The 57,671-nt window shown below is 54.9% G+C and carries 54 protein-coding genes; 32 read left to right on the forward strand and 22 right to left on the reverse strand.

Translation table 11 applies throughout. The annotated features are described in order from the left end of the window. Window positions 1-74: 74 nt before the first annotated feature. The 6 genes from PGR10_RS24545 to PGR10_RS24570 all read right to left on the reverse strand — a co-directional run bounded on the left by PGR10_RS24545 (window position 75) and on the right by PGR10_RS24570 (window position 6,209). Complete coding sequence (locus PGR10_RS24545) at window positions 75-596, reverse strand: DUF3304 domain-containing protein (RefSeq protein WP_430924254.1); 522 nt, start codon at window positions 594-596, stop codon at window positions 75-77. A 67-nt stretch (window positions 597-663) separates the two neighbouring features. After that, on the reverse strand, window positions 664-1,170 hold the full coding sequence (locus tag PGR10_RS24550; RefSeq protein WP_430924255.1) for a DUF3304 domain-containing protein: 507 nt from the start codon (window positions 1,168-1,170) through the stop codon (window positions 664-666). A 160-nt stretch (window positions 1,171-1,330) separates the two neighbouring features. Then, window positions 1,331-2,107 (reverse strand): DUF4123 domain-containing protein, encoded by a 777-nt coding sequence (locus PGR10_RS24555; protein WP_316425244.1) that lies wholly within the window; start codon window positions 2,105-2,107, stop codon window positions 1,331-1,333. A gap of 9 nt (window positions 2,108-2,116) precedes the next feature. Next, window positions 2,117-4,501, reverse strand: a complete 2,385-nt coding sequence (locus tag PGR10_RS24560) for a type VI secretion system Vgr family protein (RefSeq protein WP_430924256.1) — start codon at window positions 4,499-4,501, stop codon at window positions 2,117-2,119. 27 nt (window positions 4,502-4,528) lie between these two features. Further along, a complete protein-coding gene (tssL, locus tag PGR10_RS24565; protein ID WP_430924257.1) occupies window positions 4,529-5,230 on the reverse strand; it encodes a type VI secretion system protein TssL, short form in 702 nt (233 codons plus the stop codon). Window positions 5,231-5,582: 352 nt separating this feature from the next. After that, window positions 5,583-6,209: a helix-turn-helix domain-containing protein gene (locus PGR10_RS24570; protein WP_430924258.1), complete on the reverse strand. Its 627-nt coding sequence runs from the start codon at window positions 6,207-6,209 to the stop codon at window positions 5,583-5,585. A 279-nt stretch (window positions 6,210-6,488) separates the two neighbouring features. Here PGR10_RS24570 and PGR10_RS24575 point away from each other — a divergent pair, with 279 nt between their 5' ends. Together PGR10_RS24575 and PGR10_RS24580 are read left to right on the forward strand one after the other, a co-directional pair. Then, window positions 6,489-6,935, forward strand: coding sequence for an STM2901 family protein (locus PGR10_RS24575; RefSeq protein ID WP_200111070.1), 447 nt, complete (start codon window positions 6,489-6,491; stop codon window positions 6,933-6,935). Further along, window positions 6,929-7,279 (forward strand): DUF1493 family protein, encoded by a 351-nt coding sequence (locus PGR10_RS24580; RefSeq protein WP_430924259.1) that lies wholly within the window; start codon window positions 6,929-6,931, stop codon window positions 7,277-7,279. Before PGR10_RS24575 ends, PGR10_RS24580 begins: the two co-directional genes overlap by 7 nt. 375 nt (window positions 7,280-7,654) lie before the next feature. On the opposite strand, the gene ampC is transcribed toward PGR10_RS24580, so the two are convergent. Next, window positions 7,655-8,800 (reverse strand): CMY2-MIR-ACT-EC family cephalosporin-hydrolyzing class C beta-lactamase, encoded by a 1,146-nt coding sequence (gene ampC / locus PGR10_RS24585; protein WP_348854100.1) that lies wholly within the window; start codon window positions 8,798-8,800, stop codon window positions 7,655-7,657. 142 nt (window positions 8,801-8,942) lie between these two features. Here ampC and ampR point away from each other — a divergent pair, with 142 nt between their 5' ends. The 12 genes from ampR (at window position 8,943) to csiR (ending at window position 23,503) form a co-directional block, all read left to right on the forward strand. After that, window positions 8,943-9,833, forward strand: coding sequence for a LysR family transcriptional regulator AmpR (gene ampR / locus PGR10_RS24590; RefSeq protein WP_395226758.1), 891 nt, complete (start codon window positions 8,943-8,945; stop codon window positions 9,831-9,833). Window positions 9,834-10,276: 443 nt separating this feature from the next. Continuing rightward, a complete protein-coding gene (locus PGR10_RS24595; RefSeq protein ID WP_087859131.1) occupies window positions 10,277-10,804 on the forward strand; it encodes a fimbrial protein in 528 nt (175 codons plus the stop codon). 69 nt (window positions 10,805-10,873) lie between these two features. Then, window positions 10,874-11,557 carry a fimbrial biogenesis chaperone gene (locus PGR10_RS24600; RefSeq protein WP_430924260.1) on the forward strand — a complete coding sequence of 228 codons (684 nt, stop codon included), beginning with the start codon at window positions 10,874-10,876 and terminating at the stop codon, window positions 11,555-11,557. A gap of 90 nt (window positions 11,558-11,647) precedes the next feature. Next, a complete protein-coding gene (locus PGR10_RS24605; protein WP_087859130.1) occupies window positions 11,648-14,173 on the forward strand; it encodes a fimbria/pilus outer membrane usher protein in 2,526 nt (841 codons plus the stop codon). Between the two features lie 19 nt (window positions 14,174-14,192). Continuing rightward, a complete protein-coding gene (locus PGR10_RS24610) occupies window positions 14,193-15,233 on the forward strand; it encodes a fimbrial protein (RefSeq protein WP_113374947.1) in 1,041 nt (346 codons plus the stop codon). 9 nt (window positions 15,234-15,242) lie between these two features. Continuing rightward, entirely contained in the window at window positions 15,243-15,947 is a 705-nt protein-coding gene (locus PGR10_RS24615) for an EAL domain-containing protein (protein WP_047046057.1), read from the forward strand. 261 nt (window positions 15,948-16,208) lie between these two features. Further along, complete coding sequence (gene glaH, locus PGR10_RS24620) at window positions 16,209-17,186, forward strand: glutarate dioxygenase GlaH (RefSeq protein WP_430924261.1); 978 nt, start codon at window positions 16,209-16,211, stop codon at window positions 17,184-17,186. 27 nt (window positions 17,187-17,213) lie between these two features. Further along, complete coding sequence (gene lhgO / locus PGR10_RS24625) at window positions 17,214-18,482, forward strand: L-2-hydroxyglutarate oxidase (protein ID WP_015704497.1); 1,269 nt, start codon at window positions 17,214-17,216, stop codon at window positions 18,480-18,482. Window positions 18,483-18,504: 22 nt separating this feature from the next. Continuing rightward, entirely contained in the window at window positions 18,505-19,953 is a 1,449-nt protein-coding gene (gene gabD, locus PGR10_RS24630; RefSeq protein WP_113374944.1) for an NADP-dependent succinate-semialdehyde dehydrogenase, read from the forward strand. Between the two features lie 14 nt (window positions 19,954-19,967). After that, complete coding sequence (gene gabT / locus PGR10_RS24635) at window positions 19,968-21,251, forward strand: 4-aminobutyrate--2-oxoglutarate transaminase (RefSeq protein WP_430924262.1); 1,284 nt, start codon at window positions 19,968-19,970, stop codon at window positions 21,249-21,251. A 113-nt stretch (window positions 21,252-21,364) separates the two neighbouring features. Beyond that, complete coding sequence (gene gabP / locus PGR10_RS24640; RefSeq protein ID WP_015704496.1) at window positions 21,365-22,765, forward strand: GABA permease; 1,401 nt, start codon at window positions 21,365-21,367, stop codon at window positions 22,763-22,765. Between the two features lie 45 nt (window positions 22,766-22,810). Further along, on the forward strand, window positions 22,811-23,503 hold the full coding sequence (gene csiR, locus PGR10_RS24645) for a DNA-binding transcriptional regulator CsiR (protein WP_087859126.1): 693 nt from the start codon (window positions 22,811-22,813) through the stop codon (window positions 23,501-23,503). A gap of 1 nt (window position 23,504) precedes the next feature. Here the strand turns inward: csiR and PGR10_RS24650 are convergent, their stop codons facing one another. Next, window positions 23,505-23,873 carry a hypothetical protein gene (locus tag PGR10_RS24650; RefSeq protein WP_395226752.1) on the reverse strand — a complete coding sequence of 123 codons (369 nt, stop codon included), beginning with the start codon at window positions 23,871-23,873 and terminating at the stop codon, window positions 23,505-23,507. Between the two features lie 108 nt (window positions 23,874-23,981). Next, window positions 23,982-24,875 carry a LysR substrate-binding domain-containing protein gene (locus tag PGR10_RS24655; protein ID WP_015368059.1) on the reverse strand — a complete coding sequence of 298 codons (894 nt, stop codon included), beginning with the start codon at window positions 24,873-24,875 and terminating at the stop codon, window positions 23,982-23,984. A gap of 150 nt (window positions 24,876-25,025) precedes the next feature. Between PGR10_RS24655 and PGR10_RS24660 the strand changes: the two genes are divergently transcribed. The 16 genes from PGR10_RS24660 to PGR10_RS24735 all read left to right on the forward strand — a co-directional run bounded on the left by PGR10_RS24660 (window position 25,026) and on the right by PGR10_RS24735 (window position 41,657). Then, a complete protein-coding gene (locus PGR10_RS24660) occupies window positions 25,026-26,036 on the forward strand; it encodes an aldo/keto reductase (protein WP_348854097.1) in 1,011 nt (336 codons plus the stop codon). 44 nt (window positions 26,037-26,080) lie between these two features. Continuing rightward, window positions 26,081-26,878 (forward strand): SDR family NAD(P)-dependent oxidoreductase, encoded by a 798-nt coding sequence (locus PGR10_RS24665; protein WP_430924264.1) that lies wholly within the window; start codon window positions 26,081-26,083, stop codon window positions 26,876-26,878. Between the two features lie 32 nt (window positions 26,879-26,910). Then, window positions 26,911-27,327 carry an SRPBCC family protein gene (locus PGR10_RS24670; protein WP_045391102.1) on the forward strand — a complete coding sequence of 139 codons (417 nt, stop codon included), beginning with the start codon at window positions 26,911-26,913 and terminating at the stop codon, window positions 27,325-27,327. Between the two features lie 157 nt (window positions 27,328-27,484). Further along, a complete protein-coding gene (locus PGR10_RS24675) occupies window positions 27,485-27,697 on the forward strand; it encodes a DUF1471 domain-containing protein (protein WP_087859121.1) in 213 nt (70 codons plus the stop codon). Between the two features lie 371 nt (window positions 27,698-28,068). After that, the gene (locus PGR10_RS24680) at window positions 28,069-29,472 is read left to right on the forward strand and encodes an undecaprenyl-phosphate glucose phosphotransferase (protein WP_087859120.1); all 1,404 of its coding nucleotides are present in this window, start codon (window positions 28,069-28,071) and stop codon (window positions 29,470-29,472) included. Next, window positions 29,462-30,748 (forward strand): outer membrane beta-barrel protein, encoded by a 1,287-nt coding sequence (locus tag PGR10_RS24685; protein ID WP_430924265.1) that lies wholly within the window; start codon window positions 29,462-29,464, stop codon window positions 30,746-30,748. The genes PGR10_RS24680 and PGR10_RS24685 overlap by 11 nt, the downstream gene beginning before the upstream one ends. Next, window positions 30,745-31,299, forward strand: a complete 555-nt coding sequence (locus PGR10_RS24690; protein ID WP_032707499.1) for a polysaccharide biosynthesis/export family protein — start codon at window positions 30,745-30,747, stop codon at window positions 31,297-31,299. Before PGR10_RS24685 ends, PGR10_RS24690 begins: the two co-directional genes overlap by 4 nt. 1 nt (window position 31,300) lies before the next feature. Beyond that, window positions 31,301-33,388: a GumC family protein gene (locus tag PGR10_RS24695; RefSeq protein ID WP_087859118.1), complete on the forward strand. Its 2,088-nt coding sequence runs from the start codon at window positions 31,301-31,303 to the stop codon at window positions 33,386-33,388. A 5-nt stretch (window positions 33,389-33,393) separates the two neighbouring features. Beyond that, the gene (locus PGR10_RS24700; RefSeq protein WP_430924266.1) at window positions 33,394-34,611 is read left to right on the forward strand and encodes a lipopolysaccharide biosynthesis protein; all 1,218 of its coding nucleotides are present in this window, start codon (window positions 33,394-33,396) and stop codon (window positions 34,609-34,611) included. Next, a complete protein-coding gene (locus PGR10_RS24705; RefSeq protein ID WP_113374936.1) occupies window positions 34,602-35,984 on the forward strand; it encodes a capsular biosynthesis protein in 1,383 nt (460 codons plus the stop codon). The genes PGR10_RS24700 and PGR10_RS24705 overlap by 10 nt, the downstream gene beginning before the upstream one ends. Further along, window positions 35,977-37,002, forward strand: a complete 1,026-nt coding sequence (locus PGR10_RS24710; protein ID WP_045391122.1) for a glycosyltransferase family 2 protein — start codon at window positions 35,977-35,979, stop codon at window positions 37,000-37,002. Before PGR10_RS24705 ends, PGR10_RS24710 begins: the two co-directional genes overlap by 8 nt. Beyond that, window positions 36,983-38,197, forward strand: a complete 1,215-nt coding sequence (locus PGR10_RS24715) for a glycosyltransferase family 4 protein (RefSeq protein WP_430924267.1) — start codon at window positions 36,983-36,985, stop codon at window positions 38,195-38,197. The genes PGR10_RS24710 and PGR10_RS24715 overlap by 20 nt, the downstream gene beginning before the upstream one ends. Next, on the forward strand, window positions 38,194-39,294 hold the full coding sequence (locus PGR10_RS24720; protein ID WP_045361643.1) for a glycosyltransferase family 4 protein: 1,101 nt from the start codon (window positions 38,194-38,196) through the stop codon (window positions 39,292-39,294). The genes PGR10_RS24715 and PGR10_RS24720 overlap by 4 nt, the downstream gene beginning before the upstream one ends. Before the next feature lie 11 nt (window positions 39,295-39,305). Next, window positions 39,306-39,719, forward strand: coding sequence for a hypothetical protein (locus PGR10_RS24725; protein ID WP_015704480.1), 414 nt, complete (start codon window positions 39,306-39,308; stop codon window positions 39,717-39,719). A 7-nt stretch (window positions 39,720-39,726) separates the two neighbouring features. Beyond that, window positions 39,727-41,142 carry a DUF4832 domain-containing protein gene (locus PGR10_RS24730; RefSeq protein WP_430924268.1) on the forward strand — a complete coding sequence of 472 codons (1,416 nt, stop codon included), beginning with the start codon at window positions 39,727-39,729 and terminating at the stop codon, window positions 41,140-41,142. A gap of 11 nt (window positions 41,143-41,153) precedes the next feature. Beyond that, window positions 41,154-41,657 carry a serine acetyltransferase gene (locus tag PGR10_RS24735; protein WP_087859111.1) on the forward strand — a complete coding sequence of 168 codons (504 nt, stop codon included), beginning with the start codon at window positions 41,154-41,156 and terminating at the stop codon, window positions 41,655-41,657. Window positions 41,658-41,702: 45 nt separating this feature from the next. Here the strand turns inward: PGR10_RS24735 and PGR10_RS24740 are convergent, their stop codons facing one another. From PGR10_RS24740 to gpt, 4 genes are all read right to left on the reverse strand, one after another. Further along, window positions 41,703-43,967, reverse strand: coding sequence for an FdhF/YdeP family oxidoreductase (locus PGR10_RS24740; protein ID WP_430924269.1), 2,265 nt, complete (start codon window positions 43,965-43,967; stop codon window positions 41,703-41,705). Window positions 43,968-44,376: 409 nt separating this feature from the next. After that, a complete protein-coding gene (gene crl / locus PGR10_RS24745) occupies window positions 44,377-44,775 on the reverse strand; it encodes a sigma factor-binding protein Crl (protein ID WP_015368042.1) in 399 nt (132 codons plus the stop codon). A gap of 57 nt (window positions 44,776-44,832) precedes the next feature. Beyond that, window positions 44,833-46,077 carry an esterase FrsA gene (frsA, locus tag PGR10_RS24750; RefSeq protein WP_015368041.1) on the reverse strand — a complete coding sequence of 415 codons (1,245 nt, stop codon included), beginning with the start codon at window positions 46,075-46,077 and terminating at the stop codon, window positions 44,833-44,835. Window positions 46,078-46,184: 107 nt separating this feature from the next. Next, complete coding sequence (gpt, locus tag PGR10_RS24755) at window positions 46,185-46,643, reverse strand: xanthine phosphoribosyltransferase (RefSeq protein WP_002889733.1); 459 nt, start codon at window positions 46,641-46,643, stop codon at window positions 46,185-46,187. A gap of 257 nt (window positions 46,644-46,900) precedes the next feature. On the opposite strand from gpt, the gene pepD reads away from it, so the two are divergent. Further along, window positions 46,901-48,358: a cytosol nonspecific dipeptidase gene (pepD, locus tag PGR10_RS24760; RefSeq protein ID WP_213317727.1), complete on the forward strand. Its 1,458-nt coding sequence runs from the start codon at window positions 46,901-46,903 to the stop codon at window positions 48,356-48,358. A 568-nt stretch (window positions 48,359-48,926) separates the two neighbouring features. On the opposite strand, the gene PGR10_RS24765 is transcribed toward pepD, so the two are convergent. Both PGR10_RS24765 and dinB read right to left on the reverse strand, forming a co-directional pair. Further along, window positions 48,927-49,388: a GNAT family N-acetyltransferase gene (locus tag PGR10_RS24765; RefSeq protein ID WP_430924270.1), complete on the reverse strand. Its 462-nt coding sequence runs from the start codon at window positions 49,386-49,388 to the stop codon at window positions 48,927-48,929. A gap of 2 nt (window positions 49,389-49,390) precedes the next feature. After that, window positions 49,391-50,446, reverse strand: coding sequence for a DNA polymerase IV (gene dinB, locus PGR10_RS24770; protein WP_430924271.1), 1,056 nt, complete (start codon window positions 50,444-50,446; stop codon window positions 49,391-49,393). Between the two features lie 159 nt (window positions 50,447-50,605). On the opposite strand from dinB, the gene PGR10_RS24775 reads away from it, so the two are divergent. After that, window positions 50,606-51,466, forward strand: a complete 861-nt coding sequence (locus PGR10_RS24775; RefSeq protein WP_430924272.1) for a glycerophosphodiester phosphodiesterase family protein — start codon at window positions 50,606-50,608, stop codon at window positions 51,464-51,466. A 55-nt stretch (window positions 51,467-51,521) separates the two neighbouring features. On the opposite strand, the gene nqrM is transcribed toward PGR10_RS24775, so the two are convergent. The 7 genes from nqrM to PGR10_RS24810 are packed head-to-tail and all read right to left on the reverse strand — an operon-like array spanning window position 51,522 to window position 57,585. Continuing rightward, window positions 51,522-51,737: a (Na+)-NQR maturation NqrM gene (gene nqrM / locus PGR10_RS24780; RefSeq protein ID WP_015368113.1), complete on the reverse strand. Its 216-nt coding sequence runs from the start codon at window positions 51,735-51,737 to the stop codon at window positions 51,522-51,524. A 2-nt stretch (window positions 51,738-51,739) separates the two neighbouring features. After that, a complete protein-coding gene (gene nqrF, locus PGR10_RS24785; protein WP_087859105.1) occupies window positions 51,740-52,963 on the reverse strand; it encodes an NADH:ubiquinone reductase (Na(+)-transporting) subunit F in 1,224 nt (407 codons plus the stop codon). 12 nt (window positions 52,964-52,975) lie between these two features. Beyond that, window positions 52,976-53,572, reverse strand: a complete 597-nt coding sequence (gene nqrE / locus PGR10_RS24790; RefSeq protein WP_015368115.1) for an NADH:ubiquinone reductase (Na(+)-transporting) subunit E — start codon at window positions 53,570-53,572, stop codon at window positions 52,976-52,978. Window positions 53,573-53,578: 6 nt separating this feature from the next. Next, a complete protein-coding gene (locus PGR10_RS24795) occupies window positions 53,579-54,217 on the reverse strand; it encodes an NADH:ubiquinone reductase (Na(+)-transporting) subunit D (protein ID WP_002889716.1) in 639 nt (212 codons plus the stop codon). After that, window positions 54,210-55,004 (reverse strand): Na(+)-translocating NADH-quinone reductase subunit C, encoded by a 795-nt coding sequence (locus tag PGR10_RS24800; RefSeq protein WP_015704472.1) that lies wholly within the window; start codon window positions 55,002-55,004, stop codon window positions 54,210-54,212. Before PGR10_RS24800 ends, PGR10_RS24795 begins: the two co-directional genes overlap by 8 nt. Beyond that, on the reverse strand, window positions 54,997-56,235 hold the full coding sequence (locus PGR10_RS24805) for an NADH:ubiquinone reductase (Na(+)-transporting) subunit B (protein ID WP_015704471.1): 1,239 nt from the start codon (window positions 56,233-56,235) through the stop codon (window positions 54,997-54,999). Before PGR10_RS24805 ends, PGR10_RS24800 begins: the two co-directional genes overlap by 8 nt. A gap of 3 nt (window positions 56,236-56,238) precedes the next feature. After that, window positions 56,239-57,585 (reverse strand): Na(+)-translocating NADH-quinone reductase subunit A, encoded by a 1,347-nt coding sequence (locus tag PGR10_RS24810; protein ID WP_213794308.1) that lies wholly within the window; start codon window positions 57,583-57,585, stop codon window positions 56,239-56,241. Window positions 57,586-57,671 lie beyond the last annotated feature (86 nt).

Below are 57,671 nucleotides of genomic sequence, written 5' to 3' on the forward strand. Positions count from 1 at the left end.
TGGTATAACTTGTGCCCTGCGGCTATCTGGCACACATAATTTCACTCGTTGGCTAATAGCCCTGCCAGACGCTTTTATTTCTGACATGTTGCGGGCTCCTGCATATTCATCGGCTCTTTAATGGGATATGAAGGAGAATTTAGCCCCTCAACACCTGTATAAACCTCAACCTTCTGGCAAGGAAGAATATGAACAGAAAACTCACCTAAATGATTATATTGTGGAATAGGTATTTCAGCACTGTATAGCTGATATTTGGCCTTATGCATAGCATATGCCGAAGAATCATAGCCAAATCCTTTATCTTTTTTCTTTATATTTTCATTGGGGAATAGGTCCACCTCCCATTCAATACGCGCAACCATTCCTGGCCGCCATTGATCAGGAAGGGTCACGCAGCAATACCCACCACCTAATCCGGGAACCCGGTATCCATTGACTGCAAACCAATTTATTCTCTGACCCGCCACATGATTATAAGCGCCTACTGTAATAGCGATGGTATCACTTTCACCAGCCTGTAAAGGCGAACATCCCGATAACAACACTGACACAAATAAAGCAATGCCCCGGATAATCCATTGAATTCTGCTCATATTCCCTCCCTGCGGTTATCTGGTACACATAATTTCATTCGTTGGCTAATAACCCTGTCAGACGTTTTTATTTCTGACATGTTGCAGGCTCCTGCATATTCATCGGCTCTTTAATTGGGTAGGAATAGGCACCGTAGCCGGCTACACCCGCATAAATTTTTACCTGATGGCAAGGAAGAAAATGGACGTTAATGCCCGCACTCTCCTTATATTGCGGAATGGGAACATCAGCACTATAGCGAAGGTATTTGGCCTTATGCTGTAGGTACGCCTTGTTATAAGCATCTGTTCCCAAAGGCGGTAAATGAGCTTTTGGGTTAGGATCAACTTCCCACTCAATATGTGCAGTCATCCCAGGTCGCCACCGGTCCGGGATCATAACGCAGCACACATTTCCATTTAGCGTCGCATGGTAGCCGTTTACTGAAAACCAGTTAACGTTCTGCCCGGCAACATGGTTGTATCCTCTAATATTCCCTGCGCTCGACTCGCCAGCCTGGGGGTGCGAACATCCCGATAACAACACTGACACAAATAAAGCAATGCCCCGGATAATCCATTTTATTCTGTTCACCCTTTCTCCCTGGCTTGAGCGTTTGTTGTTTTCCTACATTGCAAATCGAATCAATCGATAACAACACGACATCTATCACTGCAAAAAATAGTGTCCAACAGGGAAAAAGAATTCATAAGCCAGTTTCTATCGATTTTTTGGTACCTGCGTAATAAACGCTTCATATATTTATCACCTCTAATTCTGCATCGGATGCCAAATCACCTAAGTATCCTTGCTGGCTTGCCTTTAAAGCTACGGAAAGGCAGTACGAAAAATGCTCCTCTTTCCCGCCTTGCGAAGATAACCGCCTCGCCAATAAAGCTTCTGCATCACTAATACAGCCCATCAGATCTATCTGATCATCGCCAACTCGCCCCAATTGAGGGTTATTTGCCAGTTCGCGTGCAGGAGAAAATGTTCCCGTTTTCCAGACGATCTCGCCGTCTCGGTCTCTCCAGCCCCAGAACAGCGCGATATCCGTAAATGCAGCCTGTTGTTCTGCGTTAAGAACGTGAGTAAGTAAGGATGGGAACACGCGGTTATCGTAATAACGCAGTAAGCCGGTCTGCTCTTCCCACTGTACCTGCGACAATGCCTGCAAATGGCGGCAGAGCAAATCAAAGGCCAGAGGAGATATCAGCAACGTCAGGCGCGGAGTACCAGAGAAGTATTCCAGTAACTGCTCCAGCCACATCCGGTGGCTCGTTAGCGCAAAACACAGCCGCATAACGACCGGCGAATATTCCAGCATTCCCCCCTCCGGGGTTCCTTCGAACAACTCAAACCAGCGCAGATCGGGAGATAACTGGCGTAGCGCATTTTGCAGCGGCTGGTTGGTTCCAGCCTGATCGATCAGAATATCAATATAGTCCTGCCCGGTAGCAGAACAGAGAGACTCACCCTGCTGCATCCAAAGCATATGCTTTTTGGGTGTTATCAGTGGTGTTGTTGTCATCAGATGTCCTTATCCTCGCGGCGCAAATGCGACGGCTTCTTCCTGCGCTTTCTTCAGGCAGTCCTTACACACCGACTTAGGGAGTTCCGGCAGTTGGGTACCGACACTCACCGGCGCATCCCAGATGTGCTGACCTTTAAGGCTCAGTGTCCCCGGCGTATGGATCTCGATACTGCCCTGCGGGGAGATGCGAATCGACCCACCGCCGCAGCCCAGCACAATGCCGTTCTTCGCCGCGAAATGAAGCTCGCCCTGCGTGGACTGCACGGTGACATCCTTCATGGCCGTTAGCGCCATTAAATCGCCATGAGATTCGATGGTCAGCGGCCCCTTGCCAGACACCATGCGCAGCCCTTCCTGCTGCGCGAGCAGTGAAATGGTCTGGCTGGCGTTCAGGGAAAGACGCTCTCCGCTGGCAATATTGACTTCCCCCTGGCTTTGCAGGTGCAGCGTCTGAGCGCTATTTATCAGAACGGATTCCTGGCTAACTACCCCAATCCCTTGCGGGGCGCTCAGCAGCATGGCCGGAGATTTCAGTTGATCGGCGGCGGCAAGATAGCTTTTCAGATGCGTGGTATCAGGCTGAAGGTTGTGATGCGACTGGGTGATGGTACGCCACTCGGCCATCTGGTTGACCGCACCTTTGACCAGGCAGATTGCCGCAGACATTTCCAGCACCTGTCCGCTTGCCGTGGCCTGCGCATCTGCGGTCAGGAAAAGCCCTTTACCCGCCCGGAGAGTTCCTGTGCTGTCGGTTCGCAGTTCAAAACCCTCACCGCGTTTGTTACGCGAACTGTCAACAATATGACCGAGCGTCAATTGGCTCTTGCCGCCATATTCTGTCGAAATTTTAACGTGCTCAGCCCCGCGCCGATCCTCAAATCTCAGTTTGTTGTTCGCAGGAGTCCTTAACACGTTACGCTGATAGTTATAGAGGTTGACGTGATCTTCATGTCGGGAATCATGCATAGCGCAGAGGATGTACGGCCTGTCAGGATCGCCGTTAGTGAAGGCAATCATCACCTCCGTGCCGGCAATCAGCGGGAAATGCCAGCCGTAAACGTTCCCCGCATACGGCCTGGCAAGGCGTACCGGAAGGCTTTCAAAACCAGACCGCCAGGTAGTATTGAGATCGAACTGGAAACGCACCCGGTAGCGCCCGGTTTCATCCAGTTCAGCATACTGCGCGTTTTCAACCGGACTGGTGACTCTGGCGAGCAGCGTACCGGCAATGTGCGGCCTGCCCAGCAAAGGTGGACGATATGAGAGGTGCAGACGATGAGGCACGGCAGTAAAGCTGATGATGTAGGCGGTATCGCGGGAGACGCGCTGTGACGAGGTCGATACCACTAATAGCCCGTCCGGCGCTTCCTCCCAACTTTTACCCTGTGGATGAAGAATCATCCCAGGACGGATCGTCATGCCGTTTGATTTGCCTTCAAAGACAACCTGTTCTGTTACCAGACGTTCACGACGACGCTTAACAAACCAGCGGCCTTGCTCCGGCTGTTCTGCTGCCTGCCTGCCCTGCTCTTTGTAATTCTCGCCGTAGCGGTATTCTTCGCCAATGAGCGCAGGCATATCCAGATCGGTTTCCAGATGCGCCTGCAGATCGCTTTGGGCTTCGCGATAATATTCATCGTTCACTCGCGTCTGCCCGGCAACCGAGCGGCGGTTGATTGTTATCTCCCACAGTGATTCAAGACCGCCATCGAAAAGCCCTGATGGATGACGGTAGGCCATATTCTTCTCTTCGGCGAAAGAATGCGTGTAGTCTCCGAGAACCAGCACATCCCGATGATTCTCTTCATCCCAGACGAAATAATAAAATACGCCAACATGCGCCAGATGACGCTCAATAAAGGATAAATCGCTTTCTGCATACGAGATATAGAATTCGCGCACCGGATACTGGGTTTTCAGCGCATAACGATAGTCGAGGCTGGAATATCCCCAACGCTTCAGGATATCTTCAACGACACCAATGACGCTTTTATGTTGATACACCGCATATGTCAGGCTATGACGTAATAACGCCAGGCTGGCTTCCAGCACAACCACATAACGAGTGATATCAGCAGTTCGTTCACACTGCTGAAAAGCGGTAATAACACCACGCATGACGCGGGGTTCGACCGCTTCCCATGGTTTACCATCAGGATAAAAAAGGAGTTCTGCGGTCGTGTTAATTAACACATCTGCAGGAATATCAGGGGTTTCACAGGTCAGTTCAATGGAATAACGCCACGGGGTATTTAACGCTTCGTCGCCGCTAAAGCGAAGGACAGACAGTTGAATGTCGGGGCGTCGCTTGCTTAACTCCGGTATGTTCAACTGGTAGTGGTTATACACCGGAATTTTGTTTCCTTTGAGGATATATTTATTCTTATTCATGACCTGCGTCTCCCTGGTCAATTGTTATTAGCTCAGCGTGAACCATTGTCCGAGTAAATAATGCAGATGGGCGCTCATTGCACAGGTAATGGCAACAATAAGCAGTAAGCCCAGTCCTCTCATCAACCAGGGGAAACGTCGCCAGAAATGAATATCCGGGCGAAAGTTACGTATAAAGACCGGAGAATTCATTTTTTCTTTTGTTGCAGGCAAAAGCGCGCTCAGCTGCTTAAACATAGATTGTCGTTCTTCATTTTCTTCTCCACCTTCCCTGATAAACTTCCCCTGATAGCCCAGCAAAAGCATTCGGTGATAACAGGCCACAACAGCTTCTGAGGGAACGGCTTCGTGCAGCAGGTTCTTGATATGTTCGTATAAGAACTCACCGCCATTTAAGTTTCCAAGATAGCGCCCCTGAAGGGGTGTATTCTTCCACCAAAGAGAAACATCGATATCCGGCTGCGTCATTACCGCTTCATCCAGAAAAACACAGTGAGCAAACTTAATTTCACTTGCAAGCCCCTCAGATGCACCAGCTGCAAACAACGCTTTCTGAACCTGCTCAATCATATTCTCGCACGTTTTATAAAGCGTCTGATCAACGACAACGGCAGGCACATTACGAATTGCCAACGCGAGCAACCATGTATCCTGAAATATTTCATCAATAAAGGATGTCGTAATAGATTTTGTTTGATTGCCGCTCTCTCTTTTTCCCAGAGAAGCCATGACACCCTGCCTATAATTAATGAGGAACTTATGTTTAGCGATGGTATTGGCGCAAAATCAGGCGGGCAATAAAATGGATGTTACCAAATGTAACCAGACGGCGAACGTATACTCTAAAAGCTTGTTGCACGAGGAATATCAGCAAATCAAAGAAGAACACAAAATATTTCACCAGGGCATTAAATTATTAACCCTTTAATTTATTTAAAAGTTAAACAAATTCATCAGCATTATATATGAAATCTAACTATTCCATGTAGCTATTTTAGAGAAACTAATAAAAAGTCAAACGCAAAACTCGCTCAAAATAATCTGTTAGCAAACGAGTTTAACCTAATGACTAAAATAACGATCACTCCACCTGATACGCCGCTATCATTCGCGTCGTTCTGGTCAGGCTATCCGCCACCTCCACTTCCGCAGTCGTAATCGCCATTCCCGCAGAACGCAGCGCCGAAATATCGGCGGCGATACGCTGGATGCCAAACCAGAACAGCCCATCCAGCGCATTGACCTGCAGGCCGCTTTCCAGCGCCAGACGTAACCGCTCGCGCGGAGCCTTTATCTCTTTTGCCAGCTGCTGATAGGGAGCGGCGGAAACCGCATCCGGCCCGCTGCGAATAATCCGGCTCACTAAGCGATAACGAAACTCATCTGGAACGGCGCTGAGATCGGCTTTCAGGCTGTAAACGCAGCCGCGCTTCTTACCATTAATCACCACGTTCTTTTGATTCAGCGCCAGCGCATGGCGTAAGCGATCCACCAGTTGCGGGGCGCGGATAAGCAATAAACGAAACGGCAGTTCGAAGCTGGTGGCGTAGTCGACATTCAGCAACGCTGTACGCAAACGCGTTTCACTGTTCGCCTTTTCCTGCTGACATTCAGCAATAACTTCCGCCCACTGGCGGGTAATACGCGGGGATTCGTTGCGCTCGATGAACTGAAATTTTTCAATCTGATAGTCAATACGTCCAGCCATTGCCGTCCCCTGTGGTTCACCATCTCGCTGATAGTTTTCAGCAGATTGCGTCTATTCGCAAGTAGCAGTTCGCTTTAAATCATCATGCGCTAACTTCACCAGGGAATATTAGCTGAACAAATAAAAACAGATGAGAAAAGAAATTTTTATTAATTGATTAAATGATTTAACAGAACATTTAATAAGAGCTATTTTCAGAAAACGTTTATATCAACAGTTATTGTTTCCAATAAACCAGGCAGCTACATTGCGTAAAAATAGCATTACTGGAATATAAAAATGGACACAACAGAACAAGTTAATGGAACATATTATTACAATGGCAAGTCAAACCTCTCGTCCCATGAACTTCTTTTTTGGTTTTTTCTCGATACTGCAGCCATTCATTTTGGAGTAGATGACATCATGACCATTGCGTTAATCATGCTTGGTCAACCTATAAAAAATACCCGGACAAAACCAGGCGGAGCGACTAAAGGGACGAGCATTTTGAGCCATGAGTTACGGAAGGTTTTCCACAATGATTTAAAAGTCAGGCTCCCGACGTTAACCAACCAATCCATCCGTAATCTTAGATGGAGCTATGTCACCAATCTGGGAGCATTCGTTGGACGCTGGATACCCATCCTCGGGATTATTTACCTGACAGGGGATGTAATTTATGTATCAATAAAAGCAACCACTAGATACAACGCCATTGCCAGAGGTGACGATAAATTATGGTAGATCAAAACAATATCGCAGCAGCCGTTCTGGCATGGTATGAAACACAATGGAACAAGCCGACACTTACCGGCAAAAAGCAGCAGGTGAATGCGGATTTATCACTCAATACGGGCGATTATCCCTGGGCCAGAGAAAGTGGCGATGACATCATGCAATCGTATTTCCGTCAGTTTAATGTAAAGCAAGATGCATTTGATTTATTTAATTATTGGCCTCCCGAACAGGGTTTCCTCCCTAATTTCCTATTACCGAAATCCAAACGCATTTCTCCGCGCACACCGGAGCCGTTAACACTCGCGATGCTCATTGCGTCAGCACAGGCTGGGAGATGGCTGTATCGTTAGTTGTTTGAAAATAAAGAGGCCCTCTCCCGGATAGCGGCGCGCTGCGCCTTATCCGGGCTACCAGTTAGTGCCAACCCGTAGCCCCGGTAAGCGTAAGCACGACCGGGGTTTTCCCAGTTAGTGCCAACCTGTAGCCCCGGTAAGCGTAAGCGCGACCGGGGTTTTCCTCAGTTAGCGCCAACCTGTAGCCCAGGTAAGCGTAAGCGCCACCGGGGGTTTTCCCAGTTAGTGCCAACCTGTAGCCCCGGTAAGCGTAAGCGCCACCGGGGTTTTCCTCAGTTAGCGCCAACCTGTAGCCCCGGTAAGCGTAAGCGCGACCGGGGGTTTTCCCGGTTAGCGCCAACCTGTAACCCGGTAAACGCAGCGCAACCGTCCTTACTGCAGCGCCTCAAGAATATGATACGCCGCCTTCACCCGCTCCGGGTTGGGGTAGCTTTTGTTCGCCAGCATCACGATACCGAGATCCTGTTGCGGGATAAAAGCCACGTAGCTGCCGAATCCGCCGGTGGAGCCGGTTTTATGTACCCAGGCGGCCTTCACCGGCGGCGCGGGTGGATTGACTGCCGTTACCGGCGTCGCGGCAAGCGCTACCTTATTATCGCTGCCGTTAATCAGCACCTCGGCCGACACCGGCCAGTTCAGCATCTCCCAGCCGAGCCCCTGATACATCTCCCCAGCCCGCCAGTAGCGCGACTGCGCCAGCTGGATCCCCTGCCGCAGATTTTTATCCTGCACCGCCTCGTGGTTCATATTCGCCAGCACCCAGTGCGCCATATCCTCAATGCTCGACTTCACGCCGTAAGCTTCAGCGTCCAGTTGCCCCGGCGAAACATGTACCGCTTTACCGTCGCGATAACCCCAGGCGTAATCTTTGCTCTGGGCGGGCGGTACGTTAATCCAGGTGTGGCTCAGTGTTAACGGCTGCAATACGCGCTGAGTCATCGCCTGTTCAAAGCTCATACCGGAAGGTTTCACCGCCAGCGCGCCAAACAGGCCAATGCTGGCATTGGCGTACAGCCGCTTACTCCCCGGCGCCCACTGCGGCTGCCAGTTCTGATAGTAACGCAGTAATGCCGCTTCATCCGTCACCTCGTCCGGAACCTGCAGCGGCAGACCGCCTGCGGTATAGGTGGCGAGATGCAGCAGCGAAATCCCCTGCCACTGCTTGCCGGTCAACTGCGGCCAGTACTTCTGCGCCGGATCGCTGAGCTTAATTTCACCGCGCGCCACCGCATCGCCGCCCAGCACGCCGGTGAAAGTCTTACTAACAGAGCCCAGCTCAAACAACGTCTGTCGCGTCACCGGACGCTGGCCGGCGACATCGGCCTGGCCCCAGGTGAAATAGTAGGGTTTGCCGTGATAGATCACCGCCACCGCCATACCCGGTATCGCCTGTTCTTTCATTAACGGCGTGATGGTCTGATTGACCAGTTCGCGCAGCTGCTCCGCCGTTTGCGGCGCGGCAAACGTCGAAAATGAGGCGCCCAGCAGCAGTACGCCTGTAAGGGATTTTTTCATCATGAAGTATTTTTCCATTATCGGTTCTCGCTCAATATCCACTCTCGTCCGGGCCCTTCAGACGCGCTCAGTGTCGGTGTTTTGCACTGCGCTGACAAACTGTTAAATTTAGCAGCAGGCTTTAGTTTTTCTAACGGATAATGTTATGACGCGCAGCTATCTTCCTCTCAATTCACTGCGGGCGTTTGAAGCGGCCGCCCGGCATCTCAGTTTTACCCGCGCGGCGATTGAGCTTAACGTCACCCACTCCGCTATCAGCCAGCATGTGAAGACGCTGGAGGAACATCTTAACTGCCAGCTGTTCGTTCGCGTGTCGCGCGGCCTCAAGCTCACCACCGAAGGAGAAGGCCTGTTACCGGTACTCAATGAGTCGTTTGAAAGGATTGCCGGGATGCTCGACCGTTTTACCGGTCAGCAGGCGCAGGAGAAGCTCAAGATCGGCGTAGTCGGCACTTTCGCCACGGGCGCGCTGTTCCCACTGTTGCCAGCCTTCTGGCGCGAGTGTCCGCATATCGATTTGCAGATCTCCACCCATAACAATCGCGTCGATCCTGCCGCCGAGGGGCTGGATTATGTGATTCGTTTTGGCGGCGGCGCCTGGCATGATACCGCCGCGCAGTATCTGTGCGCCGCCCCGCTCTCCGCGCTGTGCGCCCCGTCATTAGCTGCCCGGCTAAATACACCGAAGGATATTTTGCAGTTCACGCTTCTCCGCTCTTATCGCCGCGACGAATGGTCGGCGTGGATGCAGGCAGCGGGAGAATTGCCGCCTTCGCCAACTCATCGGGTCATTGTCTTCGACTCATCCGTGACCATGCTGGAGGCGGCGCAGGCAGGCTTAGGCGTGGCTATCGCCCCAGTAAAAATGTTCAGCCATCTGCTGGAAGAAAAACGCATTGTGCAGCCGTTTAAGATTCAGATCGATCTCGGCAACTACTGGCTGACGCGTTTGCAATCGCGTCCGGAAACGCCGGCAATGTTGCATTTTTCCCGCTGGCTGGCGGAGGCCTTAAAAGGGGTTAATTCGGCGGAGTAATCCGCCATCAGTAGGCGTTCCCGAAGGTAACAGGAAACATTTGGAAATAACGCTTACACATTATGCATAGCGATGGATAAATCAGCGTTTTTAATTTGCCCGGCACAGCGCATAAACGTTTACCTCCTGAGAAACAAAAACAATAAAAAAAATAAAAACAATAAGTTAATTAATTTCCTTTCCCGCAAAACTCTCTCCAGCCAGCCGCTGACCATAAAATTATTATGGTTGCCAATATCAGATAAGTCCGATCAAGTGCATCGTTTATGTCTATTAATTTTCTGTAATTAAGTCACCGAAGCAATCAAAACGCGAAAACTGTTGCTGTATATTTCATCGCGATCAACACGCCAACATAGGTTATCTGGATACCCATCTGCACGGTATTCGCTTGCCGTGTTTGATTACCACTATGGTTATCCCCTTAAGTACATGGAGTTAAAATGAATAAGAAATTACTGCCTGTTGTAGCACTGATCCTGTCCGCGTCCGCCACCAGTGCTTACGCAGTTAACGGCAAGGTCAACTTCACCGGTGAAATCATCCAGTCAACCTGTACTGTGACTTCTACCGACCAGAACAAAGACGTTTTCATCGGTAAATACCCGACTACCGCGTTCAACGCTGTTGGCGATGTTACCGCTTCTAAAGCGTTCACCATCAACCTGGAAAAATGTGAAGCCGGTGATTACTCCCTGCGCTTCGACGGTGCGACCGTTGCCGGTAACCCGAACCTGCTGTCCGTTGATAACGCTGGCGGCGTAGGTATCGAAATCCTGACCAACGACGAAAAAATCGTCCCAATCAACCAGAGCGCAGACGACAACTCCCCGTGGGTTAACGTTGCAGCGTCTGACGACAACAGCGGCACTGCGGTATTCAACCTGAAAGCTCGTTACAAATCCTTCCTGAAGGATGTGACTGCTGGTTCTGCTAACGCAAACGCCACCTTCACCATCGAATACAAATAATACGGATAATCCCGTTTTAGGGTAGACGTTTTGGCCATGGATGGCTGGTAACATTATTTGGAACGTGAAATGAAAAAGTTATTAACCGCTTTATTGTTATTTGTCTCGCTGGATACTTTTGCGGGTATTCAGGTCGATCAGACTCGGGTTATTTATAACGGCGGGGAAAAATCTGCGGCGTTATCCATTCACAATGATACCGATGAAACATGGATGGTTCAGACCTGGCTTGATACCGGTGACGCCACCGCAACGCCAACCAATTTACCGATGCAGGCTATTCCGCCGATTTTAAAACTGGCGGGCAATAAAGACGCTATTTTGCGCTTTGTTTATTCCGGCAGCGGATTACCGACCGACCGCGAATCCGTGTACTGGATTAACGTGCAGGAAATTCCGCCTTCGGCGAAACAAGAAAACGTACTGCAGATTGCGATCCGTACCCGCGTGAAGCTGTTCTACCGCCCTACCACGCTGAAAACCACCTTGCAAAAGGAAGCACAGGCCCTGACCTGGCGTAAGCAAGGTAACGATCTGGTCGTGACTAACAAAGGTCCGCTGCACGTGACTTTCGGCGTACTGACGCTGAAGAGCGGCGCGAAGACCTGGAAAGTGAATGCTGACATGGTTAACCCCATGGACTCTCTGAACATCAAATTGCCAGCCGGCGCGGCGGCAGCGGATCAGATGTCATTCACTTTTATCAATGATTTTGGCGGACATACGGAAATTAAAGATATCCGCATTCAGTAAGAGAGCAATACAATGGCTAGCCATAATAAAATAAGGACGATCCCTGGATGTCTGGCGCAGCACGTTCGCTTTGCTGTTTACGCCTCGACAATGTCATTACTGGCGACACCATTTGTCAATGCCGAAGAGCAATTCAATACCTCTTTCATCCGCGGGGCGAATAACGCCTCGCTGGTGCAAAACCTCTCTACCGGCGACGATATTTTACCAGGTAAATATGCCTTCGATATTTACCTGAATAAAAATCGCGTCGATCACCGGGAAATAGAATTTAAAAAAGATACGCCTAACACCCCGGGCTATTTCTGTTTAGATGCCGACAGCTACCGTTCATACGGCGTTCTGGTGCCAGATACCGCCGGCAGCAGCGCCTGCTACGATCTGGTAAAAAATATTCCAGGCAGTAGCGTGAGCTGGAACGCCGCGCTGCAGGAGCTGAACATCTCCGTACCGCAAACTGAACTCGAAGCGCGACCACAGGGCGAGATTTCGCCGCTGGTCTATGACGACGGTATTAACGCCGGTTTCGTTAACTACGCTTTCAGCGGCAGCCACTCCCGTTTTTCCAGCGGCAGCGGCAAACAGGACAGCGACTACTACTTCCTGAGCCTCAATAACGGCCTTAACGTCGGCGCGTGGCGTTTTCGCAATACCTCCTCCCTGTCAAAACAGACCGGGCAAAAAGAGCAGTGGAACCCGATTTCCACCTGGGCGGAAACCGATATCGCCTCGTGGCGCAGCCGTATTCAGATTGGCCAAAGCAACACCAATAATAACGTGTTCGACAGCTTCCAGTTCCGCGGCGCGCAGATTTCCAGCGTTCCGGAAATGCTGCCGGACAGCCGTCGCGGCTACGCGCCGGTCGTACGCGGCGTCGCCAACACCAACGCCCGCGTCGAAGTGCGCCAGAACGGCTATACCGTATACAGCACCGTGGTGCCGCCGGGACCGTTCGCGCTGACCGATATTTCACCAAGCACCCTCAGCGGCGACTTAGCCGTAACGGTTATCGAGGCGGATGGCTCACGCCATAGCTTCACCCTGCCTTACTCCTCCGTACCGAATATGCTGCGCGACGGGATCTGGGAGTATCAGGTGACCGCGGGTAAATACCACGACGGCACCAATAATTATCAGCCGCAATTTATCCAGGGCACCGTCGCGCATGGCGCCGGCTCCGACTATACGCCATATGGCGGGATTATCATGGCCGAGCACTATCGCTCCGGCGTGGTCGGGTTGGGTAAAAACATGGGCGAGTACGGAGCGGCCTCCGTTGACGCCTCATGGTCTGATACCGATCTGGCTTCCGGCGAGAACAAGCGCGGCGCCAGCGTACGCTTCCTCTATTCCAAATCGCTCAACACTCTCGGTACCGACGTACAGATCGCCGGCTACCGTTATTCGACGTCGGGCTTCTATGACTTCTCCGATGCGGTAGCTGAACGTAACAACTGGCAGAACGGTTTCTACCACACCCAGTATTACGATCAGAGCGACGATAAAACCGGCGCGCCGGATTGGGCGACGCAAAACCAGCGCCGTCGTTACTACGACTCGCAGCAATACAACAACAAACGCCAGCGCGTCGAGATGACGGTCAACCAGCACATTGCCGGCGCTTCGCTGTACGCGACCTTTATTCGTCAGAACTACTGGAACACTTCCGCTTACGACCGCACCATCCAGACCGGTTTTAACACCACCTGGAATCGCGTCAGCGTCGGCGTGTTTTACCAGAACAGCCGCAGTAACTACGGCTATAGCGACAACAGCGTTAACCTGAACGTCTCGGTGCCAATCAACATCTTTGGCCCGGACCATGAAAGCACGGTTAACTTTAACGCCTCTAACAGCAAGCAGAGCGGTAGCGGCTACAGCGCCGGGATGAGCGGTACGCTGCTTGATGACAACCGCATGAATTACTTCGTGCAGAGCGGTCACACCCAGCACGGCGGCGATACCAGCCTGGTCAACCTGGGTTATCTGGGCAGCATGGGTAACGTCGATCTGGGCTACAGCTACAACAACAACTATCAGCAGACTTCGCTGAACGTCTCCGGCGGCGTGGTCGCGCACTCTGGCGGCGTCACCCTGTCGCAGCCGCTGCAGAACACCTTCGTGGTGGTGAAAGCGAAAGGGGCGCAGGGCGTGCGCCTGGAAAACCAGCCTGGAGTAGCGATTGACCGCTTCGGCTACGCGGTGCTCACTTCTGCGATGCCGTATCGCCACAACCGCGTCGCGCTGCGTACTTCGGATATCGGCAACGGCCTGGAAATCCCGCTGGCGGCGAAAGATATCGTGCCGACCGAGCGCGCCATCGGCCGCGTGACCTTTGAAACGCATCTCGGCCAGAGCCTGCTTATCCACGCCAAACTGGCGGACGGCAGCGTGCCGGTGATTGGCGCCAATATCTTCGGCCAGAACGGCGAACATGTCGGCGTGGTCGGTACCCGCGGTGAAGCGTACGTTTCCGGCGTTCAGAGCGGCGACCGTCTGCAGATGAAATGGGGCGACGATGCCGACGCCTCCTGCAGCCTGACGGTGCCAGAGTTACCTGCTATTCAAGCCGATCAACCCGGTGGTTATCAGGTCGTCTCCCTGACCTGTAAATAACATGAAAGGACAATTAGTTATGTCGAAGTTTAACCTCTTATCCCGCACCGGGCTGACGCTGCTGGTACTCTCAAGCGCGCTGTTCTCCACCAGCAGCTTCGCGCTGAGCTGTAAGAAGAACGGTACCGAAGTATCGCAGACCATCGCGCTCACCGATCAGATTAACGTTTCGACCGCTAACCTGAAGCCGGGCGCCCTGCTGTGGCGTTCGCCGACGTTTACCTCCACCTTCACCTGTACCGATACGGATCATATGCCCAACGGCGAAAATGCGTATCTGTACTGGGATCCGGAAACCCGGATGCAGAATATCCACAACTCGCTGGAAGTCGGCGTCACCTATCTCAGCACCGATATTAAACCGGTAAAAGGTCAGAAAACGGATATCGGTCCCGGTACACTCTGCCGCCGCAATCGTCCCGGCGGTGCATGCCAGTCTCCGGCAACCCCGCAGACCGTCACGGTGACCTACTCGGTTTATATTAAAGCCACCGGCAATCCGCCGCCGTCAAACGGCGTGATTAACGACACCAACCGCTACGCTATCTTCCAGGTTGACGGCGTTGGCGGCCTCAACAGCCGCCCGAATAGTAACTTCCGCGCGTGGGTCACCGGGCTTGGCAACATCCGCTTTATCGCCTGCAACCCGAAAATCACCGTCTCGGCGAACAATGGTTCAACGGTAAACTTCGGCAGCATCCCGGCGCGCAATGCCGTCGTCGGCGCCATTGAGAAACAGGTCCCGTTCAGCGTCCGCGCCGACCTGACCGGCGCTGGTCAGGATTGCCAGGGGCAGACCTTAATGGCCAGCTTCAGCACCCAGCAGCCGACCCAGGACACCAATACCATTCTGCCATCTAACGATAGCGGTTTTGGCATCCTGCTCTCGCGCGCCGATGCGCCGACAACCTGGCTTTCCATGAATACCCCGACGCAGTTGGGCATGATTAACGGCAGCGTGGTAGAAAGCAACTTCCTGGCCAGCCTGAAATGGCTAAGCGTTAAGCCAAAAATCGGCACCTTTAATGCGACGGCCAATATCGACGTTACCTTTAAATAGTGAAGCAAAATGCCGCTGACCAACACCGAACCGACCGGGTTACGCTATGTATTTCAGCCGATGTTCAACCGCGAAGGCAAAATGATCGCGGTTGAATGTTTGACCCGGTTTGCTCATCACGAGCCTGCTAGTCCGCAAGATATAGAACGGTTTTTCAGTGAGGCATCGGAATCACTGCGCGCCCGCATCCTGCTCGAACAGATTGAGCTGGTCAGGCAGCATCAGCAGTGGTTCCGCCACAACGAAGTCATGGTTACCCTCAACGTCGACGAGTCGACGCTGCATATGCTGCATGATGATTTTATCGCCGAGTGCGTGAAAACCATCGGCTGCCTGCATTTTGAGGTTAATGAATTTTCCAACACGCTGGTGAAACGCACCCCGACCATCGACGCCCTGACGGACAAATACTCCTTCTGGCTCGATGATTTTGGCGCCGGTTACGCCGGGTTCGCCGCCCTGACGGCGCAACCCTTTCGTTTTATCAAGACCGACAAGAACCTGTTATGGAGCCTGCTGGAAAAGAAAAACGGCCAGCAGTTGATGGACTCACTCCTGCACTATTTTCAGGCGAATCAGTATCAGGTGATCGTCGAAGGTATTGAAACCGAAGCTCATCTTCAGTGGCTGGAAAACATGCCGTGGTTTGCCCTGCAGGGGCTCCTCTGGCGGGAACAAACCATTGAAGCCTTAGTGGCCAGCGTCGAAAAATAACCCCGCTTTTCCCCGGATATCCACTCCCCCGCTATCCGGGCTGTCCGTCCTATCTTCAACTTATTAATTTTCAGGCATTTTTCTTTTCCCACCTCGTCTGTCCTCGCCTTTCATATTGTTAACTTATTGTTGCTGGCGATCACAAAAATTAAACAATATGGCTATTTCATACGCATTTTTCAAAAATGTAGATATTTTTAATTTATGGCTACGAAATGAGCATCACCCCGACTCTCTGACTCTACCCGAGGAATGATTCTGATGAATGCACTGACCGCCGTAAAACCTCATGCTGATGATTTGGCCCGCAGCTACACCGGTTTTTCCTTCGCTCCGTCCGCGCAATCGCCGCGTCTGCTGGAGCTAACGTTCACCGCCCAAACGACCGCACAATTTTTGCAACAAGTCGCGCAGTGGCCAGTGCAGGCGCTGGAATACAAATCCTTTTTGCGCTTTCAGGTCGGCAAGATCCTCGACGATCTGTGCGGCAACCAGCTGCAGCCGCTGCTGATCAACACACTGCTCAATCGCGCGGAGGGCGCTCTGCTGATCAACGGTATCGGCATTGACAACGTCTCTCAGGCCGATGAAATGGTCAAACTGGCTACCGCCGTGGCGCATTTGATCGGCCGTTCCAACTTTGATGCCATGAGCGGCCAGTATTACGCCCGCTTCGTGGTGAAAAACGTCGATAACTCAGATAGCTACCTGCGCCAGCCGCACCGCGTGATGGAACTGCACAATGACGGTACCTATGTCGAAGAAATTACCGACTACGTGCTGATGATGAAGATCGATGAACAGAATATGCAGGGCGGCAATTCACTGCTGCTGCATCTCGATGACTGGGAACATCTCGACGAATTCTTCCGCGATCCGCTGGCCCGCCGTCCAATGCGCTGGGCCGCGCCGCCGAGCAAAAACGTCAGCAAAGACGTCTTCCATCCGGTTTTCGACGTCGACCAGCAGGGTCGCCCGGTAATGCGCTATATCGACCAGTTTGTGCAGCCGAAAGATTTCGAAGAAGGCACCTGGCTGAGCCGCCTTTCCGACGCGCTGGAAACCAGTAAAAACATTCTTTCCGTACCGGTGCCGGTGGGTAAATTCCTGTTGATAAACAATCTTTTCTGGCTGCACGGTCGCGACCGCTTTACGCCGCATCCGGATCTGCGTCGCGAACTGATGCGCCAGCGCGGCTACTTTGCGTATTCCACGAATCATTACCAGACTCATCAATAAGGGTTCTCAGGCGAAGGAATTGAGCGGATGTATGATTTCGTGATTATCGGCGGCGGCATTATCGGCATGTCGACCGCCATGCAGTTAATTGAGATTTACCCGGACGCCCGCATTGCCCTGCTGGAAAAAGAGTCCGGCCCGGCCTGCCATCAGACCGGCCACAACAGCGGAGTGATCCACGCCGGGGTTTACTATACCCCCGGCAGCCTTAAGGCGCAGTTTTGCCTCGCCGGCAACCGCGCCACCAAAGCCTTTTGCGAGCAGAATGCGATTCGCTACGACGTCTGCGGCAAGATGCTGGTTGCCACCTCGCCGCTGGAGATGGAGCGGATGCGCGCGCTGTGGGATCGCACCGCCGCTAACGGGCTGCAACGCGAATGGCTGAGCGCGAGCGAGCTGCGCGAACGCGAGCCGAACATCAGCGGACTGGGCGGGATCTTCGTTCCTTCGAGCGGCATTGTCAGCTATCGTGAAGTCGCGGCGGCAATGGCGAAGATCTTCGAATCCAAAGGTGGAACGATCGTCTACGACGCCGAAGTCAGCGCCCTGAAAGAGCACGCCAGCGGCGTGGTCGTCCACACCCGCCAGGGCGGCGAATATGAGGCATCGACGCTGATCACCTGCTCCGGGCTGATGGCCGACCGGCTGGTGAAAATGATCGGCGTCGATCCTGGCTTTATCATCTGCCCGTTCCGCGGCGAATATTTCCAACTGGCGCCGCAGCACAACCAGATCGTTAATCATCTGATCTATCCGATCCCCGATCCGGCGATGCCGTTCCTCGGCGTCCACCTGACCCGCATGATCGACGGTAGCGTCACCGTCGGCCCTAACGCGGTGCTGGCGCTGAAGCGCGAAGGCTATCGCAAGCGCGATATCTCGCTGACCGATACCCTTGAGATCCTGACCTCGCCCGGCATTCGCCGGGTACTGCAAAACAACCTGCGCTCCGGGCTTGGCGAAATGAAGAATTCGCTGTGCAGAAGCGGCTATCTGCGACTGGTGCAGAAATACTGCCCCAGCCTGACATTAAGCGATTTGCGCCCGTGGCCTGCCGGCGTGCGGGCACAGGCGGTATCGCCGCAGGGCAAGCTGATCGACGATTTCCTCTTTGTCACTACCGCGCGTTCCATCCACACCTGTAACGCGCCGTCGCCGGCGGCCACGTCGGCTATCCCGATCGGCGCGCACATCGTCAGCAAGGTGCAAACCCTGCTGGCAAGCCAGAGCAATCCCGGACGCACGCTGCGTGCGGCACGTAGCGTGGAGACACTACACGCCGCTTTTACTCGTTAACCCCTTAAGACAGGAAGCGATTATGCAACTTAAAGATGCAACTCTGTTTCGCCAGCAGGCGCTAATTGATGGCCAGTGGCGCGATGCGCAAAACGGCGACGTGATTGCGGTGACCAACCCCGCCAACGGCCAGCAGCTGGGTAGCGTGCCGAAAATGGGCGCCGACGAAACCCGCGAAGCGATTGAAGCCGCCAACCGCGCCCTGCCAGCCTGGCGTGCCCTGACCGCCAAAGAGCGCGCCACCCTTCTGCGCCGCTGGTTCGATCTGATGATGGAGAACCAGGACGATCTCGCCCGCCTGATGACCCTCGAACAGGGGAAACCGCTGGCGGAAGCCAAAGGCGAAATCAGCTACGCCGCCTCCTTTATTGAGTGGTTCGCCGAAGAAGGTAAGCGCATTTACGGCGATACCATTCCCGGCCATCAGGCCGACAAGCGCCTGATCGTCATTAAGCAGCCCATCGGCGTTACCGCCGCCATCACCCCGTGGAACTTCCCGGCGGCGATGATCACCCGTAAAGCGGGCCCGGCGCTGGCCGCCGGCTGTACCATGGTCCTGAAACCGGCGAGCCAGACGCCGTTTTCCGCGCTGGCGCTGGCCGAACTGGCGAATCGCGCCGGTATTCCCGCCGGGGTATTTAACGTGGTCACCGGTTCCGCCGGGGCCGTCGGCAACGAACTGACCAGCAACCCGCTGGTACGCAAGCTCTCCTTCACCGGCTCGACCGAAATTGGCCGCCAGCTGATGGAGCAGTGTGCGAAAGACATCAAAAAAGTGTCGTTAGAACTCGGCGGCAACGCGCCGTTTATCGTCTTTGACGACGCCGACCTCGATAAAGCCGTCGAAGGGGCGCTGGCGTCGAAGTTCCGCAACGCCGGGCAGACCTGCGTCTGCGCCAACCGACTGTATGTGCAGGACGGCGTCTATGACCGTTTCGCTGAAAAACTGCAGCAGGCGGTGGAAAAACTGCATATCGGCGACGGCCTGCAGGACGGCGTCACCACCGGCCCGCTGATCGATGATAAAGCGGTAGCTAAGGTCGAAGAACATATTGCCGACGCCCTTGCGAAAGGCGCGCGCATCGTCACCGGCGGCAAACCGCACGCGCTGGGCGGCAACTTCTTCCAGCCCACCATCCTGGTCAACGTCCCGAGCAGCGCCAAAGTGGCGAAAGAAGAGACCTTCGGCCCGCTGGCGCCGCTGTTCCGCTTTAAAGATGAAGCCGATGTGATTGCCCAGGCCAACGATACCGAATTCGGCCTCGCCGCCTATTTCTACGCCCGCGACCTGAGCCGCGTCTTCCGCGTCGGCGAAGCGCTGGAGTACGGCATCGTTGGTATCAATACCGGCATTATCTCCAACGAAGTCGCGCCGTTCGGCGGCATTAAAGCCTCCGGTCTGGGCCGTGAAGGTTCGAAGTACGGCATCGAAGATTATTTAGAAATCAAATATATGTGTATCGGCCTTTAACAGGAGAGCAGGACATGACCAGCAATAAAGCGTTAATGCAGCGCCGTAGCGACGCGGTGCCGCGCGGCGTCGGACAGATTCACCCTATCTTTGCCGACCGTGCGGAGAACTGCCGGGTATGGGACGTTGAAGGCCGTGAATATCTCGATTTCGCCGGCGGTATCGCGGTGTTAAATACCGGCCACCTGCACCCTGAGGTGATCGCCGCGGTGGAAGGCCAGTTGAAGAAGCTGACCCACACCTGCTTCCAGGTGCTGGCCTACGAGCCCTACCTGCAGCTTTGCGAAATGATGAACCAGAAAGTGCCCGGCGATTTCGCCAAGAAAACCCTGCTGGTGACCACCGGTTCGGAAGCGGTGGAAAACGCGGTCAAAATCGCCCGCGCGGCGACCGGGCGTAGCGGCACCATCGCCTTTACCGGCGCCTATCATGGCCGTACCCATTACACCCTGTCGTTAACCGGTAAAGTGAACCCTTACTCCGCGGGTATGGGGTTAATGCCGGGCCACGTCTATCGCGCGCTCTACCCGTGCGCGCTGCACGGCATCAGCGATGATGACGCGATCGCCAGCATCCATCGCATCTTCAAAAATGACGCCGCGCCGGAAGATATCGCCGCTATCGTCATTGAACCCGTCCAGGGCGAAGGCGGTTTCTACGCCGCCTCCCCGGACTTTATGCAACGCCTGCGCGCGCTGTGTGATGAGCACGGCATCATGCTGATCGCCGATGAAGTCCAGAGCGGCGCGGGCCGTACCGGCACGCTGTTCGCGATGGAGCAGATGGGAGTGGCGCCGGATATCACCACCTTTGCCAAATCCATCGCCGGCGGTTTCCCGCTGGCGGGCGTCACCGGACGGGCGGAAGTCATGGACGCCATCGCGCCGGGCGGATTGGGCGGCACCTATGCCGGCAACCCAATTGCCTGCGCCGCCGCGCTGGCGGTACTCAAGGTTTTCGAACAGGAAAACCTGTTGGAAAAAGCCAATCAGCTCGGCGACAAGCTGCGTAAAGGCCTGCTCAATATCGCCGAAACACATCGCGAAATCGGCGACGTCCGCGGCCTGGGGGCGATGATCGCCATTGAGCTCTTTGAAGAGGGCGATCACAGCAAACCCAACGCCAAACTGACGGCGGATATCGTCGCCCGCGCGCGGGATAAAGGCCTGATCCTGCTCTCCTGCGGGCCGTACTACAACGTGCTGCGTATTCTGGTGCCGCTGACTATCGAAGATGCGCAGATCGCGCAGGGACTGAAGATTATCGCCGACTGTTTTAACGAAGCTAAACAAGGCTAACACTCCTGCACCGGATGGCGACGCTCACGCGCCCCGTCCGGTTGCCTGTCGGCCGGATTGGGCGCAACCGCCATCCGGCAAACGGCGCCAAAAAACAATAAAAGGGGTTAATGATGGGGCAACTGTCGCAATCACATGATTTAGGGGGCGGGCTGAAATCACGCCACGTCACCATGTTATCTATTGCCGGCGTTATCGGCGCAAGTTTGTTTGTCGGTTCCAGCGTCGCCATTGCCGAAGCGGGCCCGGCGGTGCTGCTCTCCTACCTGTTCGCCGGGCTATTGGTGGTGATGATTATGCGTATGCTGGCCGAAATGGCCGTCGCCACCCCGGATACGGGCTCCTTTTCGACCTACGCCGACAAAGCGATCGGCCGCTGGGCGGGTTATACCATCGGCTGGCTGTACTGGTGGTTTTGGGTCCTGGTTATCCCCCTGGAAGCCAATATCGCCGCCATTATTCTCAACTCATGGATCCCCGGCGTACCGGTATGGCTATTCTCGCTGGTCATCACCCTCGCCCTCACCGGCAGTAATCTGCTGAGCGTCAAGAACTACGGCGAATTCGAGTTCTGGCTGGCTATCTGTAAGGTTATCGCCATTCTGGCCTTTATCGTGCTGGGCGCGGTGGCCATCACCGGCTTCTATCCCTATGCCGAAGTGAGCGGGATTTCGCGCCTGTGGGATCACGGCGGCTTTATGCCTAACGGCTTCGGCGCGGTGCTCAGCGCGATGCTCATTACCATGTTCTCATTTATGGGCGCGGAGATAGTCACCATTGCCGCCGCCGAATCGGATACGCCGGATAAACATATTGTTCGCGCCACAAATTCCGTTATCTGGCGCATCTCTATCTTCTATCTGTGCTCCATTTTCGTGGTCGTCTCGCTGATCCCGTGGAACATGCCGGGGCTGAAGAACGTCGGTTCATACCGTTCGGTACTGGAGTTACTGCATATCCCCTACGCCAAGCTGATTATGGACGGCGTGATCCTGCTGTCGGTGACCAGTTGCCTGAACTCGGCGCTGTATACCGCTTCGCGAATGCTCTATTCCCTGAGCCGCCGCGGCGATGCGCCAGCTATAATGGGCAAAACCAACCGCAGTAAAACGCCGTATGTGGCGGTGCTGCTCTCCACCGGCGCGGCCTTCTTAACCGTGGTGGTGAACTACTATGCCCCGGCGAAAGTCTTTAAATTCCTCATCGATAGCTCCGGCGCCATCGCCCTGCTGGTCTATCTGGTCATTGCCGTATCTCAGTTGCGGATGCGCAAAATCCTGCTGGCGAAAGGCGGTGAAATTCGCCTTAAGATGTGGCTCTATCCGTGGCTCACCTGGCTGGTTATCGCCTTTATCACCTTCGTACTGGTGGTGATGCTGTTCCGTCCGGCGCAGCAGCTGGAGGTCATTTCCACCGGCGCGCTGGCGATCGCTATCATCTGTACGGTGCCGATTATGTCGCGCTGGAAAAAGCTGCTATTGTGGCAAAAACTGCCGCTACAAAATACGCGTTAACCCTGTTCCCGGCGCAGGCCGGGAAATGTATTCAGGAGCAAGACTATGACCGCCATTCCCCAAGCGACGGCCATTGATGGATACCGCTGGTTGAAGAACGACATCATCCGCGGCGTTTATCAGCCTGATGAAAAACTGCGTATGAGCCTGCTGACGTCGCGCTATGAGCTTGGCGTCGGGCCGCTGCGGGAAGCGCTCTCGCAGCTGGTGGCCGAGCGGCTGGTGACGGTGGTCAACCAAAAAGGCTATCGTGTCGCCTCGATGTCCGAGGCGGAACTCCTCGATATCTTCGATGCCCGCGCCAATATGGAAGCCATGCTGGTGCGCCTCGCCATTGAGCGCGGTGGCGATGAGTGGGAAGCCGAGCTGCTGGCCCGCGCGCATCTGCTTAATAAGCTGGAATCCAGCGAAGCCAGTGAGCGCTTACTCGATGAATGGGATCAGCGCCATCAGGCGTTTCATACCGCCATTGTCGCCGGCTGTGGTTCGCAGTATTTACTGCAGATGCGCGAACGGCTGTTCGATCTGGCGGCGCGCTACCGCTTCATCTGGCTACGCACCACCGTGCTGTCGGTAGAAATGCTGGAAGATAAACATGTCCAGCACCAGACGCTGCTGGAAGCCATCCTGGCGCGCGACGCCGAGCGAGCCAGCGCGCTCATGCGCGAGCACTTACTTACCCCCATCCCGATTATCCAACAGGCGATGGCCGGCAAACTGCAGACGCAGCAGACCTGATTCAGGTGGCGGGCTTTTTATAATACGGCAGCTGCGTGACCGGATACTCGTAGTGTTCCTCCACCACGCAGCGGTCCGGCGTCGCCATTCCCGAGTAGAAGAAAAAGTACTCCTGACTGTCCGGGAAAAAGACCAGATCGTCGCCGTTACGAAAGCTGGTTACCCGATAGGGAATATGATTTTTGGTCTGCGCCTGACGCATGCCGGAAGCGACCTGGAAATGGTCGCCCCACTTCATGGTCGATAGCTGGTAATGGAAACGCGAGATGGTCACGTTTTTGCGTAAAGAGCAGGATAATTTTACCGCTGTGCCGGCGAAAGCCGGAGAAAGGAAGCAGCTTAATAAACTGATAGATAATAAAAATTTCATGAAGGTCTTATAGTTTTAGGGTCAATATTTGACGGTAACATGAATTGGCTGCGCAGGCAGGGAGCGCGGCGGATTTTCGTGCCGCCACGTCCTATTCCAGGAATATTCCTAATTATTCTCGCCGCGTAGCACTTCGCGAAAGTGCATCACCAGCGGGCGCTGGTTGGCTTTGTGCCATACCGCCCACAGCTGGGTCGAATAGCTCATCCACGGAATTTCCCGCAGCACGACCCCCTCAGGGGCGTTATGCCGCAGGCTGTGCTGGATCAGCGCCACGCCCAGTCCCGCCGCCACCAGCCCCAGGGCCGTTAATGGCTCTCCGGCTTCCAGACGAATATCAGGATTAAAGCCCGCACGCACGCAGGCGGCGACAAAATCATCGCGCGAATGGGCATCGTCGTTATGGATAACCGCGATCCACTGCTGATCGGCCAGCTGCGCCGGCTGCAAGTTTTCCGCAGCGGCCAGCGGATGATTCTGCGGCAAAGCCAGCAGCATCCGGTCATCAAGCACCTGGGTATACTCCAGATCCTGTTCGCCCGCCGAAGGCGGCATGTCCACCAGCGAGAAGTCCAGACTGCGCTGGCGCAGGCCCTCAATCTGCGTGGCTGGCGGCTGGCTATACAGCGCGATATGCACGTCCGGGCGAGACGTTCGTAGGGTGCGCAGTGCGGTAGAAAGCACGCCGGAGTGCATGGCGTTTTCGATATAACCGATACACAACCCGCCATCTTCGCCGCGCCCCAGTCGTTTACCTAATGATTCGAGACGGTTGGCATGGGTCAGCAACGAGCGCGTTTCGGCCAAAAACGTCTGCCCGTCCGCCGTCAGGCGAATACGCTGCTGGTTACGTTCAAACAGCATGAGCCCAAGGCGCTCCTCCAGCTGGGCTATCTGGCGGCTGAGCGGCGACTGCGAAATATGTAAGCGTTCGGCGGCACGGCCAACATGCTCCTCTTCCGCTACCACCACAAAGTACTTCAACTGGCGTAAATCAATCATATGAGACCTCAAAGGACTTAAGTCAGACGAATTATGTCCTATCAAGTCATAACACCGCAAGGTATTGTGATCTCCGTCACAGGACGACAGCACAAATCGCCCGCACAGAACCCTTCCCAAAACGGGAACCCAATATCGAGGACATCTTAGATGAGCATCAAACATATTCTACCAGGCAACATCGGTTTAGGCGGCGCGCCGCTGGGTAACATGTTCCGCAACATCCCGGAAGACGAGGCGCACGCCACCGTCGCCGCCGCCTGGGATCTGGGCGTTCGTTACTTCGATACCGCTCCGCTGTACGGGTCCGGTCTTTCTGAAATCCGGATGGGCGAAGCGCTCTCGCAATACCCTCGCGACCAGTTCGTTCTGAGCAGCAAAGTCGGCCGCATCATGCTTGATGAAATGGAAGACCCGGCTACGCGTGATTTCGGTGAGAAAGGCGGTCTTTTCGAATACGGCCTGAAGAACAAAATCCTCAACGATTACTCGGCCGACGCCACCCTGCGTTCTATTGAAGACAGTTTAAAACGGCTGAAAACCGACCATCTCGACATCGTATGGATCCACGATCCGGCGCAGGATTTCTACGGGGACAGCTGGCTGGAACAGTTCAACATCGCCCGTACCGGCGCCTTCCGCGCGCTGACCCGCCTGCGTGAAGAAGGCGTAATTAAGGCATGGGGGCTGGGCGTGAACCGTGTCGAACCTTGCGAATTGACCTTAGCGCTCGACGAACCGAAGCCGGATGCGTTCCTGCTGGCTGGCCGCTACTCGCTGCTGGACCACAAACGCGCCCTGCAGCGCCTGATGCCGGAAGCGCTGGAACAGAATGTCGATATCGTTGTCGGCGGCCCTTACAGCTCGGGCGTTCTCGCCGGCGGTGAACACTTCGAATACCAGAAAGCCTCTGCGGCGATCCACCAGCAGGTGGCGCAGATCAAGGCCATTGCCGCCCGTCATCAGGTGGATGTGAAAGCCGCGGCGCTGCAGTTTGCCCTGGCTCATCCGGCGGTGGCCGCCGTGATCCCAGGCTCCAGCCGTCCGGGCCGTATGGCGGAAGATCTGGCCGCGCTGAAATCAACCATCCCAGCCGCTTTCTGGGAAGAGATGCGCAGCCAGAATCTGGTGGCGGATAACGCGCCGCTGCCGATTCGTTAATTTTAGCGGGGCCACAGGGCCCCTCTTAAAACAAGAGAGACACCATGAAACTGGATCTAACTCATAAAGTCGCCGTGGTGAGCGGCTCCACTTCCGGCATCGGGCTTGGCATCGCTAAAGGCCTTGCTCAGGCGGGCGCGACCGTGGTCATCGTCGGCCGTCAACGCCGCGGTGTTGATACCGCCATGGCGGCGATTAATGCCGAACTCCCGGATGCGCAGCTGCGCGGGGTGGTCGCCGACCTCAGCACCGAGGAGGGCGTCAGCGCGCTGCTCGCCGCCGAGCCGCGTGCTGATGTGGTGGTTAACAACCTCGGCATCTTTAACGATAAAGATTTCTTTAGCGTACCGGATAGCGAGTGGATGCACTTTTATAACGTCAACGTGCTTTCCGGCGTGCGGCTGTCGCGCCACTACGCGCAGGGGATGATCGATAACGGCTGGGGACGCATTATTTTCGTCTCCTCGGAATCCGGCGTCGCGATTCCTGCCGACATGATCAATTACGGCGTGACCAAAAGCGCCAATCTCGCGGTCTCCCACGGGCTGGCGAAACGGCTCGCCGGTACCGGCGTCACCGTTAACGCCATTCTACCTGGCCCCACCTTCACTGAAGGTTTGCAGGAGATGCTGGCGGAGGCCGCCGCGCAGTCTGGCCGCAGCCCGCGTGAACAGGCTGATGAATTTGTGAAGACCGCGCGCCCAAGCTCGATTATCCAGCGGGCGGCGGACGTCGACGAAGTGGCGAACCTGGCGGTGTATCTCGCCTCGCCGCTCTCGTCGGCCACTACCGGCGCTGCGCTACGCGTCGATGGCGGCGTCGTCGACACCCTGGCAATGTAATTCTAATTATCTGACATAAAGAGAGAAATAAAATGGCTAATACTACTGTATCTATCGAAATCCCGGCTTCTGTCGACCAGGTCTGGCAACTGATGGGCGGCTTTGACTCGCTGCCCGACTGGCTGCCGTTCATCCCGAAAAGCGTAGTGAGCGAAGGAGGACGCGTGCGTACGCTGACCACTTCCGATGGCGGCACGGTCATTGAACGTCTGGAGGCGTTTGATAACCGCCAGCGCAGCTATAGCTACTCGATAATCCAGGCGCCGTTCCCGGTTGTGGATTACCTCTCCACGATCGCGGTAGTGGCCACTGCCGATAGCAATATCACCCGCGTTGAGTGGTCCGGCAGCTTCACGCCGGTTAACGTCAGCGACGCGGATGCCGAAGCGCTGTTCAGCGGTATTTATCGCGACGGCCTGCAGGCGTTGAAGAATAACTTTAGCGCCTGATTGTTGCCAGGAATGGCCAGGCCATTCCTTTTATGAACAAAAGAAGAAAAGTCTATTGCCCGTTGCCGTCTTTTTCAGACAACGGGCGGGGCATATCCTTTACGCCATCACGTTGCAACGGGCGACGTTAACGAAACAACTTACCAGGATTATGAACATGAAAACCGTATCGACTATTTTTTCCGCAGCCGCACTTTCACTTTTTGCCTTTACCGCTTCCGCGCATAGCGTCACTGCGACCGGTAATACGCTTGACTCCGCTGAAGCGGTGATTGCCAAAAAAGCGAAAGAACTGAATGCGAGTGATTATAAAATCACCAGCGCCCATATGGGGAATAAGGTGACGATGAGCGCGGAACTGTACAAGTAAAGTCGGGTACTCTTCAGAGCCCCGGCAACTCAGCATCTTGAGTTGGCCGGGGGCTAAGAATTCTCACTCTCCAGACTCCGGTTGTTTCACCTGCAATTAGTCCTTCACCCTGAATTCCACTCTACGTTTACGCTCAACAACAATTAATCCTTCGGTATTAATCCCCCTCTTTCCCGCTTAAATAACTCGTATAAAGAACATTAAAAAACAGTTTTATTTTTAAACTGAGATTTGTCGACACTACCCAACTCATAGTCTACAATGATGATTGATAACCATTTATTGCAAATGTGAATGATTATCAGGCTTTCCAGTTAGTTTAAAAAAATAGCATAACGATGTTTAAATAACTCATTTTAAACGAGCAAAAAATGGCAGATAACAATATAAAAATTTATCACTCCCGTTATAGCAAGTTGATAAAACTACTGGATTTCCTCACCGTCAACATTTTGATTTTTATCTATTTAAAATATTTTTACACTGAACCCTCTACCGCTTCCGCGCTCGTTGGCATTATCTATTCATTAGTATTCATAAGAATTAATGAGTATTTCCAACTGTATTCCGGACAATTTAAAGGCCACTATTTCACAAAATCAGCCGCACTTATATTAAGCGTATGCCTAAGTAGTATTGTTTCATTTTTATTTTTTGTCGTTGCCGAGTGGTTAATTAACGCACAATCTGTAGTTAATTTTATCCCGCTGGCCGTCAGTTTGGCTAAGTGTTCGATATTTATATTTTTAATTGTCTTTGTGGTGCGGGCAATCACCGCGCATTATCTGTTTAACTCGGTGTTACGGGTGGCGATTCTTGGTATTACGCCTGCGGGCCTGGCCATCGAGCAGGCTTTACAAAAAGAGTACTCACAGCGCGGCATCATCATCAGCTATTTTGAAGATCGCAACAACCAGCGCGATAGCCGACTGATGAGTATTGAAAGAAAAGGCAACTCGCGCGATCTGCTGGCTCTGGCGAAAACAGGCGGCGTTGATGAAATTTACATCGCGCTCCCCATGGTTGCGCAGCAGCGTATTAAGCAGTTTCTTAATGAATTCTCTGACACAACCGTCGATGTATTCCTGGTACCGGATCTATTCTCTTACAGCTCGCATATTTCCCAGTTGCGCATGTTCGGCAATCTGCAGACTATCAGTATCTTCACTTCGCCTTTTGATGGCGAAGGGGCGATCATCAAGCGTATTGAAGATATCATTCTCGGCTCTTTCTTTACCTTAATTAGCCTGCCGGCGATGCTGTTCGTGGCGATTGGTATCAAGCTCACCTCGCCGGGGCCGATTTTATTTAAACAGAATCGTTATGGCCTCAACGGCAAGCAAATAGAAGTATGGAAATTCAGGACCATGCGGGTCATGGAAAATAGCGCCGTGGTCACTCAGGCGACCCGCAACGATCCGCGTATCACCAAATTCGGCGCTTTTTTGCGTAAAACCTCACTGGATGAACTGCCGCAGTTTTTCAACGTGCTACAGGGGCGGATGTCGATCGTCGGTCCGCGCCCGCACGCGGTGGCGCATAACGAGCAGTATCGCGTGCTGGTGGAGAACTACATGATTCGCCATAAGGTTAAACCAGGGATCACGGGGCTTGCGCAGATTAACGGCTTCCGCGGCGAGACCGATACGCTGGACAAAATGGAGAAGCGAATTCAGTACGACCTGGCCTACATCCAGTCCTGGTCGCTGTTCCTCGATCTCAAAATCGTCTTTTTGACTTTCTTCCGGGGCTTTGTTGGCAAAAATGCGTTCTAGGTTCGCCGTTCTGGCCGGTTTGCTGTCTGTGCCTTACGCACACGCCGACCTGCAGGCAAAACCGCATACCGGGGTTGTCGGCATCGATTTCGAGAGCCAGTTGGGTTATGACATCGGTTACGATGACAACGTGACCTGGCAGCGCTACGACCAAAATAAAATCGGTTCCAGCTACCAGAATATTAAACCTATCGTCAAAGCCATCGGCGAACGTTATGAAGACCGCTACCTGTTGATGTATTCCGGCGATTACCGCAACTATGGCAACGATAGCGCGGATAATCGCAATAACCATTTTTTTATGTTTAACGGCAAATGGCGATTTGGCAGCATGCACGGGCTGTCATTGGATCTCGATGAGACGCTGGGTCATGAAGAGCGCGGCCGCGACACCACCGAAGGCTTTTTGCCCGAGCAGTTTAAAGAGTTTGGCATCAACAAACCGATCGGCACCCGCTTCTTTAATAGCGAGCTTCGTTACAGCTACGGCGCGCCGGAAGGTCGCGGTAAAGTTGAAGTCGCGCTACTGCATAAACAGTTGCGTTTTCGCGACCTCGACAGCATCAAAGACGCCAGCGATGACTTTAACTATTACATGCACGATCAGGAGTGGCATGAAAACAGCCTGGTGGCCGAACTGTTCGACCAGAAAGCTAAAACGCTGCGCTATCGCTATAGCTTTATCACCAACCAGCGCCGCTACGAGCTGAACCCGTTAAAAGACAGCAATGAGTATTACCTGCTGTTCGGCATGAAGAATCGCCTGTCGGGTAAAACGGAGATTAACGGTAACGTCGCCTGGCTCTACAAAGACTTTATCCATAACCCGGACTCACAGGGTTTTAACGGCTTGAACTGGGATATCAACGCCGACTGGAAACCGCTGGAACAAATGAAAGTTAACCTACACAGTTCTCAGCGCATCAAGGACCCCACCGACTCCGGCGGCTATATCCTGGTGTCAAATTTCGGCGTCGGCTATGAACATCACTGGCTGGTGGATCGTTTCTCAACTCTGGTCGATTATTCATATATCACCGAAGACTATAAGCATCAGAGCAATAAGCGCAAAGATAAGTCTAATCTGCTGTCGCTGACCTTTAACTATGATTTCCGACCATCGGTTAACTTTAAGCTGAAGCTGCAATGGAACACCATGCACTCAAATAAAGATACGGACACTTTTTATATTGGCCCGGACTACTCGCATGCGGTTGACCGCACCCTGGGCTACGACGATTCGGCCATTATTTTTATGACGCAGGTACAACTATGACCTTTTTAAACAGGACACTGGTGATGCTTCCGCTGCTGGCGCTACTGCTGGCGGGCTGTTCGACGCCGCCGCAGACCATTAAAACGCCGCCGGACGCCGTCTACCTTTTGGACCAGGGCGATGAAGTCAATATTGCAGTCTCCGGGGAGCAGGATCTGACGATGCGGGTAAAAATCGATAATAGCGGCAGCATTGATTACCCCTATATCGGATCGCTGCTGTTAAAAGGCAAAACGCCTGAACAGGTGAGTAATGAAATCGCCGATAAACTGCGCGGTAACTACCTACAGGCGCCGATGGTCACGGTGAGCATCGCCGAATACCGCAAAGTTTATCTGCTCGGCGAAGTGAAAAAACCGGATGGATATGCCTGGGAGCCGGGTTTAACGGCGGAAAAAGCCATTGCCCTGGCCGGCGGTTTCACCGACCGCGCCGACCGTCATGATATTCAAATTCGACAGGCCCGCGGCGGAAGGCTGCTGGAAAATGTCGCCGCCGACTCCGCCGTGCAGGCAGGAGATACCATCATTATTGGCATGAGTTTCTTCTGATATGGCAATTTCACTGGTCGAAAACGCGAAAAAGAAAGAAGGCTTTATCGACTTCACGCCTTATTTCAACAAAATTAAGCACAAGCTTATCTGGTGCCTGGCGGTGGTGATTGTCGCCGCCGTGGCATCGTTTATTCTGACGCGCTTTATGTCCTCCAGCTACACGGCGACCGCTACCGTGCTGTTCAAAGCGCAGTCGCAGGACGTCTCTCCCCTACCGCGGCTGGAAAACTACGACTCCACGCGCAGCGATTACTACGAGACCAAGTACGCGTTAATGGGATCGCGAGTGGTGCTCGATGCCGCGGTGCGCAAATTAAAGCTGGAGCAGGATAGCGAATTTAACGGCGGCGATAATCTCGACGAAACCGCGCGTATTAATAATGCTATTCAGGCGCTGCAAAAAAGCCTGACCATTTCCGGCGTGCGCACCACCCAACTGGTTGCCGTGTCGATGGAAGCGAAATCACCGCAGAAAGCCGCCGATATCGCCAACGGCGTCGCCCAGGCATTCATCGATTACAGTCTGCAGCAGAAGCAAAATACCTTGCTTCAGGCGCAGGGCTGGAACGAAAAAATGATGGACGACCTGAAAACCAAAATGGATCAGCAGAAGGCAGACATCGATAACTTCCTCAAGCAGAACGGATTACTAACCTTCCGCAGCATGGATGGTTATGAGACCGAGCGGCTGGGGATTGTGATTAACCATCTGGCCGACGCCACCCAGCGCCGCCTGAAAGCGCAGACGGTATGGGACAAGGTCCGTCGCCAGCAGGGTAAACCGGTAGAACAGATTATCTCGCTGCCGGAAATCTCCGGTCATCCGCAGGTGCAGGATTTACGCATTGCGCTCATCCAGACGCGGCGCAATCTTTCCGAAGCGGCCAAACACTACGGCCCGCAGCATCCGAAATATCTGCAGGCCCAGGCGCAGCTACAGGCGGTGAATGCCCAGCTCGGCCAGGTACTGGGCGAGCTGTTTAACGGCCTGCGCCAGCAGTATCAAATCGCCCTCGACGATGAGCAGCACTACCAAAAAATGCTCAACGATCAGAAGGCCGATTTCCAGGCGCTCGGCGCCAAGCGCGACCAGTACAACACCATGACCACCGCGCTGAATAAAACCGAAGAGCTTTATAAGTCGCTGTACCAGCGCGCTAACGAGCAGAAATTGTCGGAGACCTTCTCGGTACCGGATGAAGTCATTTACGACGCCGCCGTGCCGCCGGACCGCCCGTCTAAACCCCAGCGCGGCCTGTTAATCGTGATGATTACCATGATGGCGCTGGCGCTGTATATCATGTACCTGATAGTCAGTACCGCGCTGGATAAAACGGTGAATAGCCTCAGCGAGCTCAAAGCGAAAACCGCCCTCGAGGCCAGCGGCGAATTTCCGCTCCTGACGCATCTGGAAAATGCGCAGCAGATTTTCCATAACGTGCTCTACGCCGATATGATCCACAGCCTACGGCTGGCGTTGCTCAATCAGCGCGATAAACCCGCCACCATCCTGGTGACTTCGGTGCAATCCCGTTCCGGCAGTTCGTTTATTGCCGAACTGCTGGCTTGCTCAGCCAGCAAATCGCGTAAAACGCTGCTGATTGACCTCGACTACCTGGCCACTCAGGGATTATCGGCCAAATTTCCGCAACATAAACAAGGCGTTAGTCAATTGCTGAACGGCGAGTGCATGCCGGAGCAGTCCGTCGTCAAACTGGATGATCAACTGGACTTTATGCCACGCGGCAAACTCAACGACTCTTCGCTGCTGTTGCTCACCTCTGAACGCCTGCCGGCGCTGCTGACAACGTTGCATCAGACTTACGATACGCTAATCATCGACGCTCCGGCGCTCAATCAGGCGCAGGATAGTCTGCTGCTGGCGGCACAAAGCGATATGACTCTGCTGGTGGTTAAGGCCGGCGAACTGGCTCCGCGGATCCGCAAAGCGGAACAACGTCTGCAGAGTGCGGGCAATCGCCGGGTGGCAAGCGTGCTCAACCAGGTGCGCGAAGAACATCTGGAAACGCAGGAAGGTAAACGCCTGCTTGAGCGCCAGATGCGCGAACTCATTGCTCCGAAATAGCGCCTATGAATCTGATTAAGAGTATTTCATCCATCGCCAGTTCATCGGTGCTTTCACAGCTGATCGGCGCCTTTTCGGTCTGGCTTATCTCTCATCGCTACGGGATGGCGGAGGTCGGCCATTACGCGATGATCTACAGCAATGTGCTGATCGGCGCGCAGGTTTGTACCTTTGCCTCGCAGTTGCTAATCCCCCGTCAGGAGGATCACGAGCTTGGGCAGAACGTGGTGTTCTGCCTGCTGCAGAGCCTGATGATGGCCCTCCCCTGGGCGGTCATTACCGGGCTTATCTTCGAACTTAACATTGCGTTTCTCTATTTGCTGACTTTTGGCTATGCGCTGGTGCTGGTGGCGGAAAACCTTTCCCTGCGCGGCGGCAACTATCCTTTCCTGACTTTCCAGCGCATTGCGGTGTCGCTGGTGGTGGCCATTGCGCTGCTGGTGATGCCCAACCCAACGCTGTTTTATCTGGCGTGGATGGTCGGGATCCTGCTGCTATTGATCGCCTGCCTGATTCGCCTGTTTAACTTCAAAAGCTTAACGCTGCGCCACTTTTCGATTGCCACGAATCTGCGTTTTTTACGCGAGCACTGGCAGCATATTAGCCGCGTCGGCAGCGCCGAGGTGCTGGCGATGGCCAGTAATAACCTGCCGACCATGCTGATTAACATCTGGTTCTCGCCGCTGGTCGCCGGCTACTTTTCGGTAGTCAGCCGTTTCTGCCTGTCGCCGGTGATGATTATCGGTAACGCCGTGCGCAACTCCATCTTTTCTAAATGGTCGATGGATTTTCGCAACCACACCTTTAACTATCCGGAATATAAAAAGGTTCGCCTGCTGCTGCTGGGCGCCGCCGCGGTATGCATCCTTGGTATCTGGATTTTCTATCCGCTGGTGATGCGCCTTGGCTTTAGCGAGGAGTGGCTGAATTCGATCCCCACCTCGCGCTACATGCTGCCTTATCTGTTCGCCGCGCTGGCGGTCAGCCCGCTGACGGTGATCGAACTGATCTTCGGCTCCCGGCGCTACTTTTTGCGTATTCAGATTGAGCAGTTGCTGATTATCGTCATCGCCTTCATCGCCTTGCCGTACTTTGGCGTCAGTTATGAAATCGCCCTGCTGGCCTTCTCGTTCCTGACCTTCGCGCGTTACTTGTTCATTTTGCTCAAAATGAATCAGCGGGCGAAAACGCTTTCGCTGCAGGAGCAGAAAATATGCAGCTAAACACCGGCCGCTATCTCGAAGCCTATGCCCTGATGACGCTGGTGTTCTGCGGTACGGTCCAGTATTTCACCGGTATCGCAGCCGTGCTGTGGCTGCCATTTTTTCTGGTGCTGGTGATGGCGGTGCTGCTCCTGATGCAGAGCCGCCCACAGCCGCTGGCGCTCACCGGGCGGGAAAAGCTGATACTGGCGCTGTATCTAACCTTTATCGTACTCGGGCTGGTCTCAACGGTACTGCAGTCGGGGATCGTCACCGCCATCGTCGGCTTTAAAAACGAGCTGGCGCTCTCGCTGCTGATGTTCTGCATGCTGTTGGGCATGTTTAGTGAATCACAGCTGTACCGTCTGACGCGGCTTTTCTACTGGATCTACTATGTGCAGATCCCGGTCGCTATCTATCAGGTGATTTTCGTGGTACCTAAACGGGTGGCGTTTCGCGGCGAAGATGAGAAGTGGGACTCGGTGGTCGGCACTTTCGGCGGCGACCCGATGGGCGGCGGCAACACCGCGGCGATGGGGATGTTCTGTCTGCTGATCATGCTCATGAAAGTGTCGGAGTTTAAGCACGGCATCTGCACATTTAAATCGCTGGTGATCCACATCGCGCTGGGTTTCTTCCTCTGCGTAGTGGGGGAAGTAAAATTCGTCATTCTGCTATCGCCGTTCCTGCTGGCCCTGCTATGGATCCTGCCCGGCTACGTAAGCGGCGTGAGTAAAGTTAGCCTGCGATCGCTGCTGATCATCGCCGCCGGCATGGCGCTATTAATTTTTGTCGCTATTACCGTGTTGGCCTCCAACTATTCCTCGGCCTTCGGCGGCGACCCGACCAAAAGCGCGCTATCGGTATTTATCGATTCACTGGGCTATATTTTTGATACTAACTACATTATGCCAAGCGGCGAACTGGGGCGTTTTACCACCCTCTTCTTCTGGCTGCAGCATAACGAACTGTTCGGCCCGGGCGGCATGCTGTTTGGTTACGGTCTTAACGCCACCAACAGCGGCAGTACCGTCTCGCCGGGATATATCGGCGCCTGGTATCACCTGATCCTCGATTCCACCGCCTTAAGCATGCTGCTTTGGGAAGTGGGGATTATCGGCATCATTCTGTTCATTGGCACCATCGCCTCAATACTGGTCGCCATGCGGCCGAAAGAGACCTTTTCGCGCCACGATCTCAAGCTTGAGGATCTGCAACTCCTTAGCTCGGCGCCGGCGTTCTACGTTTTTGTCATTGGCTGTCTGCTCAGCCTGCCCTACAGCCAGATCCTGATGATCATTCCCATGCTACAGTTTTTATTATGGTTATCCCTTGGGGCGCTGATTGTCATCCACCGCGCTGTCCGTCTTAACTCCGGTACCCACTATGAATAAAACGCCATCAATTACCGTCAGCATCAAGACTCTGAATGAAGCGCAGGGCATCGAAAAAACCATCGATAGCGTGCGCAAACAGCTGCAACCGTACCCGCATCAAATCATCGTCGCCGACAGCTTATCAACGGATAACACCCGCGAACTGGCTATCGCGAAAGGCGCGATGGTGGTGTGTCTGGATAACGCCGCCGACCGCTGCTGCGGTATCGGCCACCAGCTGGGCTGGCTGTATAGCGAAGGCGATTATTTGCTGCTGCTGGATGGCGATATGGAGCTGGAGCCGGGCTTTCTGGATACCGCGGTCGAATTCCTGGAGACACATCCGGAGTACGCGGGAGTCGCCGGCAGCGTCGAGATGGATGATGCCTCTAACTATGAGTTCAAATCGCGCAAGCAGCGCCTGCACCTGATCTATCCGCAGGGCGACACCGATCATCTGGGCGGCGGCGGCCTGTATCGCCGTGAAGCGATCGAGAAAATCGGCTATCTGACCAACCTCAACCTGCACGGCTACGAAGAAGCGGAGCTGGGTATTCGTTTACAGGCAGCAGGTTACAAGCTGCATCGCCTGGCGGCGCCCTACTTTAGCCACGCCTCTTACACCATGCCAACCTTTAAAATGCTGGCCTACCGTTGGAAGAACGGCTTTCTGTGGGCGCCGGGCGAGTTGCTCCGTAACTGCTGGGGTAAAGCCCATTTCCCGGCGGCGCTGCGGATTGTACGTAATGAGCTGATCTTCACCCTCTATCTGCTGGTTTTACTGATTTGTCTACTGACCTTCAATGGCAAGGTTATCGCCATCGCCCTGCTGCCGCTGCTGGCGTTTATCGCTCTGAAGGCCATTAAAAATAAATCGCTGCGCGATGGCGTGCAGAGCGCGATTAACTTATCGCTATTTTCAGCGGGGCTGCTGCGCGGGGTGATTAATTCAGTGCGCGATCCGATGAAACGCCCGGCGGTGACCGTCTCGAATCCACAGCATATTGATACTGAAAATGAAAATTCTCTTCGTTAACAAATTCTTCTTTATCAAAGGCGGCGCGGAAACCGTTTATTTTCAGGAGCGCGACGCGATGCTGCAAGCCGGCTACCAGGTGGTCGACTTCAGCATGCAGCACGCGGAAAATAAACCGTCGCCGTGGGAGGAATTTTTCGTCCATAACGTCGATTATCACGACAGTCACGGCCTGATGAGCAAAATCAAAGCCGGGGTGGACTTTATTTATAATGCCGAGGCTTGCACGAAGCTCAACACGCTTTTGTTGCGCGAGCGGCCGGATATTGTTCATTTTCATAATATCTATCATCAACTTACGCCTGCCGTTATCGGCGTGGCGAAACGCTTTGGCTGCAAAACGGTACTCACCGCCCACGATTACAAAATCGTCTGCCCTTCCTACACCATGCTGCGCGATGGTCATATCTGCGAAGAGTGTCTCACCGGGTCGGTGATTAACGCTTTTCGTCACCGCTGCCAGCAGGGCGATACTTTCAAAAGCCTGCTGCTATCGTTGGAAGCCTACTGGCAGAAATTCGCCCAAAATTACGCCATGCTCGACTGTATCATCGCCCCGAGCGAGTTTATGCGCCAGACCCTGCTGCGTAAGCTGCCCGACGCCCGCATTGAAGTGATCGTCAACGGTATTGATGCCAACAACACCGTGCCCGGCGAAACCGCAGGCGACTATTTTCTCTATATTGGCCGCCTGAGCCGGGAAAAAGGCGTACCGACGCTGGCGCAGGCGCAGCAAAAAATGCAGGAGGCGATGCCGCTTAAGATTGTCGGCGACGGCCCATTGGGCGCAGACCTGCGCGCGCGTTTCAGCGGACCGCAGTTCCTCGGCTATATGAAACACGGCGAGGAGCTGAATAACCTCATTCGCGGGGCCCGCGCGGTAGTGGTCCCCTCTGAATATTATGAAAACTGCTCCATGTCGGTGCTCGAAGCCATGGCATTTGGCCGCCCGGTGATCGGCGGCAATATTGGCGGTATCCCGGAACAGATCCGTGACAGCGTCGACGGCTATCTGGTTGAGCCCGGCAATAGCGATGCGCTGGCGCAACTGATGGACAAACTGGCTGCGGACCCTGAACTGGCCCGCAGTATGGGAATTAACGCCCGCCGGCGGCTGGAAGAAAAATACGATCTCGCCCGCCACATGCAGGAGCTGCAGGCGCTTTATCAGCAACTTGTCGGGGAGAAAAAATGACCATCAACGTCACGGTATTAGGCACTCGCGGGATCCCCGATGTGCAGGGCGGCGTGGAAACGCACTGCCAGAATTTATACCCGGAAATCTATCGCCAGGGCAGCGCGGAAGTTTGCGTGATCGCCCGCTCGCCCTATGTGAACTACCGACGCAGCGAATATCAGGGCGTTAAACTCAAGAGTCTGTGGGCGCCGAAAAGCCGTAAATTCGAGGCTATTATTCACTCGGCGCTGGCGGCGTTCAGTACCTTATTCGACGGCTCCAACGTGGTTCACGTTCACGCCGTCGGCCCCGGCCTGGTGGTGCCGTTGCTGCGTCTGCTGGGAAAACGCGTCGTCTTTACCCATCATGGCCCGGATTACGATCGGCAGAAATGGGGCCGGATGGCCAAAGAGATGCTGCGCCTTGGCGAAAAATGGGCGGTGAAATACGCCAATGAAGTGATCGTCATTTCCGAGGTCATCAATAATCTGATTAAGCACAAGCATGGCCGCCATAACGCCCATGTTATCTACAACGGCGTGCGTCAGGCCGACCTGCCTCCTGCGGATCGGCAGGCGGAGATCCTCGATAAATACGGTCTAAAACCGGGCCAGTATATCGTTGCCGTGGCCCGTTTTGTCGAAGAGAAAGGGCTGCACGATCTCGTTGCCGCCTATGCCGCCGCCGGGTGTTCGGTACCGCTGGTGCTCATTGGCGATGCCGACCACGCCGATGAATATAGCGAGCGCCTGAAGCAACAGGCGACCGCCACGCCAAACGTCATCCTCACCGGCTTTATCAGCGGCGCGCCGCTGCATACGCTGTTCTCGCAGGCCGGGCTATTCGTGCTGCCCTCTTATCATGAAGGATTGCCGATCGCGCTGCTGGAGGCCATGTCGTGGTCACTGCCGGTGGTGGTCAGCGACATTCCGGCCAACCTTGAAATTGGCCTGCCGCCAGCGGACTACTTTCCCGTCGGCAACGTTCCGGCTCTGACGCAGAAACTGCAACAATGGGTCGCAGGAGAAAAAGCGGATTACAGCCAGTTTATGCCGAAGTACCGCTGGCCGGAAATCGCCGCGCAAACCGCGCAAGTCTATCAGCGCTTAACGTAAGCAGGTTACTCGTGCCGAAATCTACAGCAGAACTGGTGGTCGAGCGCTTCTATGCCGCGCTTGACCAGGAGGTTGAAACCTCATTAACCGCGGAGCAGAAACGGGGAATCGAGCAGGCGTTGGTGCGCGCCAACCTGGCGTCACGCCATCGCATCGATTTTCGCCACAGCTTTCCCTTCCTGCATCGCCGCTATTTCGTGGTGTTTCTTTTTGGTCGCGATCTGCGCAAAGTTTCGCGCGAAAGCACTCTGTTCGGACGCATCTTCGCGACGCTGCTGATTACGCTTGGCGTGGTATTCGCCCTGCTGTCGATCCTGCTGGCGCTCTATATGCTGAAATCAGCATTAGGCATTGATGTATTTAAAAATTTCCACGTCGGTATCTGGACGTGGTTTGTTAATCTTCATGACCACATGACAAAGTGAATTGAGTATGGCGAAATCATCTCTGCGTAGAGTCCCCCTGTTTCGCGCCCTGCTGCTGGCCAGCGCGCTGGCGTCAGCATCCGTTGGCGCGCAAACCACGGTCATCACCCCGCCTCCTTTCGATGGCCTGCTCACCAATCCGGGCATCGGCGTCGCCAGCTTTCATGATGGCTATGGTGAAAAACCGACCCGCGCCGAGTATCCCGATACCGGTTTTGAGTACGATCGCTTCTACTGGAGCGAGCTGGAACCACAGGAAGGGGTCTACAATTTCGCGCCGATCGATAACGCTTTTAGCGTCGCCGCCAGCCATCAGCCAGCCATGAACGTCGGCCTGCGGGTAATGGCGCTCGACGAGCCGCAAACGGGATCAAAAATTCCCGACTGGCTGATCGCTAAAGGGATCAAAGGACAGTGGGTCGCCGACGGCAAAACCTTCGTGCCGGATCTCAGCGATCCAACGTTTATCTCCTATGCGCAAAAACTGCTGAATGCCCTTGGTCAGCGCTACGACGGCAATCCGGAACTGGCCTTTATCGATATCGGCATGGTCGGATCCTGGGGCGAATGGCACAACTCCAACTTTAGCGACATTCCGCCGTTAATGGAGAAATACACGCCGGAGCAGCTCAATCGCTATGTTGATATGCATTTCGATAGCTTCCCGAAAACGCCGAAAATCATGCTGATTAGCGGCGGCGATTCGCTAGCCTCGGCCAGCCGCCGCGGCGCGGGCTGGCGGGCGGACTGCTGGGGCGACTGGCATAACTTCTCCAGCGAGTGGAGCCATATGCGCGATGATTATCCGCAGCGTCTGGCCGCCGCCCAGGCCGCCGCGCCGGGGTTTGTCGATAGCTGGAAACGAGCGCCCGTCAGCCTTGAGATCTGCGGCTATATGAGCGAATGGCAGAGCGTGCAGCACTACACGCGTGAAGAGGTGCAGGCTACCTTCGACTGGGCGCTGCAGCAACACGCCAGCAGCCTGAACCTGAAATCAAGACCGATTCCGGCGGAATACCGCGATATTGTCGATAAAGCCTTACTGCGAATCGGCTACCGTTTCCGGGTTAACAAACTCGCCTTCGAGACGCCGGTTAAGGCTGGTAAGCCGTTAGCGATCAATGTCACCTGGCGTAATGATGGCGTCGCTCCGGCCTACCTGTTCTACCCGGTACAATGGCGCGTGGTCAACGCCGCCGGCGCCACGGTTACCCAGTTAAAAACCCAGGATGATGTGCGCCGCTGGCTGCCGGGGGATATGCAAAGCACTGTCACTCTCACGCTACCCGCCTCGCTGCCCGCAGGCGATTACGCATTGCAGACCGCCATTACCGATGCCCAGGGCAAGCCGCGGCTGCTGCTGGCCAACCAAGGCAAAACCGCCGACGGCTGGTATCAACTGACCACCTTTTCCCTTAAGTAAACGGAGAATTCATGCCTAATGCCATCAGTCAGGTCCGCCGCGAGATCAAACATACCGGCAGTATGAAGGCGAAAATCGCGATTCTGCTCTATCGCCTCGCGACGCTGTATCGCAGCCGCAACCCGTTTTACAAGCTGCTCGGCATTCCATTCGTTATTCTCAATAAACTGATTAACGAGTGTCTGTTTTGCGTCGAACTACCGTGGCAGACGCGGATCGGCTACGGGCTGAAGCTGTATCATCCGCACTGCATCGTCCTCAACCGCGGCACCGTCATCGGTGAAAACTGTATCCTGCGTCAGGGAGCCACCATCGGCAGCCTGACGGATAGCGAAGGCCGCGAAGGGGCAAGCCCGGTGATTGGCAATAATGTCGAATTCGGCGCCCACGTGGTGGTCATCGGCCCGGTGACGTTGGGTGATAATGTTAAAATTGGCGCGGGTACCGTGGTGACGAAAGATCTGGCCGCCGGTCAGGTAGTGGTCGGCCAGCCATTTCGAGTGTTGAAATCGTAATACCGGCAACGGAGATAGCCAGCCTTAGCCTGGCTCCGTTATTCCTCAGGCCCGGCGAATAAGTACCGGTACGCTCTTATAAGCCGGCGTCAGGCTCTCTTTATCGACCGCATCCAACGACAGCAGAATATTGGCCTCCGGTAGATAAGCGGCAACCGAGGCCGCCGCCATCGATACGATAAACACCGTCTGATTCAACAGCGCTTTCTCACCGTCCGGTTCGCCCCGCGCATCCAGTGCCATGATATTGACCCGATCCCCCTGCCTCAACTGACGCTTACGCGCTTCTTCCTCACTGAGGAAGATAATATCGCGGCGGCCGGTTACGCCGCGATAGCGGTCATCCATGCCGTAGATGGTGGTGTTGTATTGATCGTGGCTGCGGATGGTAGTCAATACCAGACTATCCGCCGGTAGCGCATCATCAACGGCGGTCAGATTGCAGACATGGAACGTCGCTTTACCCGATTCGGTACGATATTCGCCACGCGAAGCCGGGTTATCAAGGCGGAAGCCGCCCGGCGCGGCAATGCGCGCATTAAACTGATGGAATTCCGGGATCACCGCTTCAATCGCGTCACGGATCAGACGGTAATCACCCGTCAACCGCTCCCAGGAGACTGGGCTATCCGGCAGCGTCGCGCGGGCCAGTCCGGCGACAATGGCCGGTTCGGATAGCAAATGCGGAGAAGCAGGCTTCAGCGAACCGGTAGAGGCATGTACCATGCTCATCGAATCTTCGACGGTGATCGACTGTACGCCCGAGATTTGCAGATCGCGTTCGCTGCGGCCAAGCGCCGGGAATAAAAAGGTATCTTTGCCCGCCAACAGATGCGAGCGATTCAGCTTGGTGGCGATATGGACCTGTAGTTCCAGGCGGCGCATGGCCGGGAATGTACGCAGCGGATCCGGCATCGCTACCGCCAGATTACCGCCCATGCAGATCAGGCCGCGCGCGCGTTTATCTTCAATCGCTTTGATACTTTCGACCGAGGAACGGCCATGCTGGCGCGGCGCCTTGATGCCAAAGTAGCTCTCCAGTCGCAGATTAAACTCTTCACTCGGGGCTTCGTTAATGCCGACGCTTCTGTCGCCCTGCACGTTGGAGTGACCGCGCAACGGACAGATGCCCGCGCCTTTGCGCCCCATATTACCGCGCATCAACAGTAGATTAACCAGTAGTTGTACGTTCTGCGTGCCGTTGCGATGTTGAGTGATACCCAAACCATAGCTAATGATCACCCGCTGATGACGGCTGTAGATCCCGGCAAAGTATTCGACCACTTCGCGTTTAACCCCTGCTCCACGCTCGATATCGTCCCACGATAGCGCTTCAAGATCGGCCAACAGCGCCGGATAGCCCGAAGTGTGCCCGGCAATAAAGTCGTGATGAATGACCGGATGCTGCGCATCTAAGGCCAACAGCGCTTTCATTGCTCCGCGGAAGAACCAGGCATCGCCGCCGACGCGGATCTGGAAATAGTCGCTGGAAAGGTCGGTATGCTGACCTAACAACATATCGGACGGCGACTGCGGAAAACTAAAGCGTTCCAGACCACGCTCGCGTAGCGGGTTAACCGAGATGATTTTACCACCGCGCTGCGCTACTTCCCGTAGCGTAGAGAGCATTCGCGGATGGTTCGTTCCGGGGTTATGACCCACGCAAATCACCAGATCGGCCGCCTCAAAATCGCTAAGTTCAACGGTTCCTTTACCAATACCAATAGACGAGCCAAGCCCCGTTCCGGTGGGACTATGGCACATGTTGGAGCAGTCAGGGAAATTGTTGCTGCCATATTCCCGGGCATACAGTTGATAGAGAAACGCCGCTTCGTTGGAGGTGCGCCCTGAGGTATAAAACTCCATCTCGTCCGGCGCAAAACCACGCATGATCTCGCCGATTTCGGCAAATGCCTGTTCCCAGGCGACCGGTTGATAGGTATCGCTGATGATGTCGTACTTCATCGGATGAGTGAGACGACCGTAATTTTCTAGCTCATAATCACTGCGCTGCCACAGATCCGCAAGCGTATGATGAGCAAAGAATTCAGGCGTCGCTTTCTTTGCCGTTGTCTCCCACGACACGGCCTTGACGCCGTTTTCGCACAGCTCCATCGGCGAGCGGTGTTCCGGGTCCGGCCAGGCGCAGCCAGGGCAGTCAAACCCTTTAACCTGGTTCATTTTAAATAGTGCGATGGTATCGCGCAGCGGCGTTTTTTGCCCCAAAACGTGGGCGGTACAGGCTTTAACGGCCCCCCAACCGCCGGCGGCTCCGGCGTATTGTTTCAGGCCTCGGGTATTATTAGTCATCAGAATACATCAGCGTTATTTTCAATCGCTCTTTATTAACACAGCGTTTTTGATGTACTGATTCCCACCATGGAGTAACGGTAAGCGGATAAATAATAAAAAAGAAGTAGAATTATAATTCGAATAGCACCCAGCATTAATCAAACACGAATTAACCATTAACAAACAAATAGTTATATTTATCTAAAGCATTGATTCAGGCTGTAATATGTCACCCAAATATCATTACATGGTAAACAGAACGTAAAACCACAGCAGTAGCCCCCCAGGAAGGGGTAAATAATATTTTCGTTTAACTACCTACTATATTGCCGCCTTGTATAACGAGAGGCGGATTGGTGCGGCGGTTATTTACAATTGGTATCGATTTTTTCGGGGGGTGCCTGCGGTAACAGGCACCGGGGAGAAATTACGCGCGCAGGCGAACCGGTTCGCTGAAATCGTCAGCCGGTTCGAGCTTCAGGTTGAACGTTGCCAGCAGCGCCGCAGCGCGCTCGTGGAACTCACGCAGCGTTTTTTCGAGTCTTTCACGAACTTCAGGATCGTCGATGTCGACCGCTTGCCAGTCACCCTCTTTATCAAACAGGCCGAACTGGTAGCTATAAGTGAAACGAGATTCCTGTGCTTCCATTTCCATCCACCAGCCCCAGAATTCCCGCTTCTCCGGCGCTGGTTTAACGTTGACGCAAACTGCCAGGCAGTCGAAAAAAAAGCGGTTCTCTTCACACTGCCCTTCACGGATATAGGGGCCTAGCGCCGTGAATTTTTTAATCAGCTTACTTTTCAGGTGTCCACTCGGTAACGTCATTGCGATCTCCTTTAGTGATGCAACTGTTTTACCAAACCAATAAAATTTAGCAATATATTAACCAAATCTATGGTTGATCCAGCGGGCAATCTGACGCAATGCGTGATCGAAATTACGGTAAACCGGCTTAAACGGTATCTCCAGCAGCTTGCCATCCGCCGAAGACGAGGTGATTAACCGCGACTCCTCTTCGGGGCTAAAGGGATCGTCTTTCCAGTAGCCGGAGAGCATCGGCGTAGGGCAACGGCGGCCCAGCAAGCCCTGAGTTTTTAATGAATAACGGTTGAGCTCGACGCGCAGCGCTTCGTCGGAAGCATCGTGCATGCCAAGACGCGATGCCAGCACATCGAGGAACATCTCAGGCACCCGCGCCATCAGCTGCGGATCCACCAGCAGGTTATGCACCACCGGTCCCAGACAGGCCACCGCCTTCAGCCGCTGCGATTCCAGATACCCCAGACGAACCGCAATATTGGCGCCGAAGCGGAAACCAAATGCCGCCACCCGGGTATGGTCAACCCAGGGGACATTCTGCAGATGCTGCAGCACGTACTGATGCAGCATGCTGGTGTCCTGGCTCAGCGTCCACTTGGTTGAGAAACCGATGGACGGCATGTCCAGCGTCAGCATGGCGATACCCAGCGGGGCAAAATACTTCTCATACAGGCTGTAATAATCGGTTTGCAGCGAATCCAGACCACCGCACATCAGCACCGTCGGGAACGGGCCTTCGCCTTTCGGCATATGCAGGAAGCCCGTCACCGGCGCGCCGCCGGGGATAGCGAACTCCAGTTCACGCAGCTCGCCCGGCAGTCGTTGCGCCGCCTCTTCATAGGCCCGATTGGCCAGCGTCTGCGCCTGATCGGCTAGCCCATCGCCCTTAATATGCGGGTAGGCGGCGATGCTATAGAGGTTGGAGGCGTGCAGCCAGTGGCGACCGCTCTGCAGAGGATCGGCTTCCTGAGTCGCTTTTTGCTGCCACATCATCGCTTGTTTAGTCCACTCATACACCCAGTTGCCGCCGCGATAGCCAATCACCGTATCGTAGAGTTCCGGGTCGGAGCGCTCGGCATCGCTCATCACGATGCGCGCCTGGACATCCCATATCTCTTGCGGCGAGACGCCGCGCCAGATCCACATCAGGCGATTGATTAAGCGATACCAGTGATCGACGTGATTACCGCTCAACGCGGTCTGCATGCCCTGATGCTGGCCGGATGAAAACCGACGGACCAGCGTTGAGGTTTCCGGGTATTTGAATCGGGGTTTAAACAACGTTTCGCTAAGGTTAGCCTGTGACATGTGCCGCCTCCATCATGTTGCTGCTTGCGCTATTGTAACCCGCGTCAGAGTAAAAAAAACCACGCCCGGCATAACCGGGCGTGGTAATTATTCACTATTGGCGAGAATTAACGGCCAGCGATTGGCGGTACGAAGACGACGCCCATATCCCACGGCTGTTCAATCCAGGTATCCTGCGGGATATCAACCACATAATCATCAACCAGCGGACGGCCCGCCGGCTTGGCGAAAATGGTGACAAAGTGCGCTTTAGGATACATTTCGCGGATAGCGACAGCGGTGCCGCCGGTATCGACCAGGTCATCAATTACGATGAAACCTTCGCCATCGCCTTCAGCGCGCTTCAGTACTTTCAGTTCGCGCTGGTTGTCGTGATCGTAGCTAGAGATACATACGGTATCAACATGACGAATACCCAGTTCACGCGCCAGTAAAGCTCCCGGTACCAGACCGCCACGGCTAACGGCAATGATGCCTTTCCATTGTTCAACCGGCAGCAGACGGCTTGCCAGTTTGCGGGCGTGAATCTGCAACATGTCCCAGGTGACGACGTATTTTTCGCTCATGTGAATTGTCCCAGCCTGTGTATAACGGCTTAAATATTGTTCGAGGGGGAAAATGGTTGCGCGAGATTATAGAGACCTGACGCACTAAAAACCAGTATTAAGCGCCTCCAGCAACGCTTTTTGCGTGCTTTACACTAGCAGAGCGCGCGGAAAGTGGTATTCTCAACCACATCGCGCAAGCCCGAGCTTGTAGTGAATCTTATTGCTAACCCTCGACCTGTAAACGACTTTTGCAGGTGACTGTAAGGAGACTCATCGTGTCTGAATTGTCTCAATTATCCCCGCAACCGCTTTGGGATATTTTTGCCAAAATTTGCTCCATCCCGCACCCGTCCTATCACGAAGAACAGCTCGCCGAGCACATCATGGGTTGGGCAAAAGAGAAAGGCTTACACGCGGAACGCGACCAGGTTGGCAACATTCTGATTCGTAAAGGCGCGACTGCCGGTATGGAAAACCGCAAGCCGGTAGTTCTGCAGGCGCACCTCGATATGGTGCCGCAGAAAAATAACGATACCGTGCACGACTTCACCAAAGACCCGATTCAGCCGTATATCGACGGCGAGTGGGTTAAAGCGCGCGGCACCACCCTGGGCGCGGATAACGGCATCGGTATGGCCTCCGCGCTGGCGGTGCTGGCCGACGATAGCGTTGCCCACGGCCCACTGGAAGTGCTGCTGACCATGACCGAAGAAGCCGGCATGGATGGTGCGTTCGGTCTGCAGGCCAACTGGCTGCAGGCGGATATCCTGATCAATACCGATTCGGAAGAAGAAGGCGAAATCTACATGGGTTGCGCCGGCGGTATCGATTTCACCTCTAACCTGGCGCTGACTCGCGAAGCGATTCCTGACGGTTTCCAGAGCTTTAAACTGACCCTGAAAGGCTTAAAAGGCGGCCACTCCGGCGGTGAAATCCACGTCGGTCTGGGCAACGCTAACAAGCTGCTGGCGCGCTTCCTGGCGGGCCATGCCGATGAACTGGATCTGCGTCTGGTCGATTTCAACGGCGGTACGCTGCGTAACGCTATCCCGCGTGAAGCCTTCGCGACCGTCGCCGTCGCCGCGGATAAAGCGGATGCGCTGAAAGCGCTGGTGAATACTTACCAGGAGATCCTGAAAAACGAACTGGCGGCCAAAGAGAAGAATCTGGTCGTCCTGCTGGAAGCGGTCGCGAACGATAAAGCGGCGCTGACTCAGGCTTCCCGCGACGGTTTCGTGCGCCTGCTGAACGCGACGCCGAACGGCGTGATCCGCAACTCTGACGTCGCCAAAGGCGTGGTTGAAACCTCGCTGAACGTCGGCGTCGTGACCATGACCGACGACAACGTGCAGATCCACTGCCTGATTCGCTCGCTGATCGACAGCGGTAAAGACTACGTCGTCAGCATGCTGGATTCGCTGGGCAAACTGGCGGGGGCGAAAACCGAAGCCAAAGGCGCTTACCCAGGCTGGCAGCCGGATGCCAATTCCCCGGTTATGCACCTGGTGCGCGAGACCTATCAGCGTCTGTTCAACAAGACGCCGAACATTCAGATTATCCACGCTGGCCTGGAATGCGGTCTGTTCAAAAAACCGTATCCGGACATGGACATGGTTTCCATCGGCCCAACCATTACCGGCCCGCACTCCCCGGATGAGCAGGTTCATATCGAGAGCGTCGGCCAGTACTGGACGCTGCTGACCGAACTGCTGAAAGCGATTCCGGCTAAGTAAGCCCTACACCGGCGGCACCATGCCGCCGGTTGTCTCTCCGGCCCGGTTATGACCTGTATTGTCGGGTGGCGGCTAACGCCTTACCCGACCTACGTCGGCATATGATCTGTAGGCCCGCGCAAGCGTAGCGCCGCCGGGCAATAACCGCGGGTAAAGAGCCACTTTCGCGCCGGATGGCGGCTACGCCTTATCCGGCCTACGGTTCGTGGCATCTACCCTGTACCCGTGGCTACTGAAACTGCCGGTGTTGGTGGCCTCAAAATCGCTGAGACGTTCCCGGAAGGCCGGGGCAGCCCGCATGGATGCGGGCTGAGGGCCGTGTTTTGCACGGACGCTGCCTCGGCCCGACCCGAAGCCTGCCGGGATAAGTCGAAGGTACCACGAAGTGGCGATTTTGGCGGCCAAAGCCCGGGGGTACAGGGGGCGGCGGCGACTGGCCGCCCCCTGTGCGCTCCCTGCGCTAGGAAAGCCATAACGCAGAAGAAATATCGGGAGCGCAATGTGCTCTGAATTAACACAAAACTCGTGTTTTTCCCGGACCAAAAAAGTCGCAAACCGATAACAGTATCTATTCAGCCTTCCCCGAACCGCGTTTTTCCATGCGATAGTTGGTGAACCACTCTCCACGCGATTCTACTCGCTGCTCAGCGACGACACGAAATCCCTGGCGAAGAAAACTGGATCGTGCCGTTATGCTCGCATCAACCGACAATATCTTTCCCGGAAGGCAGGCGCAGACCGCGCCGATGAGCGCATGACCGATTCCACGACGGGTATAATCCGGCGAGACGAAAAAGAGGTCGATATAATCATTAACGACAGTGATAAATCCAACCGGCTGATTATTAATAACCGCCACCAGCACTTGCGAATGCGCAAATTTCTGCCGCCAGCGGGATTCATCAACCTGCGCCCAGGCGGCAATTTGCGCGGGAGAATAATCCCGGCTGGCGGTCTCTTTAACCGCACGCAAAAAAATGGCGCACAGCGCCGGAAAATCATCTTCTAGATACGACCTGATCGTTAACATCGTTATAGTCCAAGTACCAGTTGTCTTTCGAGCTGTGGGTCGAGCAGCGTCACGTGTAACCCCACCAGCCGCACGCCGCGGCTGCCCCGACGTTCAAGCCAGGCGTTGCGCGCGGTCGCGATTAAATCCTCTTTGTTTAACCGCGGCCAGACGTGCTCCTGAGTGGTGAGCTGAAAATCGTTAAACTTCAGTTTGATACCTTGGCGGGCGATCAGTAGATCCGGTTTTACCTTCGCCAGACGGCGTTCGAGCTCGGGATAGAGATTTTCGATAATCGCTTCGCAGTCTGACCACTCGTGAATATCTTCCGCAAGAGTGCGCTCGACGCCGACCGATTTACGCTGACGATCGTTATGGATTTCGCGCTCGTCAATGCCGTGGCTGCGCTCCCACAGGATACGCCCAAACTTACCAAAGCGTTTAAGCAGCATCGCCAGATCGCTGTTCTGCACGTCGCCACAGGTACGCAGCCCCATATTTTCCAGCTTCGCCGCCGACACCTTCCCGACGCCTGGGATTTTCGCCAGCGGCAGAGACCGCACAAATTCCGCCACCTGGTGCGGGGCAATGACGAACTGACCATTCGGCTTGTTCATATCTGAAGCGATTTTGGCGAGAAATTTAACCGGCGCCACCCCCGCCGAAGCGGTGAGATTCAGTTCACGCTCGATGGTCTGGCGGATCTCCTGGGCCATCAGCGTGGCAGAGCCGTGGCAGTGTACGCTGTCGCTCACGTCAAGGTAGGCTTCATCCAGCGACAGCGGCTCGATTAACGAGGTATAGCGGGAGAAAATTTCACGGATATGGTTCGAGGCTTCTTTGTAGGCATCAAAGCTCCCCGGCAGCAGCGTGAGGTGCGGACACAGTTTAAGCGCCGTCGCCGTCGGCATCGCGCTGCGCACGCCAAACTTACGCGCAGGATAGTTCGCGGTACTAATCACGCCACGTTGTACCCGACTGCCGCCAATGGCAATGGGGATATCGCGCAACGCCGGGTTGTCACGCATTTCCACCGCTGCGAAGAAGCAGTCCATATCGACATGGATAATTTTACGCATCGCCTTGCCCAACACTGTATACCCATACAGCATAGCAAAACTACGTGCGAATTTTATTCTTTTTTTAATTCAACCGCCAAAAAAGCTGTTACAACATAAAAGTGAAATAAATCACGTTTATTTTCATGCATTTAAATAATGAATCAGGAAGATACAATCATGAAGAAAATACTCACGCTACTCTGTCTGCTGGCAACCGGCAGCGCTTTCGCCAACCCGCAGCTGATTGCCCACCGCGGCGGCACCGGCGATGCGCCGGAAAACACCCTACCGGCCATCAAGCTGGCGCTGGAAAACCACGCGCAGGCCATCTGGATTACGGTACAGCTAAGCCGCGACGGCGTACCGGTGCTCTATCGCTCAAGCGATCTCTCCGCCCTGACCAACGCCGAGGGCAAGATCTCAAGCTTAACCGCCGCCGAGCTGGCAAAAGTCGATGCCGGCTGGAAATGGGGCGATGACAGCCATCCGTGGCGCGGCAAGCAGGCCACGATCCCGACCTTACAAAGCGTGCTGCAGCAGTGGCCGCAGACCTTCTTCTACATCGATATAAAATCACCGGATGCCGATCCCACGGTGATGGGCGAACGTCTGCTAGAGGTGTTAAAAAACACCCATAGCCTCGGGCGGGTACGGGTTTACTCCACCGAAGACCGCTATATCGCCGCTCTGCCGCAACCAATCCCACGCTTTGTTAGCCGCAGCGAAACCCGAACCAGGCTTGCAAACGTTTCGCTCAGCCACCAGTGTCAGCAAGACAGCCAGCGCGATGGCGATAAGTGGTACGGGCTGGAACTGAAGCGCAAGGTGGAGGTAGTCGAGAAGTTTACCCTCGGTGAAGGCGTTTCTCCGGCGACGCTAACCTGGGATAAAGAGGCGATGGATTGCTTCCGCTCGCAGGGTAAGACCCACATCATTTTCTTCGGCATCAATAGCGCGGAAGATTATCGTACGGCGAAAGAACTGGGCGCCGACGGCGTGATGGTGGACTCTCCGGCGCAGGCGAGAAACTGGCAGTAAGATAAAAAAGGCCGCGAAAGCGGCCTGAAAACGCAAGCGTAGCGCCGTCGGCGCATTAGAGAATGCGCTGTTGCTGGCGCTGCGCCTCGCGGGCAAGACGTTTCTTACGCGCGTCGCACGGTTCCGGACAGTCGCAGACTTTCTCCAGCCCCAGCGAGGAGATCCCGCCGCAGCTGCCTTGAATACTCTTACGCTTCACCAGGTAGCCCAGGGACATGCCGAGGATCACCAGCGCAAAAATCACAAAGGTCGCGACAAATACCGTCCACATCATCAGCCTCCAAAGTCGTCGAGCATGATGTTCTCATCTTCAACGCCCAGGTCTTTGAGCATTTTAATCACCGCGGCGTTCATCACCGGCGGCCCGCACATATAGAACTCGCAATCTTCCGGCGCCGGATGGTCGCGCAGATAGTTTTCATACAGAACATTATGGATAAAGCCCGTATGCCCGGTCCAGTTATCTTCCGGCAGCGGATCGGAGAGCGCGACGTGGAAGGTAAAATTGGGGTTTTCGCGCGCCAGCTGTTCAAACTCATCGTCATAGAACATTTCACGCAGCGAACGCGCCCCGTACCAGAAGCTGATTTTACGCTTGCTGTGCAGGCGCTTAAGCTGGTCAAAGATGTGCGAACGCATCGGCGCCATGCCCGCGCCACCGCCGATAAACACCATCTCGGCGTCGGTCTCTTTGGCAAAGAACTCGCCAAACGGCCCGGAAATCGTCACCTTATCGCCAGGCTTCAGCGACCAGATATAGGACGACATAATCCCCGGCGGCGCATCCGGTACCTTCGGCGGCGGCGTGGCGATACGCACGTTGAGCATAATGATGCCCTCCTCTTCCGGGTAGTTAGCCATCGAGTAGGCGCGCAGGGTCGGCTCTTTCACCTCAGAGACATAGCGGAACAGGTTGAACTTGTCCCAGTCTGAGCGATATTCATCGGGAATATCAAAGTCGGCATAGGCCACTTTATGCGACGGGCATTCGATCTGAATATAACCGCCGGCGCGGAACGGCACCGCTTCACCATCCGGCACCCGTAATTTGAGCTCTTTAATGAAGGTCGCTTTGTTATCGTTAGAGATAACCTCGCACTCCCATTTTTTCACGCCGAAAATCTCTTCCGGCAGCTCAATTTTCATATTCTGCTTCACCGCCACCTGGCAGGCCAGGCGGCACCCTTCTTTGGCTTCGCGTTTGGTGATATGCGAAAGCTCGGTCGGCAGAATATCGCCGCCGCCTTCTTTGATGGTCACCCGGCACTGGCCGCAGGAGCCGCCGCCGCCGCAGGCGGAAGAGACGAAGATACCGTTGCTGGAGAGCGTGTTCAGCAGTTTGTCACCCGCCGGGGTGCGGATCTGTTTATCCGCTTCGTTATTGATTTCAATAACCACGTCGCCCGCGTTCACCAGCTTCGAGCGCGCCACCAGGATAAGCCCCGACAGGACCAGCACGATCAGCGTGAACATCACCACGCCAAGAATAATTTCCATACTTTTCCGCCCTTATAGCTGCACACCGGAGAATGACATAAAGCCGAGCGCCATCAGTCCGGTGGTGATAAAGGTGATCCCTAACCCGCGCAGACCAGCGGGCACGTTGGCGTACTTCATTTTTTCGCGGATCCCCGCCATCGCGACAATCGCCAGCATCCAGCCAATGCCGGAACCAAAGCCGTAGACAATAGATTCCGGGAAGTTGTAATCGCGCTGCACCATAAACGACACGCCGCCGAAAATAGCGCAGTTAACGGCGATAAGCGGCAGGAAGATCCCTAACGCGTTATAGAGTGCCGGGAAGTACTTATCGAGGATCATCTCAAGTATTTGCACCAGCGCCGCAATCACCCCGATAAAGGTGATGAAGTTAAGGAAGCTGAGGTCTACGCCTTCCATCAATGCGCCGTCGCGCAGCACCAAGTTATAGACCAGATTGTTGATCGGTACGGCAAGACCCAGCACCACCGTGACCGCAACGCCGAGGCCAAACGCGGTGGAAACCTTTTTCGACACCGCGAGGAAGGTACACATCCCGAGGAAAAAGGCCAGCGCCATGTTCTCAACGAACACCGCGCGGACAAACAGGCTAATGTAATGAGCCATGACCGGTTACTCCTTTTCCTGCTGTTCAGGCTTCCAGCTACGCAGGGCCCAAATCAGCAAACCGATAATGAAGAACGCGCTCGGCGCCAGCAGGAACAGGCCGTTCGGCTGATACCAGCCGCCGTTCTGCACCGTTTCCAGTACGGTGATACCAAACAGCTTGCCGCTGCCGATAAGCTCGCGCAGGAAGCCGACGATAATCAGGATTGCGCCGTAACCGAGACCGTTACCGATACCATCCATAAAGCTGGCCAGCGGCGGCGATTTCATGGCATAAGCTTCGGCACGCCCCATCACGATACAGTTCGTGATGATAAGCCCGACGAACACCGACAGCTGCTTAGAGGTCTCATAGGCGAAAGCCCGCAGCAGCTGATCCACCACGATAACCAACGAGGCGATGATCGCCATCTGCACGATAATGCGCACGCTATTGGGAATATGGTGGCGAATCATAGAGATAAACATGCTGGAGAACGCCGTTACCAGCGTCACCGCAATGGTCATCACGAAGGCGGTTTCCAGTTTGGTGGTCACCGCCAGCGCGGAGCAGACGCCTAGCACCTGCAGGGCGATGGGGTTATTGGCGATAAGCGGCCCCACCAGCACGCGCTTCACCTCTTTCATATCGCTCTGTTCAGCCATTATTCAGCTCTCCCTCACGAACCTTTTTCAGGAACGGACCAAAGCCCAGTTCGCCCATCCAGAAATCAAAGCTATGCTGCACGCCGTTTGATGTCAGCGTGGCGCCGGATAAACCGTCAACCGCGTGGAGATCGCCTGCGCGCGCGCCGCCTTTTACCACCTTCAACGACGGCATGCCGTTGTCATCCAGCACCTGCTTACCGACAAACTGCTGACGCCAGTTCGGGTTTTCCACCTCACCGCCCAGCCCCGGCGTTTCGCCCTGATCGTAGTAAGTAATGCCTTTCACCGTACGCCCATCGACGTCCAGCGCCACGAAGGCGTACATCATTGACCACAGGCCATTGCCATAGATAGGCAGCACGACTTCCTGGATCTGCTGCTGCGCGTCACGCACCAGGTAAATTTCCGCCAGGTTGCTGCGGCGTTTAATCCCGGCCGGATCCTGGCTGGCGTCGAGCGCGATGCTCTGCTGTGGATCTTTCAGCGCCTGAGCCTGATTAAATTTGCCCGGGTCTTTATCCAGCAGTTCGCCGGTCGCCAGATTGACCAGCCGCGGGGTAATGCGCGCGGCGAAGGTTTCCGCCACCGCGTCAGCATCCATCCCCTGCTGCATCAGGCCGGCGACGGCCAGGATATTGCGCTGTTTATCCAGCGCGCGTTGTTCCTGCTGACGCGACTTGAGGCCCACGGCGGAACCGGCGACCACAATGGAGCACACCAGACAAAGCACCAGCACCACCAGCAGCGTTTTGCCGATGCTATCGTTACTTTTCTTCTCAGCCACGCGACTTCCTCCGCTTGATATTGGCCTGCACCACCAGGTAATCGAACAGCGGCGCAAAGAGGTTGGCGAACAGAATCGCCAACATCATCCCTTCCGGATAGGCCGGGTTGACGACGCGAATCAGTACGCACATCACGCCAATCAGCAGGCCGTAGCTCCATTTACCTTTATCGGTAAAGGAAGCCGATACCGGGTCAGTCGCCATAAACATCATGCCGAAGGCGAAACCGCCGAGCACCAGATGCCAGTACCACGGCATCGAGAACATGGGGTTGGTATCGGAACCGATAAAGTTAAACAGCGTGGCGGTGGCGATCATGCCGACCATCACCCCGGCGACGATGCGCCAGGAGGCGATACGGGCAAAGATAATGAACGCGCCGCCGATGAGGATCATCAGCGTCGACACTTCGCCAATCGAGCCGGGAATATTGCCAAGGAAGGCGTCCATCCAGCTCACCGGGATGCCGGTGGCGACGTTAACCAGCGCTTCACCGCCGCCGCTGGCCCACTGGGAGAGCGGCGTCGCGCCGGAAAAACCGTCCGCCGCCGTCCATACCAGGTCGCCGGAAATCTGCGCCGGGTAGGCAAAGAACAGAAACGCGCGCCCCGCCAGCGCCGGGTTGAGGAAGTTGCGCCCGGTGCCGCCGAAAATTTCTTTGGCAATCACCACGCCGAAGGAGATCCCCAGCGCCGCCTGCCATAGCGGCATCGTGGGCGGCACAATCAGCGCGAAGAGAATCGAGGTAACGAAAAAGCCTTCGTTGATCTCATGTTTGCGCACAATCGCGAACAGTACTTCCCAAAAACCGCCAACGATGAATACGGTCAGGTAGATAGGCAGGAAAAATACCGCCCCCAGCGTCATCATGCTGAGCCACCCGGCATCGGCGCTGAAGCTCACCCCTAACCATTGGGCAACGCTATAGTGCCAGTTGTTGGCAATCACCTGCTGCAGCTGTTCGGCGCCGTATAGCTTGTGCAGCGCCGGAATTGTCTGCAAGCCGACGTTGTACATGCCCCAGAACATCGCCGGGAACACTGCAAACCAGACGAGGATCATCATCCGCTTGAGGTCGATGGCGTCACGTACGTGCGCGGCGCCGCGGGTGACTAAACCCGGGGTGTAGAAGATTGTCGCCGCCGCTTCATACAGCGGGTAATATTTTGCTAACTTGCCGCCGTGGGTGAAATGCGGCTCAAGTTTCTCAATCAGGTGCTTTAAGCCCATCTCTTATCCTTCCTGCTCAATCTGGGTTAACACGCTGCGCAGCGCCGGGCCGTATTCATATTTGCCCGGACAAACGTAGGTGCAGAGCGCCAGATCTTCTTCATCCAGCTCCAGACAGCCCAGCGCCTGGGCGCTATCGCTATCGCCGGCGAGCAGATCGCGCAGCAATATGGTGGGCAGAATATCCAGCGGCATTACCCGCTCATAGTTGCCGATCGGCACCATCGCCCGCTCGCCGCCGTTAGTATCAGTGGAGAAATTAAAGCGCTTGCGCTTAAAGAAATGACCAAGGGTGGTACGGGTAATCGAGAACTTCTCTTTGCCCGGCATCACCCAGCCAAACAGCTCTTTTTCACGGCCTTCTCGTACCACGCTGACCTGCAAATGGTAGCGCCCGAGGAAAGCGTGAGGGCCGCAGGCATGGGTGCCGCTCAAGACTGAACCGGAAATTACCCGGTTTTCATCATCCACCAGCTCGCCCGCCAGCAGTTCATCGAGGCTGGCGCCGAGACAGGTTTGCAGCAATCGCGGCTGTTTTACCTGCGGGCCGCCAAGGGCAATGACGCGTTCGCTGTACAGCTCGCCGTCGAGGAACAGTCTGCCGATGGCGATGACCTCCTGATAGTTGAGATGCCAGACCTGTTTGGTCAGGCTGACCGGCTCAAGGAAGTGAATGTGCGTACCGGCAAGACCTGCCGGATGCGGGCCGCTAAACTGGTTGAATGTCACCTGCCCGGCGGGATGGCCGCCCAGCTTGCCGCCGCTGGCCTGACAGACGTGGACTTTACCGTCCGTCAGGTGCGTCAGCACCGTCAGACCGGCATCAAAGGCTTCACGCTGGGCCAGGATAATCGGCTGCGGTTCAGCCGCCAGCGGGTTGGTATCGATAGCGGTGACGAAAATAGCCGCCGGAACGCTATCCGGCGCGGGAATTTTGCTGAAAGGACGGGTACGAAACGCCGTCCACTGCCCGGAGTCCAGCAGCTGTTGCTGCACCGCTTCCCGCGCTAAATCGTTAAGATCTTCTAATGCGTAGCGGGTAAACGACACCGCATCATTACTGCCGTCGACGTCAATCACCACCGATTGCAGCACCCGGCGCTCGCCGCGATGAATGGCGCTAACTACCCCGCTGGCTGGCGCGGTAAAACGTACCCCGGCGTTCTTTTTGTCTTCGAACAGCACCTGGCCTTTCTGCACCCGATCGCCTTCGCTCACCGCCATCGAGGGGCGCATGCCGACGTACTCCTCGCCGAGCAGCGCGACGCGTTTCACCGCAGGCCGGGACGAGATCTGCTGTAATGGCATGCCAGCTATGGGCAAATCCAGCCCTTTCGTGATTTTAATCATATCGTTAGCAGGTATCCGTAACCTAAACCCCGGCTCAAGCCGAGGCCAGCATTATTGATGGAATATCAGAATAAGAAAGGAATAGC

Source organism: Klebsiella sp. 141198, assembly GCF_050600785.1.
Lineage (GTDB): Bacteria > Pseudomonadota > Gammaproteobacteria > Enterobacterales > Enterobacteriaceae > Klebsiella > Klebsiella aerogenes.

Excerpts from the sequence above, each read along its gene's own strand:
- ampR (WP_395226758.1), top strand. The coding sequence starts at position 8,943 with ATGACGCGCAGCTATCTTCCTCTCAATTCACTGCGGGCGTTTGAAGCG.
- PGR10_RS24555 (WP_316425244.1), bottom strand. The coding sequence starts at position 2,107 with ATGACAACAACACCACTGATAACACCCAAAAAGCATATGCTTTGGATG.
- dinB (WP_430924271.1), bottom strand. The coding sequence starts at position 50,446 with ATGCGTAAAATTATCCATGTCGATATGGACTGCTTCTTCGCAGCGGTG.
- PGR10_RS24605 (WP_087859130.1), top strand. The coding sequence starts at position 11,648 with ATGTCATTACTGGCGACACCATTTGTCAATGCCGAAGAGCAATTCAAT.
- PGR10_RS24705 (WP_113374936.1), top strand. The coding sequence starts at position 34,602 with ATGCAGCTAAACACCGGCCGCTATCTCGAAGCCTATGCCCTGATGACG.
- PGR10_RS24765 (WP_430924270.1), bottom strand. The coding sequence starts at position 49,388 with ATGTTAACGATCAGGTCGTATCTAGAAGATGATTTTCCGGCGCTGTGC.
- PGR10_RS24805 (WP_015704471.1), bottom strand. The coding sequence starts at position 56,235 with ATGGGCTTAAAGCACCTGATTGAGAAACTTGAGCCGCATTTCACCCAC.
- gabD (WP_113374944.1), top strand. The coding sequence starts at position 18,505 with ATGCAACTTAAAGATGCAACTCTGTTTCGCCAGCAGGCGCTAATTGAT.
- PGR10_RS24655 (WP_015368059.1), bottom strand. The coding sequence starts at position 24,875 with ATGATTGATTTACGCCAGTTGAAGTACTTTGTGGTGGTAGCGGAAGAG.
- PGR10_RS24740 (WP_430924269.1), bottom strand. The coding sequence starts at position 43,967 with ATGACTAATAATACCCGAGGCCTGAAACAATACGCCGGAGCCGCCGGC.
- PGR10_RS24600 (WP_430924260.1), top strand. The coding sequence starts at position 10,874 with ATGAAAAAGTTATTAACCGCTTTATTGTTATTTGTCTCGCTGGATACT.
- PGR10_RS24690 (WP_032707499.1), top strand. The coding sequence starts at position 30,745 with ATGACCTTTTTAAACAGGACACTGGTGATGCTTCCGCTGCTGGCGCTA.
- frsA (WP_015368041.1), bottom strand. The coding sequence starts at position 46,077 with ATGTCACAGGCTAACCTTAGCGAAACGTTGTTTAAACCCCGATTCAAA.
- nqrE (WP_015368115.1), bottom strand. The coding sequence starts at position 53,572 with ATGGCTCATTACATTAGCCTGTTTGTCCGCGCGGTGTTCGTTGAGAAC.
- lhgO (WP_015704497.1), top strand. The coding sequence starts at position 17,214 with ATGTATGATTTCGTGATTATCGGCGGCGGCATTATCGGCATGTCGACC.
- PGR10_RS24720 (WP_045361643.1), top strand. The coding sequence starts at position 38,194 with ATGACCATCAACGTCACGGTATTAGGCACTCGCGGGATCCCCGATGTG.
- PGR10_RS24715 (WP_430924267.1), top strand. The coding sequence starts at position 36,983 with ATGAAAATTCTCTTCGTTAACAAATTCTTCTTTATCAAAGGCGGCGCG.
- PGR10_RS24615 (WP_047046057.1), top strand. The coding sequence starts at position 15,243 with ATGCCGCTGACCAACACCGAACCGACCGGGTTACGCTATGTATTTCAG.
- gabP (WP_015704496.1), top strand. The coding sequence starts at position 21,365 with ATGGGGCAACTGTCGCAATCACATGATTTAGGGGGCGGGCTGAAATCA.
- PGR10_RS24735 (WP_087859111.1), top strand. The coding sequence starts at position 41,154 with ATGCCTAATGCCATCAGTCAGGTCCGCCGCGAGATCAAACATACCGGC.
- PGR10_RS24685 (WP_430924265.1), top strand. The coding sequence starts at position 29,462 with ATGCGTTCTAGGTTCGCCGTTCTGGCCGGTTTGCTGTCTGTGCCTTAC.
- PGR10_RS24580 (WP_430924259.1), top strand. The coding sequence starts at position 6,929 with ATGGTAGATCAAAACAATATCGCAGCAGCCGTTCTGGCATGGTATGAA.
- PGR10_RS24810 (WP_213794308.1), bottom strand. The coding sequence starts at position 57,585 with ATGATTAAAATCACGAAAGGGCTGGATTTGCCCATAGCTGGCATGCCA.
- ampC (WP_348854100.1), bottom strand. The coding sequence starts at position 8,800 with ATGATGAAAAAATCCCTTACAGGCGTACTGCTGCTGGGCGCCTCATTT.
- nqrF (WP_087859105.1), bottom strand. The coding sequence starts at position 52,963 with ATGGAAATTATTCTTGGCGTGGTGATGTTCACGCTGATCGTGCTGGTC.
- PGR10_RS24700 (WP_430924266.1), top strand. The coding sequence starts at position 33,394 with ATGAATCTGATTAAGAGTATTTCATCCATCGCCAGTTCATCGGTGCTT.
- PGR10_RS24730 (WP_430924268.1), top strand. The coding sequence starts at position 39,727 with ATGGCGAAATCATCTCTGCGTAGAGTCCCCCTGTTTCGCGCCCTGCTG.
- PGR10_RS24710 (WP_045391122.1), top strand. The coding sequence starts at position 35,977 with ATGAATAAAACGCCATCAATTACCGTCAGCATCAAGACTCTGAATGAA.
- PGR10_RS24665 (WP_430924264.1), top strand. The coding sequence starts at position 26,081 with ATGAAACTGGATCTAACTCATAAAGTCGCCGTGGTGAGCGGCTCCACT.
- glaH (WP_430924261.1), top strand. The coding sequence starts at position 16,209 with ATGAATGCACTGACCGCCGTAAAACCTCATGCTGATGATTTGGCCCGC.
- PGR10_RS24610 (WP_113374947.1), top strand. The coding sequence starts at position 14,193 with ATGTCGAAGTTTAACCTCTTATCCCGCACCGGGCTGACGCTGCTGGTA.
- PGR10_RS24670 (WP_045391102.1), top strand. The coding sequence starts at position 26,911 with ATGGCTAATACTACTGTATCTATCGAAATCCCGGCTTCTGTCGACCAG.
- crl (WP_015368042.1), bottom strand. The coding sequence starts at position 44,775 with ATGACGTTACCGAGTGGACACCTGAAAAGTAAGCTGATTAAAAAATTC.
- PGR10_RS24695 (WP_087859118.1), top strand. The coding sequence starts at position 31,301 with ATGGCAATTTCACTGGTCGAAAACGCGAAAAAGAAAGAAGGCTTTATC.
- PGR10_RS24775 (WP_430924272.1), top strand. The coding sequence starts at position 50,606 with ATGAAGAAAATACTCACGCTACTCTGTCTGCTGGCAACCGGCAGCGCT.
- tssL (WP_430924257.1), bottom strand. The coding sequence starts at position 5,230 with ATGGCTTCTCTGGGAAAAAGAGAGAGCGGCAATCAAACAAAATCTATT.
- PGR10_RS24545 (WP_430924254.1), bottom strand. The coding sequence starts at position 596 with ATGAGCAGAATTCAATGGATTATCCGGGGCATTGCTTTATTTGTGTCA.
- csiR (WP_087859126.1), top strand. The coding sequence starts at position 22,811 with ATGACCGCCATTCCCCAAGCGACGGCCATTGATGGATACCGCTGGTTG.
- PGR10_RS24680 (WP_087859120.1), top strand. The coding sequence starts at position 28,069 with ATGGCAGATAACAATATAAAAATTTATCACTCCCGTTATAGCAAGTTG.
- PGR10_RS24595 (WP_087859131.1), top strand. The coding sequence starts at position 10,277 with ATGAATAAGAAATTACTGCCTGTTGTAGCACTGATCCTGTCCGCGTCC.
- PGR10_RS24575 (WP_200111070.1), top strand. The coding sequence starts at position 6,489 with ATGGACACAACAGAACAAGTTAATGGAACATATTATTACAATGGCAAG.
- gabT (WP_430924262.1), top strand. The coding sequence starts at position 19,968 with ATGACCAGCAATAAAGCGTTAATGCAGCGCCGTAGCGACGCGGTGCCG.
- nqrM (WP_015368113.1), bottom strand. The coding sequence starts at position 51,737 with ATGTGGACGGTATTTGTCGCGACCTTTGTGATTTTTGCGCTGGTGATC.
- PGR10_RS24675 (WP_087859121.1), top strand. The coding sequence starts at position 27,485 with ATGAAAACCGTATCGACTATTTTTTCCGCAGCCGCACTTTCACTTTTT.
- PGR10_RS24570 (WP_430924258.1), bottom strand. The coding sequence starts at position 6,209 with ATGGCTGGACGTATTGACTATCAGATTGAAAAATTTCAGTTCATCGAG.
- PGR10_RS24795 (WP_002889716.1), bottom strand. The coding sequence starts at position 54,217 with ATGGCTGAACAGAGCGATATGAAAGAGGTGAAGCGCGTGCTGGTGGGG.
- PGR10_RS24660 (WP_348854097.1), top strand. The coding sequence starts at position 25,026 with ATGAGCATCAAACATATTCTACCAGGCAACATCGGTTTAGGCGGCGCG.
- gpt (WP_002889733.1), bottom strand. The coding sequence starts at position 46,643 with ATGAGCGAAAAATACGTCGTCACCTGGGACATGTTGCAGATTCACGCC.
- PGR10_RS24560 (WP_430924256.1), bottom strand. The coding sequence starts at position 4,501 with ATGAATAAGAATAAATATATCCTCAAAGGAAACAAAATTCCGGTGTAT.
- PGR10_RS24650 (WP_395226752.1), bottom strand. The coding sequence starts at position 23,873 with ATGAAATTTTTATTATCTATCAGTTTATTAAGCTGCTTCCTTTCTCCG.